This is a genomic window from Arenibacter catalasegens (assembly GCF_002909235.1).
Taxonomy (GTDB): domain Bacteria; phylum Bacteroidota; class Bacteroidia; order Flavobacteriales; family Flavobacteriaceae; genus Arenibacter; species Arenibacter catalasegens.
Map to the genome: position 1 here is coordinate 115,343 of NZ_PHQQ01000006.1, position 57,671 is coordinate 173,013.

General features: G+C 38.0%; 45 protein-coding genes (2 of these 45 running past the window's edge). 28 read left to right on the top strand and 17 right to left on the bottom strand.

Features of this window, described 5'->3' with window-relative positions; genetic code table 11:
- The 10 genes from uvrC to CWD90_RS06990 form a co-directional block, all read left to right on the top strand.
- Positions 1–576, top strand: the 3' portion of a protein-coding gene (gene uvrC, locus CWD90_RS06945) for an excinuclease ABC subunit UvrC (protein WP_103475217.1). 1,212 nt of this gene lie to the left of the window's left edge; 576 of the gene's 1,788 nt are visible here — the last part of the coding sequence; the start codon falls outside the window, past its left edge; its stop codon occupies positions 574–576.
- A gap of 17 nt (positions 577–593) precedes the next feature.
- On the top strand, positions 594–2,852 hold the full coding sequence (locus tag CWD90_RS06950; RefSeq protein ID WP_103475218.1) for a patatin-like phospholipase family protein: 2,259 nt from the start codon (positions 594–596) through the stop codon (positions 2,850–2,852).
- A gap of 263 nt (positions 2,853–3,115) precedes the next feature.
- Positions 3,116–4,258, top strand: coding sequence for a 4-hydroxyphenylpyruvate dioxygenase (gene hppD, locus CWD90_RS06955; protein WP_103475219.1), 1,143 nt, complete (start codon positions 3,116–3,118; stop codon positions 4,256–4,258).
- A 426-nt stretch (positions 4,259–4,684) separates the two neighbouring features.
- Positions 4,685–5,512 (top strand): DUF3108 domain-containing protein, encoded by an 828-nt coding sequence (locus tag CWD90_RS06960; RefSeq protein ID WP_103475220.1) that lies wholly within the window; start codon positions 4,685–4,687, stop codon positions 5,510–5,512.
- A gap of 1 nt (position 5,513) precedes the next feature.
- Positions 5,514–6,473, top strand: coding sequence for a tryptophan 2,3-dioxygenase family protein (locus CWD90_RS06965; protein WP_103475221.1), 960 nt, complete (start codon positions 5,514–5,516; stop codon positions 6,471–6,473).
- A 7-nt stretch (positions 6,474–6,480) separates the two neighbouring features.
- Complete coding sequence (locus CWD90_RS06970) at positions 6,481–7,749, top strand: peptidoglycan DD-metalloendopeptidase family protein (protein WP_103475222.1); 1,269 nt, start codon at positions 6,481–6,483, stop codon at positions 7,747–7,749.
- 1 nt (position 7,750) lies between these two features.
- The gene (gene pgi, locus CWD90_RS06975; protein WP_103475223.1) at positions 7,751–9,388 is read left to right on the top strand and encodes a glucose-6-phosphate isomerase; all 1,638 of its coding nucleotides are present in this window, start codon (positions 7,751–7,753) and stop codon (positions 9,386–9,388) included.
- 170 nt (positions 9,389–9,558) lie between these two features.
- Positions 9,559–12,129, top strand: coding sequence for a TonB-dependent receptor (locus CWD90_RS06980; RefSeq protein WP_103475224.1), 2,571 nt, complete (start codon positions 9,559–9,561; stop codon positions 12,127–12,129).
- Between the two features lie 91 nt (positions 12,130–12,220).
- Entirely contained in the window at positions 12,221–12,679 is a 459-nt protein-coding gene (locus CWD90_RS06985; RefSeq protein ID WP_103475225.1) for a hypothetical protein, read from the top strand.
- Between the two features lie 115 nt (positions 12,680–12,794).
- On the top strand, positions 12,795–13,388 hold the full coding sequence (locus CWD90_RS06990) for a 3-keto-disaccharide hydrolase (protein WP_103475226.1): 594 nt from the start codon (positions 12,795–12,797) through the stop codon (positions 13,386–13,388).
- A 4-nt stretch (positions 13,389–13,392) separates the two neighbouring features.
- Here CWD90_RS06990 and CWD90_RS06995 read toward each other — a convergent pair whose 3' ends face one another.
- Positions 13,393–14,436 carry an endonuclease/exonuclease/phosphatase family protein gene (locus tag CWD90_RS06995; protein ID WP_103475227.1) on the bottom strand — a complete coding sequence of 348 codons (1,044 nt, stop codon included), beginning with the start codon at positions 14,434–14,436 and terminating at the stop codon, positions 13,393–13,395.
- Between the two features lie 122 nt (positions 14,437–14,558).
- Between CWD90_RS06995 and CWD90_RS07000 the strand changes: the two genes are divergently transcribed.
- Positions 14,559–17,300, top strand: a complete 2,742-nt coding sequence (locus CWD90_RS07000; protein ID WP_103475228.1) for a TonB-dependent receptor — start codon at positions 14,559–14,561, stop codon at positions 17,298–17,300.
- Between the two features lie 89 nt (positions 17,301–17,389).
- On the top strand, positions 17,390–18,760 hold the full coding sequence (locus CWD90_RS07005) for a DUF5689 domain-containing protein (RefSeq protein WP_103475229.1): 1,371 nt from the start codon (positions 17,390–17,392) through the stop codon (positions 18,758–18,760).
- Here the strand turns inward: CWD90_RS07005 and CWD90_RS07010 are convergent.
- Complete coding sequence (locus CWD90_RS07010; RefSeq protein ID WP_103475230.1) at positions 18,757–19,170, bottom strand: response regulator; 414 nt, start codon at positions 19,168–19,170, stop codon at positions 18,757–18,759. The genes CWD90_RS07005 and CWD90_RS07010 overlap by 4 nt on opposite strands.
- Before the next feature lie 32 nt (positions 19,171–19,202).
- Entirely contained in the window at positions 19,203–21,401 is a 2,199-nt protein-coding gene (locus CWD90_RS07015) for a PAS domain-containing sensor histidine kinase (protein WP_103475231.1), read from the bottom strand.
- 349 nt (positions 21,402–21,750) lie between these two features.
- On the opposite strand from CWD90_RS07015, the gene CWD90_RS07020 reads away from it, so the two are divergent.
- Genes CWD90_RS07020 through CWD90_RS07025 form a run of 3 tightly spaced genes read left to right on the top strand, consistent with a single transcriptional unit; the run spans position 21,751 to position 23,153 of the window.
- Complete coding sequence (locus tag CWD90_RS07020) at positions 21,751–22,221, top strand: ankyrin repeat domain-containing protein (RefSeq protein ID WP_103475232.1); 471 nt, start codon at positions 21,751–21,753, stop codon at positions 22,219–22,221.
- Between the two features lie 9 nt (positions 22,222–22,230).
- On the top strand, positions 22,231–22,365 hold the full coding sequence (locus CWD90_RS23575; protein ID WP_262494945.1) for an NUDIX hydrolase: 135 nt from the start codon (positions 22,231–22,233) through the stop codon (positions 22,363–22,365).
- Between the two features lie 11 nt (positions 22,366–22,376).
- Positions 22,377–23,153, top strand: coding sequence for an amidohydrolase (locus CWD90_RS07025; protein WP_103475233.1), 777 nt, complete (start codon positions 22,377–22,379; stop codon positions 23,151–23,153).
- On the opposite strand, the gene CWD90_RS07030 is transcribed toward CWD90_RS07025, so the two are convergent.
- Complete coding sequence (locus CWD90_RS07030) at positions 23,137–24,759, bottom strand: Ig-like domain-containing protein (protein WP_317045711.1); 1,623 nt, start codon at positions 24,757–24,759, stop codon at positions 23,137–23,139. The genes CWD90_RS07025 and CWD90_RS07030 overlap by 17 nt on opposite strands.
- Before the next feature lie 44 nt (positions 24,760–24,803).
- Complete coding sequence (locus CWD90_RS07035; protein ID WP_239986479.1) at positions 24,804–25,505, bottom strand: ComF family protein; 702 nt, start codon at positions 25,503–25,505, stop codon at positions 24,804–24,806.
- Positions 25,506–25,548: 43 nt separating this feature from the next.
- Between CWD90_RS07035 and CWD90_RS07040 the strand changes: the two genes are divergently transcribed.
- Positions 25,549–26,445 carry a hypothetical protein gene (locus CWD90_RS07040; RefSeq protein ID WP_103475235.1) on the top strand — a complete coding sequence of 299 codons (897 nt, stop codon included), beginning with the start codon at positions 25,549–25,551 and terminating at the stop codon, positions 26,443–26,445.
- A gap of 37 nt (positions 26,446–26,482) precedes the next feature.
- Positions 26,483–28,027, top strand: a complete 1,545-nt coding sequence (locus CWD90_RS07045) for a glycine--tRNA ligase (protein WP_103475236.1) — start codon at positions 26,483–26,485, stop codon at positions 28,025–28,027.
- Between the two features lie 64 nt (positions 28,028–28,091).
- Here CWD90_RS07045 and CWD90_RS07050 read toward each other — a convergent pair whose 3' ends face one another.
- Positions 28,092–30,173 carry a TonB-dependent receptor family protein gene (locus CWD90_RS07050; RefSeq protein WP_103475237.1) on the bottom strand — a complete coding sequence of 694 codons (2,082 nt, stop codon included), beginning with the start codon at positions 30,171–30,173 and terminating at the stop codon, positions 28,092–28,094.
- A gap of 250 nt (positions 30,174–30,423) precedes the next feature.
- Between CWD90_RS07050 and CWD90_RS07055 the strand changes: the two genes are divergently transcribed.
- Complete coding sequence (locus tag CWD90_RS07055; RefSeq protein WP_103475238.1) at positions 30,424–31,185, top strand: exodeoxyribonuclease III; 762 nt, start codon at positions 30,424–30,426, stop codon at positions 31,183–31,185.
- Positions 31,186–31,236: 51 nt separating this feature from the next.
- Positions 31,237–32,277, top strand: coding sequence for an NADP(H)-dependent aldo-keto reductase (locus tag CWD90_RS07060; RefSeq protein WP_103475239.1), 1,041 nt, complete (start codon positions 31,237–31,239; stop codon positions 32,275–32,277).
- 120 nt (positions 32,278–32,397) lie between these two features.
- Here CWD90_RS07060 and radA read toward each other — a convergent pair whose 3' ends face one another.
- The 5 genes from radA to panC form a co-directional block, all read right to left on the bottom strand.
- Positions 32,398–33,759, bottom strand: a complete 1,362-nt coding sequence (gene radA / locus CWD90_RS07065) for a DNA repair protein RadA (protein ID WP_103475240.1) — start codon at positions 33,757–33,759, stop codon at positions 32,398–32,400.
- A gap of 200 nt (positions 33,760–33,959) precedes the next feature.
- Positions 33,960–35,102 (bottom strand): alpha/beta hydrolase, encoded by a 1,143-nt coding sequence (locus CWD90_RS07070; RefSeq protein WP_103475241.1) that lies wholly within the window; start codon positions 35,100–35,102, stop codon positions 33,960–33,962.
- Positions 35,103–35,127: 25 nt separating this feature from the next.
- Complete coding sequence (locus CWD90_RS07075) at positions 35,128–36,093, bottom strand: lysylphosphatidylglycerol synthase transmembrane domain-containing protein (protein WP_103475242.1); 966 nt, start codon at positions 36,091–36,093, stop codon at positions 35,128–35,130.
- 2 nt (positions 36,094–36,095) lie between these two features.
- On the bottom strand, positions 36,096–36,446 hold the full coding sequence (gene panD, locus CWD90_RS07080; protein ID WP_072860413.1) for an aspartate 1-decarboxylase: 351 nt from the start codon (positions 36,444–36,446) through the stop codon (positions 36,096–36,098).
- Between the two features lie 76 nt (positions 36,447–36,522).
- Positions 36,523–37,365, bottom strand: coding sequence for a pantoate--beta-alanine ligase (gene panC, locus CWD90_RS07085; protein ID WP_103475243.1), 843 nt, complete (start codon positions 37,363–37,365; stop codon positions 36,523–36,525).
- Between the two features lie 103 nt (positions 37,366–37,468).
- Here panC and CWD90_RS07090 point away from each other — a divergent pair, with 103 nt between their 5' ends.
- The 8 genes from CWD90_RS07090 (at position 37,469) to CWD90_RS07125 (ending at position 49,641) form a co-directional block, all read left to right on the top strand.
- On the top strand, positions 37,469–38,278 hold the full coding sequence (locus tag CWD90_RS07090) for a glycogen/starch synthase (protein ID WP_103475244.1): 810 nt from the start codon (positions 37,469–37,471) through the stop codon (positions 38,276–38,278).
- A gap of 5 nt (positions 38,279–38,283) precedes the next feature.
- Positions 38,284–40,119: a DUF4270 domain-containing protein gene (locus CWD90_RS07095; RefSeq protein WP_103475245.1), complete on the top strand. Its 1,836-nt coding sequence runs from the start codon at positions 38,284–38,286 to the stop codon at positions 40,117–40,119.
- 127 nt (positions 40,120–40,246) lie between these two features.
- Positions 40,247–42,094: a glutamine--fructose-6-phosphate transaminase (isomerizing) gene (glmS, locus tag CWD90_RS07100; protein ID WP_103475246.1), complete on the top strand. Its 1,848-nt coding sequence runs from the start codon at positions 40,247–40,249 to the stop codon at positions 42,092–42,094.
- A gap of 246 nt (positions 42,095–42,340) precedes the next feature.
- Positions 42,341–45,100 (top strand): TonB-dependent receptor, encoded by a 2,760-nt coding sequence (locus tag CWD90_RS07105; RefSeq protein WP_103475295.1) that lies wholly within the window; start codon positions 42,341–42,343, stop codon positions 45,098–45,100.
- Between the two features lie 24 nt (positions 45,101–45,124).
- On the top strand, positions 45,125–46,852 hold the full coding sequence (locus CWD90_RS07110; protein ID WP_103475247.1) for an SGNH/GDSL hydrolase family protein: 1,728 nt from the start codon (positions 45,125–45,127) through the stop codon (positions 46,850–46,852).
- A gap of 335 nt (positions 46,853–47,187) precedes the next feature.
- Positions 47,188–48,696, top strand: a complete 1,509-nt coding sequence (atpD, locus tag CWD90_RS07115; protein WP_103475248.1) for a F0F1 ATP synthase subunit beta — start codon at positions 47,188–47,190, stop codon at positions 48,694–48,696.
- A 74-nt stretch (positions 48,697–48,770) separates the two neighbouring features.
- Positions 48,771–49,049, top strand: a complete 279-nt coding sequence (locus CWD90_RS07120; protein WP_103475249.1) for a F0F1 ATP synthase subunit epsilon — start codon at positions 48,771–48,773, stop codon at positions 49,047–49,049.
- A 70-nt stretch (positions 49,050–49,119) separates the two neighbouring features.
- Entirely contained in the window at positions 49,120–49,641 is a 522-nt protein-coding gene (locus CWD90_RS07125) for a hypothetical protein (protein WP_103475250.1), read from the top strand.
- A gap of 17 nt (positions 49,642–49,658) precedes the next feature.
- Here CWD90_RS07125 and CWD90_RS07130 read toward each other — a convergent pair whose 3' ends face one another.
- The 6 genes from CWD90_RS07130 to CWD90_RS07155 all read right to left on the bottom strand — a co-directional run bounded on the left by CWD90_RS07130 (position 49,659) and on the right by CWD90_RS07155 (position 55,030).
- Positions 49,659–50,765: a Gfo/Idh/MocA family protein gene (locus tag CWD90_RS07130; RefSeq protein ID WP_103475251.1), complete on the bottom strand. Its 1,107-nt coding sequence runs from the start codon at positions 50,763–50,765 to the stop codon at positions 49,659–49,661.
- 81 nt (positions 50,766–50,846) lie between these two features.
- Entirely contained in the window at positions 50,847–51,143 is a 297-nt protein-coding gene (locus CWD90_RS07135) for a putative quinol monooxygenase (protein ID WP_103475252.1), read from the bottom strand.
- 161 nt (positions 51,144–51,304) lie between these two features.
- The gene (locus tag CWD90_RS07140) at positions 51,305–52,753 is read right to left on the bottom strand and encodes a sulfatase family protein (RefSeq protein WP_103475253.1); all 1,449 of its coding nucleotides are present in this window, start codon (positions 52,751–52,753) and stop codon (positions 51,305–51,307) included.
- A 143-nt stretch (positions 52,754–52,896) separates the two neighbouring features.
- Entirely contained in the window at positions 52,897–54,021 is a 1,125-nt protein-coding gene (locus CWD90_RS07145) for a serine hydrolase domain-containing protein (protein ID WP_103475254.1), read from the bottom strand.
- A gap of 47 nt (positions 54,022–54,068) precedes the next feature.
- Positions 54,069–54,572: a DoxX family protein gene (locus CWD90_RS07150; protein WP_103475255.1), complete on the bottom strand. Its 504-nt coding sequence runs from the start codon at positions 54,570–54,572 to the stop codon at positions 54,069–54,071.
- Between the two features lie 86 nt (positions 54,573–54,658).
- Positions 54,659–55,030, bottom strand: a complete 372-nt coding sequence (locus tag CWD90_RS07155) for a VOC family protein (RefSeq protein WP_103475256.1) — start codon at positions 55,028–55,030, stop codon at positions 54,659–54,661.
- A 571-nt stretch (positions 55,031–55,601) separates the two neighbouring features.
- On the opposite strand from CWD90_RS07155, the gene CWD90_RS07160 reads away from it, so the two are divergent.
- Positions 55,602–57,671: the 5' portion of a SusC/RagA family TonB-linked outer membrane protein gene (locus CWD90_RS07160; RefSeq protein ID WP_239986480.1), read on the top strand. 1,179 nt of this gene lie beyond the right edge of the window; the window shows 2,070 of its 3,249 coding nt (coding positions 1–2,070); the start codon lies at positions 55,602–55,604; its stop codon lies off the right edge, out of view.

The following is a 57,671-nucleotide window of genomic DNA, read 5'->3' on the forward strand; positions in this document are numbered from 1 at the left end:
GTGGCGGCCTGTGTTGTCTTTAGGGAGGGAAAGCCTTCTAAGAAGGAATATAGACACTACAATATCAAAACAGTTGAAGGTCCAGATGACTTTGCCTCTATGGAAGAAGTTGTTTTTAGGCGTTATAAGCGCCTTTTGGACGAAAAGCAGACGTTGCCCCAACTTATTGTTATAGATGGAGGAAAGGGCCAGCTGTCATCCTCGCTGAAAAGTTTGGATATCTTGGGATTAAGAGGAAAAATAGCCATCATAGGGATTGCGAAAAGATTGGAGGAAATTTACTTCCCAGAAGATCCTATTCCCTTATATTTGGATAAAAGGTCCGAATCGTTGAAGATAATTCAACAATTGCGCAATGAAGCACATAGATTTGGGATTACGTTTCATAGAAATAAACGTAGCAAGGCTGCCATAAATTCGGAATTGGAAAGTATTGAGGGCATTGGGGAAAAAACGGTGGAAGAGTTGCTAAAAAGCTATAAATCGTTTAAAAGGATAAAGGAAGCCAGTTTGGATAATTTGGCTGAAACCATTGGAATGTCCAAAGCAAAAAAAATTTACGAAAGCTTTCATTAAAGCGCTATCTATACTACATGCTAAAGTTATTTTATATATTTTGTCTGCTAATATTTCCGCAACTTATCCTTGCCCAGGAACAGGTAGAAAATAAGGATGTGAAGGTGGGTTTGGTCTTGAGCGGGGGCGGGGCAAAAGGATTGGCCCATATAGGTGCTTTAAAGGTTATTGAGGAGGCAGGGGTTAAAATAGATTATATAGCGGGCACCAGTATGGGTGCTATTATTGGGGCACTGTATGCCTCAGGATATTCCGCCAAGGAATTGGACTCTATTTTTAAAAGCACGGATTTTGAATCATTGATTCAGGACAATGTGCCTAGAAGCGCCAAAACATTTTACGAGAAAGAAGATTCTGAAAGATATGCATTAACACTTCCGTTCAATAGGTTTAAGATTTCCATTCCCCAAGCCATTTCCGGCGGGCAAAGTATCTATAACGAATTTGTAAGACTGTTATACCATGTTAGGGGAGTTAATGATTTTAGTAAACTTAAAATCCCATTTGTATGTGTGGCGACGGATGTCGAAACTGGGGACGAGGTGTTGTTGAACAAAGGTTATTTACCCGAGGCAATATTGGCAAGTGGTACATTTCCATCCTTATTTAGGCCAGTAGAAATTAACGGGAGAGTACTGATAGATGGTGGAGTAGTAAATAATTATCCTATTAGGGAATTAAAAAAGATGGGCGCTGATATTGTCATTGGAGTAGATGTACAACATGGACTATCGGATAGGGAATCTCTGCTGAGTGCTACTGAGATATTGCTACAGATCAATAATTATAGAACGGTGAGGGATATGCAAAAAAAATCTACTGAAACCGATATTTATATTACTCCGGATATCAGGGGTTATTCCGTGATAGATTTTGACATGGGAAAGGCAATAATAGATAAGGGGGAAGAAGCGGCTAGATTGCATTTTGGGGAATTATTAAAAGTTGCTGAGGTGCCCAATGTTCAAAGACAAAAGATTATGGCCGCTAAGATAAAGGATACCTTGTTGATTAATGAATTGATGATAAATGGCAATTTTAATTATTCCAGGGCATACATCAAGGGTAAACTTAGGTTTAACGTGGATGATAAGGTGACCTTTGAAAAACTTCAACAAGGAATAAACAATTTGTCTGCCACCGGCAATTTTAGGTCAATTAAGTACGAATTGCACAATAATGGTCATGGGGTAGGTTTGTTGTTAAATGTTAAGGAGAATCCGGATAAAATGTTAATTCGATTAGGGGTTCATTTTGATGATCTTTACAAAAGTGCGGGAATTGTAAATTTAACCCGAAAGAATTTTTTAATGGATGATGATGTAGCCTCTATCGATTTTATTATAGGGGACAATCTTCGGTACAATTTGGAATATTATGTAGATAAAGGATTCTATTGGAGCTTCGGGATTAATTCTCGGTTCGATGATTTTAACAAGGAAATAGATTTTGATTTGATAAAATCCAATTTTGATGTCGAAAGTAATTCCAATATTAGAAAAATAAACTTGAGTGCAACTGATCTAACCAATCAGGTGTATCTACAAACGGTTATAGAGGAAGAATTCGCTTTTACAATAGGTCTGGAACATAAATTATTGAAGTATAGCACTAAAACCTTAGGGCAATTGGATACCATCGCCAATCCCACTACTACAGGGAATAATAGGACTTATTTTGAAAAAAGTAACTATTACAGTACCTACGGGCAGCTTACCTTTGATACTTATGATGATGTTTATTTTCCGACCAAAGGGTTATTTTTTGACGGTGACTTTCATTTTTATGTGTTATCGACCGACTTTAACGATAATTTCAAAGAATTTTCTATCGGCAAGGCCAGGATGGGAGGGGCATTTTCCTTGGGAAAAAATCTATCCTTAAACCTGGAAACCGAAGGTGGTTTTAAGTGGGGCATTTCTCCAGTTACATCACTCGATTTTGTACTGGGGGGTTATGGGAATCATTTGATAAACAATTTTACCCCGTTTTACGGATATGATTTTTTAAGTTTGGTAGGGAACAGTTATGTAAAGGCCTATTCTAGATTGGATTATGAGTTTGTTCCCAAGAATCATATGTTGTTGGCAGCAAATTTTGCCAATGTAGGGGATGATCTATTTAGAACGGCAGATTGGTTTAAGGCACCGGAGTATTCTGGTTATGCACTTGGATATGGACTTGAATCTTTTATAGGACCCATTCAGGTGTTTTATTCCTATTCTCCTGAAATTAAGGAGAACCATTTTTATTTTAGTATTGGCTATTGGTTTTAGACTTGCTTAGGAAAGCATTTTGTCAAATCAAAATGGGAGGGTCTTAACAGTGAATGCAAAGATTTATTACGATATTTGTTAGATAAGATTTTGATTATGCTACAATTTAGGATTGATATTACTGCCCATCTTAGGGCAATGTGGTAAGTTATAGCAACGTATTGGTTATCTGAGCTTTGGCTTGTTAGATAGCAGCAACTTTCATTTTTTTTAGCTATGTGTTTAGCTATATATGTTTCACATCAATTCAAAAGTCTTTTACTATGTCAACAAAGGATAAAACATCTTTAAAATTAACAAAGAAAAATTTGGAAGCTGAGGATTTTCTTCCGCTTTTGGGTACCGATTTTGTAGAACTGTATGTTGGTAATGCCAAACAGGCCGCATATTATTACATGGCGGCTTGGGGATTTCAGCCTTTGGCTTATGCCGGTTTGGAAACTGGTCTAAAAGATCGTGTTTCCTATGTAATACAACAGGATAAAATTAGATTGGTATTAACTTCTCCCTTAAAACCTGGAGGCGACATCAATAGACATATAGATTCTCACGGTGATGGGGTAAAAGTGATAGCATTGTGGGTAGATGATGCTAGGGAGAGTTATGTGGAAACAATGAAACGTGGGGCGGAAAGTTATTTCGAACCTAGGGCCAAAAGAGATGTGGATGGTGAGGTGGTCTTATCCGGTATCCATACCTATGGGGAAACAGTACATGTATTTGTAGAGCGCAAGAACTATGAGGGGACCTTTATGCCAGGATATAGGTCTTGGAAGCCTTTTTATAAACCTGCTGATGTGGGTTTAAAATATATAGACCACATAGTGGGCAATGTAGGCTGGAACGAAATGAACAAATGGTGTCAATTTTACGCCAAAGTAATGGGATTTGCCCAGTTGGTCTCGTTTGACGATAAAGACATATCAACAGAGTATACGGCTTTAATGAGCAAGGTTATGAGTAATGGGAATGGCAGAATTAAATTCCCGATCAATGAACCGGCAGACGGTAGAAAGAAATCCCAAATTGAGGAGTATATAGAATTTTATAATGGGGCTGGGGTACAACACATGGCAATGGCAACCGATAATATTATAGAAACAGTAACTGCACTTAAAAATAGGGGAGTGGAGTTCTTGACCGTGCCTTCCAGTTATTATGAGGATGTTTTGGATAGGGTTGGTACTATAGATGAAGATTTAGCACCCTTGAGTGAGTTGGGGATACTAATAGATCGGGATGATGAGGGGTATTTGCTACAAATCTTTACCAAGCCTATTTTGGATAGGCCTACGATGTTTATTGAAATTATTCAGAGGAAGGGTGCAAAATCTTTTGGAAAGGGAAATTTTAAGGCTTTGTTTGAAGCAATTGAGCGGGAACAAGAGTCTCGAGGAACGTTATAGAAAGGGCTTTTTCTTAACTTTTTGCCAATTTTGTGCACCTAATTATTAAATAGTGTTAATAGAATCGTTAAAGTAAGTTAAATCTTATTTTTAAAGCAAATCATGTATTAAATTTGTCCTTGTAAGGGGTGGTTCCCTTACAACTTTAAGTATTGGTTTTTCATAATTTAAAGTTTGGTTGGTTATTTAGGAAAAGCCCAGTTTTGCGACTGGGCTTTTTTTTGTGGATTTTTTTTGGAACAAATTTTGTTTAAGTAATATCAAATAAAAGAATGGTAAAATCGTTTTTATTAATTTTACGGTAGTAACGAGGTGTTGTTTAGACTTTTGCAAATTATTGATCTTGGCGAAAAGGCTTAATAAACCTGCTACTGTTGTTAGTCAGAAGATACTTTTGATCCATACTTAACAGATGAATTTAGAGAGATGAAAAAAATTTGCATTATACTAGTTTTAATTTTTGGATTTACGATCAATTCCCAAGTTCAGCAATTGGAAAATGATGGAGGTGTTCATTTGCCTGATGATTCAGAAAATACATCGGCCTTTAAAATAGGGGAATGGTTAAAGTTTAGGATTCATTATGGATTCCTGAATGCCAGTTACGCTACACTTCAGGTAAAATCCCATAATTTGGATGGAATTCCAGTCTATCATGTGGTAGGAAATGGTAAAACCACTGGTTTTGCCAGTATATTCTTTAAGGTAGACGACACTTATGAAAGTTATTTTGATAAAAGTGATGGCCGGCCCTATAAATTTATTAGAAAAATTGATGAAGGCGGATACACCAAGGATATTGAGGTTAATTTTGACCACAAAAAGGATATTGCTGTACTAAACGATAAAAAAAACGATAAAAAGTTTAATTTTACCATTCAAGAAGGTATTCAGGATTTGGTTTCGGCCTTTTATTTTCTCCGTAACAACTACAAAGTTGAAGATTTGGTGGAAGGAGAGTCGATTAATTTAAATCTCTTGTACGACGACGACGGGGTATTTAAGTTTAAACTTAAATATATGGGAGTGGAGGTTCTTAGGACAAAATATGGTAAGGTCGAATGTTTAAAGTTTAGACCTTATGTACAATCTGGAAGAGTATTCAAGGAGCAGGAAAGTTTGTCGCTTTGGGTTTCCAATGACGGTAACAGAATACCTGTTAGAATACAAGCCGATTTAAGTGTGGGGTCTATAAAAGCGGATTTAGATGGCTACAACGGACTCAAGCATCAATTTAAAATAATAATGGATTAAAATGAATAAAGAGCATATTGATTCCCAGATTTCCAAACTAGAAGAAAAATACAAGGATTCTGGGCAAGACCTAAGCTCTTATTTGGATGGTCTTCTTTATCAGCGATATCTTACCTATTGGGATTACATTCATTTAGATACCTTGTTAAGTATACAGGTGCCTAGAACACATTTCCCGGACGAGGAGATATTTATAATGTACCATCAAATTACCGAATTGTATTTTAAACTTATCCTCCATGAACAAAAGCAAATTGTGGATGATAAAACCCAAGATGTAGACTTTTTTATCGAAAAAGCAAATCGCATTAATAGTTATTACCAAGTCTTGATTTCTTCGTTTAGTGTAATGATCAAGGGCATGCAACGGGAACAGTTTATGCAGTACAGAATGGCATTGCTTCCAGCCAGTGGATTTCAATCTGCACAATATAGAATGATAGAGCTTTATGCCACTCCATTGGAGAATTTGGTGGTCTTCTCGGAAAGGGATAACTTCTCATCCGAAAATAGTATTGAAGATTTATACGAACACATTTATTGGAAAAAAGGGGCTACAGATGTTGTTACAGGAGAGAAAACACTTACTCTAAAGCAATTTGAATATCGTTATACACCAAGATTGATAAGAATTGCCAATCAAGTGAATAACAGTACCATTTATCATAAATACCAACAATTACCACAGAAAAGTAAGGATAATAAAACCCTAGTTGAAGCGTTAAAAGCTTTAGATATTAATGCCAACGTGAATTGGCCTTTAATGCACATGGGGTCTGCATATCGTTACCTAACTAAGGACAATGCACAGATCGATGCCACTGGCGGAACAAATTGGAAGGAATATTTGCCTCCAAATTTCCAGAAAGTTGTATTTTTTCCGGAACTATATACAAAACAAGAGTTAAATAATTGGGGAAAACAATGGGTAGACCATATCTTTAACCCAGAAAAAGTATAGAATAACAATGCAAAAATATTGGGGCCTAGTTTTAAGTTTAGTTTTTATTATTTCCTGTAAGGAGGATAAACCTGTAAATCAAGATATAGCAGAGGTGGTAACTATAGAAAAGCCAGTTGTTGTTGAAGAGTTTGGGTTTAATATGGACGATTTTGAGGTCTTGCGGGATACGGTTAAGAATGGGGATAGCTTTGGAGAGTTAATGCTGAGAAATAGCGTAGATTATCCCAAAATTGCTAGAGTTTCAGAACAATTCAGGGACACTTTTGATGTTAGAAAAATAGTGGTGGGTAAACCTTATCTAATTTTAAAGTCCAAGGATACGGTCAATAATGCCCAAGTATTTATATATCAGAATGATCCTATCAACTATACTGTGGTAGATTTTAGGGACAGTGTAATTGCTTATAAGAAAAAGCAAAAGGTAAAATATGTGGAGCGCGAAGCTTCGGGTGTTATTGAATCTTCTTTGTCCGAAGCTATTTTGCAACAGGGTATAGATTACAACGTTACTAACAATTTGTCCGAAATTTACGCATGGACCATTGATTTCTTTAGGCTTCAGAAGGGGGATAGATTTAAGGTAATCTATAAGGAAAAGTATATCAACGATACCATTTATGCAGGAGCTAGCGGGATTGAGGCCGCTTATTTTGAACATAATGGAGAGCCCTTTTACGCCTTTAATTTTGTGGCGGATTCTACAAAAAACATCAATGATTATTATGACGATCAAGCTAAAAACCTAAGACGCACCTTTTTACAATCCCCGGTGCAGTTTAGTAGAATTTCCTCTAGGTACAATTTAAATAGAAGAATTGCCTATTATGGTTACAAGGTAAGGGCACATAAGGGAACGGATTATGCTGCTCCCATTGGAACTCCTATTTTGGCTACTGCCAACGGCACCGTAGTAGAATCTACGAGAAGAGGGGGTAATGGTAAATATGTTAAGATTCAGCACAATGGTACTTATAGCACCCAGTATCTTCATATGAAGAACCAGAAGGTGAAGAAAGGAGAATTTGTGAAACAGGGAGATGTAATTGGTTGGATTGGGATGACAGGTAATACTGGAGGTCCTCATGTATGTTATAGGTTTTGGAAAAACGGTCATCAAGTAGATCCTCTTAGAGAAAAATTACCAGCCGCCGAGCCCATTGCCGATAGCCTAAAAACAGAATACTTGGATTTTGTAGGGCCAAGGAAAAGTCAATTGGATTGTATTGAATATATTGAATTACCAGAAGAAGATTTGCTAACTCTCAACGAATAAAATGGCCTTACAGAACACTGACCCAACAAAAACAGAAGCTTGGAAAAAACTTTCACAACATTTTAAAGAGAATACCAACATAACCTTAAAGGACTTGTTTGCGCAGGATTCTGATCGGGCAAAAAAACACAGTATTCGTTGGAACGACTTTCTGGTCGACTATTCTAAGAATAGGATTACCCAAGAAACCTTGGAACTTCTTTTGCAATTGGCCAATGAAGTTGGATTAAAAGACGCTATCCATAAGCAGTTTAATGGGGAAATTATAAATAATACAGAGGGTAGAGAGGTACTCCACACGGCCCTAAGGGCAAAGGAATCTGATATAATAAAAGTAGACGGGATAAACATTGTCCCAGAAATTTATGAGGTTAAGAAAAAGATAAAGTCATTTACCGATTCTGTAATATCTGGCGCTAAAAAGGGCTACACGGGAAAGACCTTTACCGATGTGGTGAATATTGGTATTGGTGGGTCAGACCTTGGACCTGCCATGGTAGTAGAGGCCTTAAAATTTTATGGTAACCATTTAAGAATGCATTTTGTTAGCAATGTAGATGGGGATCATGTTTACGAAACACTGAAAGGGTTGGATCCAGAAACAACATTGTTTGTTGTTGTTTCAAAGACCTTTACCACACAGGAAACCCTGAGCAATGCAACTACTATTAAGAAGTGGTTCCTGAAGCACGCTACCCAAAAGGATGTAGCCAAGCATTTCGCAGCGGTATCTACTAATACAGAGAAAATATCCGAATTTGGAATTGTGCCGGAGAATGTATTCCCTATGTGGGATTGGGTCGGTGGTAGGTTTTCATTATGGAGCGCCGTTGGACTCTCTATTGCACTGGCAGTGGGGTACAAAAATTTTGATAATATGTTACTCGGAGCCAATGAAATGGATCAGCATTTTAAGACGGCCAATTTTTCCGAGAACATTCCTGTTATATTAGCACTTATTAGTGTTTGGTACAATAATTTTTATGGTGCGGAGACCGAGGCCATTATTCCTTATACCCAGTATTTAAGTAGGTTTTCGGCCTATTTACAACAGGGCATCATGGAGAGCAATGGTAAAAGCGTAGATAGGAACGGAAATAAGGTAACCTATGAAACGGGCACCATAATTTGGGGAGAGCCAGGAACAAATTCACAGCATGCTTTTTTTCAATTAATCCATCAAGGAACCAAAGTAATACCGACCGATTTTATTGGATTTAAGGAATCGTTACATGGAGACAAAGACCACCACAATAAGTTAATGGCCAACTTCTTTGCCCAGTCAGAGGCGCTGATGAATGGCAAAACCTCGGATGAGGTTAGAAAAGAGTTGGAGGATAAAAAGGTACCGGAAAAAGATATTGCTGAAATTTTACCTTTCAAGGTTTTTGAAGGGAACAAACCTACCAATACGGTTTTTATAGATAAATTAACCCCCAAGAGCTTAGGATCACTTATAGCAATGTATGAGCACAAGATCTTCGTCCAAGGGATTATATGGAATATTTATAGTTATGATCAATGGGGTGTGGAGCTGGGCAAACAATTGGCTACTGCCATTTTGAACGACATTGAGGGATCCACCGTTGCGAATCATGATGCTTCTACGTTAAATCTTTTAGATTTATTTAAGAAATAAAAGGCAATTTTACCATTTCCATACAAACGGTATTAACATGCTGTTTTTCAGGGTTTTTATAAGTTTTAATGTTAAATTTGTGCCAACTAATTTAACATTATGATAATATATTGTTGCAAAATTTACTACACTTTTGCAGCAATTATTAAAACTAATTAACTCTTTGAAAAATGAAAAAAATGTACTTTGTTATTGCCGCATTTTTGTTGACGGCAGCTGGTTATGCTCAGGAAACTATTACTGGTTCTGTAGTGGATGGTGATTTTGGAGATCCCCTACCGGGAGCTAATATTTTGGTTCAAGGGACCACAAACGGGGTTGCCGCAGACTTTGATGGTAACTTTACCATAGACGTAGCCCAAGCTTCGGGAACTTTAGTTATCTCCTATATTGGATTTATTAGTAAGAAAGTAAATTTCACCTCAGTAGGCAATATTGGGACCATATCCTTAAAACCTGACGCTCAGGAATTGGAAGGAGTGGTAATAGTTGGTTCGGGTATTATAGATTTGGCAGATGATAGAGAAACGCCGATCGCGGTATCGACCATTAAGGCCAATGAAATTAGGGAAAAAACTGGTAACTGGGATTTGCCAGAGGTTTTAAAGTCGACCCCTTCCGTGCAAAATATTAAAGGAGGAGGTTTTGGAGATGGTCAAATGTTCTTACGGGGATTTGATCAGACCAATACGGCATTCTTATTAAACGGTCAGCCCATTAACGGTATAGAAGACGGTAAAATGTACTGGTCCAACTGGTCTGGAGTATTGGATATTGCTAACGCCGTACAAGTACAAAGGGGATTGGGTTCTTCTAAATTGGCAATTTCTTCGGTTGGTGGTACAGTAAACATTGTTACTAAGACTGTAGATAAGCGTGAAGGTGGCTTTTTTCAGACTATGGTTGCTAATGACAATTATATTAAGACTACTGGATATTATTCAACAGGGTTAATGGAAAATGGATTAGCTGTTTCAGCTATGTTGGGACATTGGCAAGGTGATGGTTATGTAGATAATACAGGAGGTCAGGGACAAACCTATTTCCTGTCTTTTGGATATGTGCCGAACGAAAAAAATATCTTCAATTTTATATTAACAGGCGCACCACAATGGCATGCAGCTGCTGGGTCCGATGACTTAAGGACTTTCTTGGATAATGGTAGAAAGTATAATTCATGGAATTTTGATAATGTAAATAGCCCTAATAGATTAAATGGTGGTGCTTATCCTGGCGGTAGAAATATCTACCACAAGCCGGTAGCCAACATAAGCTGGGATTTAACCTTTGATGATACTGCATCCTTGTCAACAGTATTGTACGGTTCTCTCGGTAGAGGTAGTTTTGCGCAATTGATTACAGATAGAAATACTGGGGAGGCCCTTTACGCTAGAGGGTCAAATAATAATCACAACTGGTCTGGTCTGGTATCCAACTTTAATAAAAAGATAAACGAAAATCTTAATTTTAACCTTGGAGCAGATGTTCGTTTGTACAAAGGAATCCACTTTAGGGATGTAAGGGAATTTATTGGAGCTAATTCTGTTTCTACTTCTAGTAACTACAATGGAGGAGCATACGAACTTACCAATTCTTATGGAGGTATTAATCCGTGGAATGTTACTTTTAATCCTAATGATGATCATTCACAAAGATTTGGTTATGACTATGAGGAGGTAATCAATTATGCTGGTGTATTTGGCCAACTGGAGTATTCCAACGATGCTTTTTCCGCATTCTTTCAAGGGTCGGCTTCTACCCAAAGCCATGTTAGAACGGAATTTTTGAATGCGGCCAACGAAGGACAGGCAGACGAATCTGAAAAAGTCAACAATCCTGGTTTTAACGTTAAAGGAGGTGCAGCTTATAGCCTTTCTGAGCAAAACATACTCTTTGTAAATGCTGGTTATTATTCACGTCAGCCATATCACAGTGATTTATATGTTGACGACAGAAATTCCAATCAACTCAATCCTTTGAGCAAGGAAAATCAGAAAATTACCGGTCTTGAGGGAGGATATAAATTTTTGGGTGATGTTATCTCTGCCAATTTGAATGTTTACTACACCATTTGGGACAATAGAATAGTTTACAGTTCAAATGATACGGATGATGATAATATCGTGGATGAATTTACACAATCCAGCCCATTAAAGCAGGTACACTCAGGGGTGGAATTGGAAGTATTTGCTCGTCCTGCAGACGGATTGAATTTTCAAGGCTTTGTGTCCGTGGGGGATTGGAAGTACGACGGAGACGTTACAACAACCACTTCGGATGAAAATGGAAATATATTATCCACCGGGGATGCAAGTTATATTGATGGAGTAAAGATTGGTCAGGCAGCACAATTTACGGCTGGAATCAGTGGTAATTATGAAATTTTTCCAAGATTAAAAGTGGACGCTAACTGGAATTTATACGATAATCTTTATGGAACAACTAATTTTGGCGATTCGGAATTTAGAAGTCAGGATAATAGGGGTGCTATTAAATTACCATCGTACAACACAATTGATACTGGACTGTCCTATAGATTATTGGTAGGGAAAGAGGATAATAGATCCATTCAGTTCCGTCTGAATATAAATAACCTTCTTGATGAAGAGTATTTGGAGAGTTCTCAGGATAACGTTCATGTTGAAGCAGGAGATGACGTTTGGAACGGAGTAAATACAGATAACCGTGTAAGGTTTGGTTATGGAAGAACTTGGAACGTTAGCATGCGCTATAATTTCTAATAAAATAACAGTTCAAAAATTAAAGACCCTGCTAAACAGCGGGGTTTTTTTATTCCCAAAATTCATTACATTTATAAATTAAAACAAAATTATGGAAGATTACGGATTAGCACATCAATGGATACTCTCCTTACACTCTTTATTTGCCTATGTGGTATTGGCCGTTTTATTTTTAGCGGTGGCCAATGGTATTTTAGGGTGGACGGGAAAAAAGGATTTTACCCTAAAAAAAGATTTTAGAATTAGCCTGTTTGCGCTTATTTTATCGCATTTACAACTCTTGGTGGGACTAGTACTCTATTTTCTGTCTTCCAATGGGCTAAATGCCATTAAAACACTAGGAATGGGCGGGTTAAACTCGGCATCCCGATTATTGGCCGTAGAACATCCTTTTATAAATATAATTGCTGTTGTGTTTATCACGGTTGGCTGGTCCAAACACAAAAAGGTTATGGAAGGTAAAAGAAAGTTTAAGACCATTACCATATTTTATGGACTGGGATTGATACTTATCTTAAGTAGAATTCCTTGGGGGCAATGGCTGAATTAAATTAATTTATTAGCATATTCGGAATGTTTCCTCGGACTCTAAATTATTTAAAAAATAGTTTGGCTAGGACAATCGAAATATTATAATCCAATATTAATCTTATCAATTTAAAAAAATGAAAAACCTTTTAGTTGTTTTTATAGCGCTATTAGCCTTACCTGCGGTTTCCCAGGAATTATCCTTGTTTAATGGAAAAGACCTTAGTGGATGGACGGTCTATGGAACCGAAAAATGGTATGTAGAGGATGGATTACTTATATCTGAAAGTGGACCGGACAAACAATACGGATATTTGGCTACAGATAAGTATTATGATGATTTTGAATTAACGCTGGAATTTAAACAGGAAGCCAATGGTAACAGTGGGGTGTTTATTCGCTCAACTATCGATGGGACTAAGGTTAGTGGCTGGCAAGTAGAGGTTGCGCCACCAGGGCACGATACTGGGGGGGTTTATGAGTCTTATGGTAGGGGTTGGCTTATTAAACCGGACCAGAAGAAAGATAAGGTACTAAAGGAGGGGGAGTGGAATACCATGAAAATTAAACTTTCTGGGAATACGTTAACTTCATGGCTCAATGGTACGGAAATGGTAACCATTACCGATGATAAAATAGGAGCAGGTAAAGGTGCCATTGCCCTACAGATCCACGATGGTGGTGGTATAAAGGTGAAATGGAGAAATATCAAAATTGCCTTACCGCAATAAACTTCTAATCTACTTCTTTAATTAGGTGGATATATACCGGAAAATGGTCACTATATCCGCCAATATAGCTCCCTCCTGCATAGGTTCGCAAGGGATAACCTTTGTATTGACCTTTTTTATCAATAAGATAGGCAGGACTATATACCCCGGCCTTCCAGAAGTGGTACTTTCCAGTAGATTTTTGAACAATATTGGCAGTGAAATAAATTTGATCAAATAGATTCCACCGGTCTCTATAGGCTAATGATCCGAGCCCCTTTTTAAAAAGCATTTCCATGGGATTATATAGGTCGTTGGGCTCTAACTCAGCTACCTTTCCTTTGGTTTTTAATATCTTCTTTAAACTATCGTCTATTGGGTCGTCATTAAAATCGCCCATACTGATAATTTTGGCTTCTGGATTAAATTTAGAAATGGAATCTATTATTTTTCTGTTTAATCTGGCGGCTTCTATTCTATTGGGTTTGCTTCTAGCTTCCCCTCCACTTCTGGAAGGCCAATGGTTAACAATGAAATGTATCTCTTCTCCATCCATAATCCCGCCAACAACCAATTGATCTCTTGTGTAATCACGGAAATCATCCCTATTAGTCAGCATTAATCGTAGACTGCTAAATGATGTTGGAAGAAAGGCTGTCTTTTTATATAAAAGGGCAACATCTATGCCTCGTTCATCAGGGGAATCAAAATGAATTATTCCGTAGTCTTTCTCCCATAGATTGGGATGATTAATGAGGTCCTTGATTACTTGAATATTTTCCAGTTCGCAAATCCCAATAATGTCTGGCGAATTTTGGGCATTAGTACTACCTATTTCAGATAGTACCTTAGACATATTGTCTATTTTTTGACTATAACGTTCCTTGGTCCAATTGTCTTTTCCAGTTGGGGTTCGGTCATCATCAAAAGTCAAGGAGTCATTGACAGTGTCGAATAAGTTCTCCAAATTGTAAAAGGCCACGGTCCTTATTTTATAGGTCTTACTTTCCTGCGCTATGGTGCCGCTAATTATAAATAGGGATACGAAAATTGTGAAAGGGACACGCATAGATTACATAATTGATGGATTATTTTAAGTATAAATATTAAATTTCTTGGAATAAATTAAGAATAAACTGTCAATTATTAATATCTTAATAACCATTTTGTTAAAATATTTCATCTTCGACAATGAAAAGCGGTTTAGCAATATCCTTTTTAATACTGCAAGGCATCTTGGGATATGCACAGGAAGATTACCGTGTGTTGGGTATTGTAAAGGATTTGCTTACTCAGGAAAATATAGTGTTTTCCGATATAGCAATTTCTGGATTCAAGCCTGTAAAACCTAATTCCGTCAATGGACAATTTAATATTTCACCAATACAAACTGGCGATTATATATTAACTATCAAGGCTCAGGATTATCTAAGCAAAAGGATGCCCATTTCCATAATGAATCAAAATTTGGATTTAGGAATTATCTACTTGGAACGCGATATCACCCAAGAAAAAACCGATAACTTAATCACATTAACGGATTCCGAATTGCTAGAGGATGAAAGAGTTTCAATGACTTCCGGCATGTTACAGGCCACTAAGGATATTTTCCTTAACCGGGCAGCCTTTGATTTTGGGCAAGCGTTTTTTCGTGTTCGTGGGTATGGATCGGAAAGTGGTAAAGTGCTTCTGAACGGTATTCCAATGAATAAATTGGCAGATGGAAGACCGCAGTGGAACAATTGGGGAGGCCTAAATGATGTAACTCGTAATCAAGTATTTAGCCATGGACTCCAGGTATCGGACTATTCCTTCGGTGGAATTTTGGGAACTACCAATATGAGTACTAGGCCTTCTACATTTAGAAAGGGCATGCGTCTATCTTCCTCAGCTTCCAATAGAACCTATGCCGGGCGACTAATGGCTACATATACTTCGGGAGTCCCTCAAAAGAATATTTATTACAGTGTTTCGGCTTCCAGAAGATGGGCCAAGGAAGGTTATATCGATGGTACTTTATATGATGCTTATTCCTTTTTTGGCGCCTTGGAATATCAATTTAATGACAAGCATAGTATTGGTCTAACCAGCATTTTCTCTTCTAATCGCCGGGGTAGGTCTTCTGCCATAACTGAAGAAATTTTTCAATTGGCAGGGAACCGGTACAATCCCTATTGGGGAAATCAAAATGGCAAAATCAGGAATGCTAGGGAAAGAAAAATTGCAGAACCTATATTTATGCTGAATCACTATTACAACTCAAAAAATTTTAATTTAAACACTGGGATATCATATCAATTCGGATATAATTCCAAAAGCAGATTGGGATATTACAATGCTCCTAATCCAGACCCAACCTATTACCGGTATTTACCAAGTTTTTATATCAATAGTCCAATAGGTGCTAATTTTATAGGAGCCAATATGGCAAGGGACGGATTCTTGGAAAACCCGCAGTTAAACTGGAACATGCTTTATAAAGCAAATAGTAGTTTATCTGTCCAAGATAAAGCGGCCTATATTGCCTATGAAGATACGGCTGAAGACCAACAATTTAATGTGGTCACAATTGGGAATTACACCATAAATGATTTCCTAAAATTAGATTTTGGGGGGCATTACACCAGTTTGGACTCGGATAATTACGCGGAAATAAACGATTTGTTAGGGGCGGAGTATTATGTAGACATGGATCCATTTTCCAATACAAAAAATGATGTTGATGGAAACCTAAATAAATCCACCGGCAATATATTCAACTATTTATACAATATTAAGGCTGGGGAATTTGATGCTTTCTCCCAATGGACTGCGACATTTCCCAAATGGGGCGGATTCTTGGCCGTAAATTATACGTCCACCAATTACCAGAGGGATGGCAAATATAAAAACGAACGATTTCTGAATACCTCATTTGGAAAGGGTGAAAAGGTGACCTTTTCCAATTTTGGCACCAAAGGTGGGTTAACCTATAAATTCAACGGACGGCATTGGGTAGTTTTAAACGCTGCTTATTTAACCAAGCCCCCAGTTTATCAGAATGTTTTTATAAACCCAAGGGAAAATAATCAGCTTGTAAATAATATTCAAAATGAAAACATCACAACCACAGATCTCAACTATTATATAAGACTTCCTAAATTAACAGGACGGGTATCCGGTTATTATACAAGATTTCAAAATACGACCGATATTAATTTTTTCTTTGTGGACGCAGGGGTAGGCAGCGATTTTGTCCAAGAGGTCCTGACAGATTTGGACAAACTTCATTTGGGTACGGAATTAGGATTGGAATATCAGCTTTCCTCGGCTGTAAAATTATCCTTGGTAGCATCGGTCGGGAAGTTTCTTTATGCTAGTGATCCTTTGGTGACCATAAACTTTGATACGGCCGGGGCAGAAGAAGATGTGCTTAATCCTATTGGTAATATAGATTTGGGCGTAGCAAAAATTAAAGATTACAAATTAGCACAAGGACCACAGAGGGCATTTGCATTTGGAGTAGAATACAGAGATCCTAAATATTGGTGGGTCGGCACCACTGCCAATTACTTGGGGAATAATTATGCCGGAATTTCTACTATTACAAGGACACACAGTTTTTATTTGGATCCAGAAACCGGCGTCCCATTTCCGAATGCAACAGACGAAAATGTAAAAGAGCTGTTGACCCAGAACAAACTGGACGATTTTTATTTGTTGAATTTGATAGGGGGTAAATCCTGGCTAAAAAATGGCAAGTATATCAGCGTATTTACAAGCATCAATAATGTTTTTGATGCCGTTTTTAGGACTGGGGGATACGAACAAAGTAGGAATGGAAATTTTGGGCAGTTACAACAAGACAATTTAAGTGGCAACCCATCATTTGCACCCAAATATTGGTATGGTTATGGACGCACCTATTTTATAAATTTCGCAATTAGTTTTTGATTTTTTAAGAGTTGAATAAGATTAAAATAGTTTGAGATTTTGCGATATAGATTGTTCCCCGCAAGTGTAAAAGGATAAATAGTACAACAATGAATTTTAGGATCAACATTCTCATATGCAGTGTGGCCCTTATGGCTTTATGTCTCCTAATGGCCTGTGTTAAGGATAAGGATTTCACGGTTCCCGAATCCAATTGTTCTTCGGGTCTTTCGGCGAATATTACTATGACAGCGCTAAAAGCACTATATGTTGATGAGGTTTTGCAGATTCAGGAAGATTGGGTTATTGAGGGTTATGTAGTATCGTCCGATGTGGCTGGCAATTTTTTCGGAACCCTTCACATACAGGATCATCCAACCAACCCCACTCGTGGCTTACAATTGGAAATTGACCTTAGGGATTCACACTTATTTTATGAAGTTGGGTCAAAAGTTTTTTTAAAAACCAAGGGACTTTATATGGGTATGAGTAAGGGGGTTATCAAGTTGGGTGGCATTTTTAGTGCCTTTGGAAACCTTTCGGTAGGGCGTCTGCCAGCGGCAATAGTAGGGCAACATCTATTTAGTACATGTGATCCAATGCAACCGCTGGAATCTACCAAAACTACTATTGATGAGCTGGACGATTCCATGCTAAGCACCTTGATTCAGCTTAACGATATGGAATTTTTATTGGACCAAGTGGGACAAGTATTTGCTGTAAAAGAGGAAGAAACCGTCAGAACGTTGACTAATTGTGAAGATTTGGAACTTGAACTTCTAAATAGCGGGTATTCAGATTTTCAGGCCAGCCTGTTGCCCGAAGGTAATGGAACCATAACTGGGGTTCTAACAAAGGATAATAGGGATTATCAATTGGTAATTAGGGATGTCTCTGATATTGCTTTTACTGCCATACGTTGTGAAGATTTGGTAGATGAATTTACATCAACAAAAATTTTTATTTCCGAATTGGCCGATCCAGATAACAATGCTGGTGCGCGGTTCGTGGAGCTTTATAATTCAGATTCTGAATTACTCGATTTAAAAGGTTGGACTTTAGTGAGATATACTAACGCTAATACAGAAGTAAGTTCTGTCATTGATTTATCCGGATTTGTGGTTCAAGGAAAAAATACCTTAGTTATTTCGCCCAATGCTTCGGAATTTGAGTTGGTATATGGCTTCCAGGCAGATCGTAGTGTTTCCACAAATAGTCCTGCAGATTCCAATGGTGATGATAATTTGGAATTGGTGGACCCTTTTGGGAAGGTAATTGATCGTTTTGGTGTTGTGGGTGAGGATGGTTCAGGTACCAACCACGAATTTGAGGATGGCAGGGCCGTAAGGCATGAGGACGTAACCACAGCCAATCCTATATTTACAATTAGTGAATGGAACATATTTAATGACACTGGGGAGGCCGGTACCGTTAATCTGCCACAAAACGCTCCAGAAGATTTTAATCCAGGAATCCGTTAATTTTCAGAGTTGCGAATATCTGACAATAATTTAACCAAATCATTTGATTTTATAGGTTTTAGGATGTAGCTGCTGACCAAACTATAGTTTTTGGCCTTAAGAATATCCCGTGGGTCTATGGAGGAACTAATAATATAAATGGTAACCTTTTCTGTATTGCTATTCGGAATCTTTATAAAATCCTCCAAAAACTCCCATCCATCCATTATGGGCATATTAAGGTCCAATAAAATAATGGCTGGTAGCGCTGTGCCCTCCTCAACCATAGTATTTAATCCGTCTATTGCATCTTGTCCATTATTGTAGATAATTATTGTATCACAAAAGTCGATTTCCTTCATTGATTTTTTAATCCCATAAATGGCTATAGGATCATCATCAATAATACAACTGCTTTCAATTTTCCCCATTATCTTAATAGTTTTAAGTTAGTGTTTAGTTTTTATGCAGCATCAAAGGTAATTTTGAAAAGGGTACCTTCGTCAACAACACTTTCCACTTCAATTTTACCGTTCATAGCCTCTATTTGGTTTTTGGTTATGAAAAGTCCAATTCCCTTGGCATCCTCATGCTTGTGAAAGGTTTTGTACATCCCAAACAATTTTTCACCATGTCTTTCTAGGTTAATTCCCAACCCATTATCCTTAAAATTCAAAACTATGGTCTTCTCAACTTTATTGGCTTGAATCGAAATTCTTGGGATTCTATTTGGGCTACTGTATTTGATACTGTTGGTAAAAAGATTTAAAAGAATACTATCTAGATAGGCATGGATTCCTTTAACCTTAATGGATTGGTCTATGGAGATATCGCATTCCACATTTTTTTGCTGTAGGAGAGCACTAATATTTTTCTCAACGTTTTTAACAATTGCGTTTAAATTCACATCTTTTAATTGACCTTTTGCTTCAGTAGTGATCTGCACAACTTCATTTAAGTGCATAACCGTTTCATCTAAGCTTTCCGAAGCATCCATTATCATTGCTTCGATCTCTTTTCTTTCGCTTTCCCCTTCCTCATCAACTAAATAGTTTGATAGCATGGAGAGATTGGATGAGTGTGACCGTAGATTGTGTGACACAATATGCGCAAAGTTTAATAAACTGTTATTTTGATTCTTGGTTAATTCCAAAAATTCCTCGGATTTCTTCTGGGCTTCGATTTTAGCTGAAATATCCATAACCTGGGAGATAAAATGGGAAAGATTTCCTTCAATATCCTTTACTGCCGTAACGGTAAGGACCACATATACGATATGTCCCTCTTTATGCAAATATCTTTTTTCCAAATGGTAACTATTTCCTTGTCCATCTAATAGTGTTTGCAAATGTTCTAAATCACTGTTAAGATCTTCTGGATGTGTAATATCTTGAAAGTTAAGTTTTAGAAGCTCCTTCCTTGAATATCCCAAGCTAATGCAGAGGCTGTCATTTACGTCCAACCAAGAGCCATCCTTTGCTACCAATGCCATTCCTACTGCCGAAGATTTGAAAGACCCCTTGAAAGATTCCTCACTTTTGTCCAATTTCAATTGGGTATTAACAAGTTGTGTAATATCCCAATTGGTGCCTACCATTTTAATAATTTTCCCATCACTATCCTTAAAAAGTCCTGCATTGGCTTTGATATGTTTAACGGAACCATCGGGATGAATAATTCTAAATTGCGTTTTAAAATCTTGAATTCCTGACAATGCCAAATCAAACTCTTTTAAGCACCTATCTAGGTCTTCTGGGTGTACAGTAGCTTTCCAGGATTCAAAATCACCCTTGAATTCTTCTCGCTTTACTCCAAATAGTGGGAACATTTGTTCGTTCCACTCCAGTTGGTCATGAAGGACATTGTATTCCCAAATTCCAATATTGGCTACTTCAGTGGCCAAATCCAACCTTTCCTTAATTTGTGCATTCTTAATCTCGGCCTTTTTCTCTTTATCTATATCTTGAAAAATTCCATAAAGCCGAACACATTTTCCTTCAACAAACTCTGGCATACCTTTGGCCCGTACCCATAGTTCTTTGCCTTTTGCCGTTATAATCTGCAATTCTGTATCCCAGGCTTCTCCGTTGGTGACAGCATTGTGGATCAACTTGGTAATATTTCCCCTGTGTTCACCTTCTTTATAAAAGTTAATTCCAGTATCCAAAGTAGGTATATAATCTAAAGGCACTTCATGTATTTCCTTAGTGATTTTGGACCAATGAATGGTATTGGTAATCATATCCAAATCCCAACCACCCATTTTGGCTACATTTTCGGCAGCTATCAGAAGTTCTTTAACACGTTTCTCAGTGGTTATGTTCGTATGGGTGATTATCAAGCCACCAATTACATCGTCTGACTGTTTCCAGGGTTTAATGTTCCATTTATACCATTGGCGACTGCCATCGGGCATGATATGCCTTTGCTCATGCACAATATTATCCTTTAATGAAATACTATTTTCTAGGACTTTTCGAAATATTGGGGAGGAATTGGGAACTACATCAAAAAAGGATTTTCCTACAATTACCTTGTCTGAGGTCATAAATGTTTGTTCCCATGAGCTGGAACAATTTATAAAACAGAGGTTGATGTCTAATGTGGCAATGGCTATAGGAGCTTCTTCTATTGAAATGGTTCGTACTAATGTGTCCAACATTATGTATTATTTAAGTGGAATTAATCATGTATTCTGTACAGAACGTAGGAATATACGTATAAATTGTAATATAGTTATGAATTGGCCAGGGATAGTATATTTTTTTGAATTATATAATGGGACTAAGGTGGACTTCAGTTTGAGATTTGCATCAAAGGGTTTAATTACTTCGCTAGACATTTGTAAATAATAAAATAAGCAATTAGGACAAAACGCCCGGCTTATAGGTAATGGACCATTTTGGATGGTATTTAGGTTAATTGGCAATAGGTTGAAATATGGGTGAAACCAATATTTCAATGAATATAAGTGATGGTTTTTTCATACATTTAACTAACAGAAATTAACTATGAACGAATTTTTCTTTAATGAAATTAGAAACGGGAACTTCGATGAGGTAAGGGCCATGTTGCAGAAAAATCCCTTACTGCTGGACAGTAAGGACCAACGGGGATCTACACCGCTTATCTTATCTACGTATTATGACCAAGAGGAAATAACCGATCTTTTATTGGAAAATGGCGCCAAAATTGATGCCAAGGACGCCTCCGGTAATACGGCCCTGATGGGCGTCTGCTTTAAAGGTTATACGGATGTTGCCAAAAGGTTGATAGACATAGGAGCGAGTATAAACGAACGTAATACTATGGGTGCTACGTGTCTTATTTATGCGGCAACATTCAATAGGGAGGAGATTGCGAAAATGCTTTTGGCCAAGGGAGTGGATACAACGATCAAGGATGTTCGCGGTCTTTCTGCTCTGGATCATGCAAAAGAACAAGGGACACAATCACTTATTACTTTACTGGAAAATTCTTGAAATAAATTTATGGATTTGCAGGGAGCCGCTCTTTTTGATATTGACAATCTGCCGGAACTATCAAAGGACAGGATTTTGGATTCACAAATTGATCAACTGTACAAACTGGCCACCATGAATCATCCGGAAATGTATTTTGATTAGGGCAATAGGAAATTCAAATGGAACTCAAAATAGCAATTATTCAGTCCTCCCTTGTATGGGAGAATCCAGAAAAGAATAGAGAAAATTTTTCAAGTAAACTGGATTCAATTACTCCTGATGTTGATTTGATAGTGCTCCCGGAAATGTTTAGCACGGGCTTTACTATGTCTCCTCAAAATATAGCCAGGGAGGAAGGGGAAAAGACCGTTAAATGGATGCAACAGGAAGCAGAGAGAAAAAATGTGGCCTTAGTCGGAAGTGTAGTCTTTTTTGCTGATGGGAATTATTATAATAGACTTTGGTTTGTGGAGCCCGATGGAAAATTGAGTTACTATAACAAGAGACATACCTTTACCCTTGCAGGTGAGGATAAGGTATATAGCAGAGGGGAAAAAAAGATTATCATTGACTACAAAGGGTTTAAGATCTGTCCCCTTATTTGTTACGATCTTCGCTTTCCTGTATGGGCCAGAAACACTGAGAATTATGATGTTCTTATCTATGTTGCCAATTGGCCAGAACCAAGAATAAAAGCCTGGGACGTGCTACTTAAAGCACGTGCTATTGAAAATATGGCATACGTGATCGGGGTCAATAGGACAGGGACGGATAATGCCGGGAATAACTATCCTGGCCATTCCACAGTAAATGATGTTTTGGGCGACCCAGTTGTTTTTTCAGAGGAGGAAACGATACTTTATGCTACTTTGAGCAAGAAACATATTTCCAAGGCCAGAGAGAAATTGAAATTTTTGGACGATAGGGACTATTTTAGTTTGAAAGAGTAAAGGTTTGTTCAAGTTCCCAGTTGGCCCTTACCTCCAAGACATTTGGGTAATAGACTACTCTTTCTGGTTGAGTTTGTTGAATATAATTTCCCGTGTCCCACTTTTGGTTGCCATTACTATCAAATATTAACCGTATCAGATACTTGGAAGGCACAATATTGCTGAACTCGAAAACCGTGGGTTCCGTTGCGAACATTTCCTTTTTTGTAACCCCTTTCTCATCTGTTAATTGTACAATTAAAGGATAGCTGACAGGGCCTTCTAGGGTAAGGCTTAAATTCCCAAAATCAGCATAACTTTTGGTAGAAAGTTTGTACGAAATGGTATCGTTTTCAATGCCAAAAAAATCGGTTACACTTCCAGGGAGTAAATCCAAGGTATAATTTTCGTTGGGCTCTACTTCAAAATCAAAATCAATTTTATTGCCCAAGGTGTCCAATTCCATGGCAACTAGTACCAAAGTAGAATCCTTTCGCATCATACTTATTTTAGAACTATCAATTTTTGAAATGGGTGTATTGGCCCCGATATAAAATGGATTTCCAAATTCTAGTGATCCTCGCTGATTGGGTTGTAAAATCAGTGAGTCCATAGCTACTTTTTTTGTTTTTACGCTAAAGGTGTCTATAAGTCTTTCCTTTTCATTGGAGACCGTAAAAACCAGTGAATCCGCTTTAAAGGGGGTAAACCAGTAGTTTAGTGTGTCCTTATCCCGCTCTTTTGTGATTTTTGTTCTAACGGTATCCGGCAATGTGCTTAAATTTTTGATCGAGATATCCTTGACATTGCCCTGATAACCAAAAATAATTTTGTTTTTCGCCGCAAAATTTGGGACAGAAATACTATAATCCGGTAATTCCTTGAACAAAGTTAATAGATAAACAGAATCTGTAGGGAGGCTTAAGGTATCCTTTATAAATGCAATTTTATCTGTCTTTTGATTAAAAATGTTGTTTTTGGCCTCGTCTTTAACTCCGAACATAGCATATTTTCCCTCCTTTAAATTCTTTAAATGAAAGATGGGAGTACTGTCCAGCGTATTAGCAATATAATTTGGAGGTTGCCTATAAATAGTAGAATCGGTATAGGTGCTATCTATTTCGTAGAGCATAATACTTATAAACGTATCAGCCTTCTTATTGAAGGCATCTTTTACCACACCAGAGACGGTAAGGGAATCTATATAATCACCAGTTGAAAATACATATGTGAAAAAACGATTAGGGTTGCCTTCGTTATTGTCAATAATACTTAGGCCGAAATTGAAGGTATAAGTGGTATTCGCTTTTAGGGTATCTTTTAGGATGATTTCCACATATTTATTAGCTGATCCCTGCGGGGTGATTATAGGTGTGTATTTCAATGGTGGGGACACTATAAGCTGCTTGTCAATATCCTTGAGCTTAACATACTCGTCAAAATACAATCGAATTTTAGTGGCCTTAAAATTAATGGACATATTCTTTGGTTCTGCCTTTATCAACTTAGGTGGCGTAAGATCTTTATCGCCTCCACTGGGCGCACCTCTTCGGGCACATTGTACCAGGGCCGAGACCGTTAATAACAAAAATAAAAACCCTAAAATGCGTTGGATCATAGTAGTCATGAAAATGTTCAACAAAGAAACAACTAATTTGTAGAATTGTAAAATTAAGGTACAATAGCCATGGAGGCAATATATATATTTATCCCTTGCGTGTGTGATAATGCTGTGGCACAGGCTTCCATTGTTGCCCCTGTTGTAATAACATCGTCCAATAATAGTACGTTCTTATTCCTGAATATCTCATAATCCGTTAAAACATAAAGGGCTTGTTTATTTTGCCACCTAAGGATTCTGGACTTTTTGGTTTGCGTCTTTGTATTGGCAGTTTTAAGCAATACGCCATCTATGTATTGGGCATTGATATGAATGGCGATTGATTTTGCAAAAAGGGCTACTTGGTTAAAACCTCTTTTTCTTAATTTTTTTCGGTGTAGCGGAACGGGGATTACATAGTCAATTTTGTTGAGGAAGTTGTTTTCCTTTAAAATATGGCCATACCAATTCCCTAAAAATGAACCAATTTGTTCTTGGTTTCTATATTTTAAATAGTGGATAAGACTCTTTACAATTCCTTTTTCGGTAAAAAATAGAAATGCACTTGCCTTGATTATGTTAATTCTTCCGTAAAAAATACGGTCAACAGGGTTTTCTGCGTTAAATGTATATTCGGTGAGTGGTAATTGATTCCGACAAACGGTACAAACATGTTCTTCTCCTCTGTATAATGGTGCATTACATCCAAAACATAGCCTTGGCACAAGGACTGTGTTGATATCGTTTAGTATATTTGAAATCTTGGAATACACAAATCTAGATTACTATTAACCTACTTAATACGCATGCTTTTAGATGGATACTGAAGATAATAAATTTAATTATAAGATAATACTTGCCGCTTTGGCAGCTATTATATTAGGTATTCTAATTGCCTTCTACTATAGTTATGCCCAATCCAAAAGTCGCATTGGTTTTTTGGAGCAAGAGAAAGAATTGTTGGTCAAGGACCTTACTTTAATGAAATCTGACGTAGATCGGCTTTCGGCACTTAATGAGGTCAATGAAATTGAATTGCAAGATTCTAAATATAGAGTACAACAATTGTTGGATTCCGTGGGACGTTTGAACTTTACAGTTGAAAAATTAAAGGAATACAAAACCGAACTTAGGAAACTTGAAGCCAAAAATGATAGCCTTAAGCTAAAGAACAATTTCCTAAAATATAATAATATGCTCCTTGGTAATAAATATGAGGAAACCAGGAAGATGATCGAAGAGCTAAGGGGAAAGAGCAGTTCATTGGCAGAAGCAGAGGCTTTACTGCGGAGGAAGAACAAAGAGCTGAGTCAAGAGCTTAAGACCAAAAGCTATCTTAAATTGGAAAATTCCGAAGGTAGTGGATTTAGGTTTCGATCTGGGAAACATATTAAGACCAATAAGGCCAATATCATATCCAAGCTAAGAGGATGTGTCACTATTATGGGGAATCCCAATTCTAAAAATGAAGAAAGGGTGATTTACTTTCAGTTCATGGGACCTAATATGGGTGTAATCGAAGATAATGCCAACACTATTTCCGTAAATGGCAATGTTTATAGCAAACGTGTGGAGCTAGTTTTTATGGGCCAGGAGTTTAGTGTTTGCGATGCGATATCTGTACCGGAAGGGTCTTTGGGCGAAGGAACTTATACCCTTAATGTTTTCGAAAATGAAAAATTATTGGCGTCTTCGGAATTTCAATTAAAATAAAGCCCCACCTTTTATACTATTATTATATTTTTGCCAAATGGTGAAACAAGAAGACGATTTTAAAAAAGTAATCTCGCATGCAAAGGAGTATGGATACGTTTTCCAGTCCAGCGAAATTTACGACGGACTAAGTGCCGTATACGATTATGCCCAAAATGGGGCCGAGTTAAAAAAGAACATCCGTGAATATTGGTGGAAGGCCATGGTGCAGATGAACGATAATATTGTGGGACTTGATTCTGCTATATTAATGCACCCTACTGTATGGAAAGCCTCTGGACACGTAGATGCCTTTAATGACCCATTAATCGATAACAAAGATTCCAAAAAAAGATATCGTGCCGATGTTTTGGTGGAGGATTATACCGCTAAAATTGAAGCCAAAATAGACAAAGAAGTTGCCAAGGCGCAAAAGCGTTTTGGGGATACTTTTGATAAAAAACAATTTTTGGAAACCAATCCAAGAGTAGTAGGTTACCAAGAGCAGATAACCACTATTTTAAAGCGATTGGGAAAATCCTTGGAGAATGAGGATTTGGTCGATGTAAAAAATTTGATCGAAGAATTGGAAATTGCCTGTCCGCTATCCGGATCGAGGAATTGGACAGAGGTGAAGCAATTTAATCTCATGTTCGGCACCAAATTGGGCGCTTCTGCCGATAGTGCCATGGACCTTTATCTAAGGCCCGAGACGGCTCAAGGTATTTTTGTTAACTTCCTAAATGTCCAAAAGACCGGAAGAATGAAAATTCCGTTCGGGATTGCTCAGGTAGGAAAGGCCTTTAGGAACGAAATAGTTGCAAGACAGTTCATCTTTCGCCAAAGGGAGTTTGAACAAATGGAGATGCAATTTTTTATTCGTCCCGGATCGCAAAAAGAATGGTATGAAACTTGGAAAGAAAAGCGGATGGCCTGGCATTTGTCTTTGGGATTAGGGGCAGATAACTATAGATTCCACGACCATGAGAAATTAGCCCATTATGCTGATGCAGCTGCCGATATAGAATTTAAATTCCCGTTTGGATTTAAGGAGTTGGAAGGGATTCATTCCAGAACAGATTTCGATCTTAGCAGCCACGAAAAATTCTCAGGAAAAAAATTACAATATTTCGACCCAGAATTGAACGAAAGTTATGTGCCCTATGTGGTTGAAACTTCAATAGGTTTGGATCGTATGTTCTTGGCCGTATTTTCAAACTCCTTGGTGGAGGAGGAATTAGAGAACAATACTACTAGAACAGTACTTAAATTACCGTCTGTTTTAGCACCGAACAAGGCAGCAGTTTTTCCCTTGGTAAAAAAGGATGGTCTGCCGGAATTGGCCCAAGAAATCATTGAAGACCTTAAATGGGATTTTAATGTGGTATATGATGAAAAGGATGCTGTAGGGCGCCGTTACAGAAGACAGGATGCCAATGGTACCCCATTTTGCATTACGGTGGACCACCAATCCTTGGAGGATAATACAGTTACCATACGCCATAGGGATACCATGGAACAACAACGAGTGGCCATTACGGATCTAAAGGGGATTATTCATAAGGAAGTGGATATGAAAAGCTGGTTGAAAAGAATGGAGTAGTTCCGTAATCTATAAGAAATTAAAGGTCCAATAAACTAACGTATTGGGCCTTTTTTCATTTGGCTTAAAGTGAATACCCCAATCGTAAACTACCATAGTAGTTTCTGTCGTTTCCGGGATAGTAATACCTAGGCTCGGCCCCGCCAAACCCTGTTGTGTTTATAAGAACGGATTGAGCATAGTTGACATCGAAGATATTGTTGATGCCAAAAGCGATGTCCATTGATAGATTTTTCCCCAATTGTTTTTTATAACCCACCTTAGTATTAATTACATTAAATGCGGAACTGTAGAGACTATTGGCATCCGTTAATGGAATTTCTCCCACATATTGATGGGTAGTATACCAGTAAAACCTATTGTTAAGTTGGGCCTGTAGGCCAGAATTTAATCTGTGTTTGGGAACTCCGGTCAATGGATTTCCGGAATAATTGTTGTCCTCGTCCACAAAGGTCACAAAACTGTGGTTGTTTAAAGTATAGCTGATAAAGGGAGTAATCCTAAATTTTGAAGTAATATCCAAATTATATTCGGCTTCCAATTCTAGGCCCTGATGTTGGGTCTTACCAGCATTTTTACCCACATATTGATCCTCGCCAACCCTTTGTGCCACTAAAAGATTTTTGATATCCATTCTATAAATGGCAATGTTCATGTTTAATTTTCTGTCCAGCAAAAGTAATCTAGTGCCAATTTCATAATTCGTACCTGTCTCTTGGGCAATATCTGGGTTAATTACCCCATCTGGAGTAAGTGTTTCTTCCAAAGTAGGGTTGGAAAATCCTCGACTTATATTGGCGTAAAGTGAATTTACTTCCGAAAAACTGTAGTTGAGGTTTAAGCTGGGTAAAACAATGGCTTTAAAATTCCTTTCCGCACTCCTATTGCTAGGCCCTTGATTAAATTCATCCCTAAAATCGTAATAAGTCTTGTTAACGTTTAATCCAATTTGTGTGTAAAAGTCCTTAGCTAGGGGAATAAGTATATTCCCAAAAGCATTGAACTGCCGCCTAAATTCCTTGTTTTCGGCAAATTGATCGCCTTGTAGGCTTCCTTGCCCATTATTTTCTTGATATAGATTTTCGAATTCGCTCCACTGGTATTCATCTTTGTATAATTCTGCACCAAAATTATAATCGATCTTAGTTTTATTGGCAATCCATTCACCGGCAAATTTTGTCCTAAAGCCGTATCCATGAGTGTATTCATCCAAAATCCCAAAAGGTCTGGGTTCGTAGTGATCCAGATAGGAATAGAAAATACTACTTGTGTTTTTTAATTTATCTGAAATGGAGTGATTTAAGGTCAGCCCTGCCAGGCTATATTTGTTGTCCTCATAACCTTTGGACGATTTCCATGTAAAAGCGGCCTTCGATGGGTTTTCCTTAAAATCGGTTTCCCCCAAAGAACTAGGGATCTGCGCGTTATAATCTACATGGTTAAAGAGAAGCCCAATATTTGTTTTGGCGCTTATTTGGTAATTGGCATCCACGAGAACACCTTCACGTTGAAATCTATTATTTTCTCTGTAGCCATCTGTCTCCAAATAGCCATAATGCACATTTAGTGCAATCTTATTCTCCTTAAGGCTAAATTGGAGGTTATTTTTTAAAAGGTTGTAGGAACCAATGGTGAAGTTGTTTCTAAAGTAGGTAGCCCCATCATTGGGTTGTTTGGAATTCAGCAAAATGGCCCCTCCTAAATTGGCCCCAAAATTAGTGGCTTTTGGCCCTTTGATCACCTCTACCGAGCTCAGATTTTCCAGATCGAAGGATTCTATAGTGGAGAAGCCAGAACCATTTGTAATCGGAATATCATTGTAGTATAGTCGCAGTTTATCCGTCCCGAACAAGGTTCTTGCACCAACTCCTCGGATGGTAATCCTATTGGTGTTTAATGCTCCGGACAATATATACACGCCAGATACCTGATTTATAGCTGAAACCATATCAACGGGACTAAAGTTCTGAAATACCTTGGTGCCAATAATTTTGGTTGCAATTATACCATTGCCTGAAGAGGATTGTAGGGAGTCCAAAAGGATAATTTCATCCAATTCCGTGATGCTGTCTGTTTGTACAGGTACTTGAGCGGAGGTTGTCAAGATAAAAAGAAGGGTAAATAGTAAACTAAGGGAGAATTTCATCAAAATAATAATAAGCCCCAAACTTAAGTATTATTATCTAATTTTTTGATCATTTTTACTGAATCTAGAGAATGTACACCTTAAACGGCCGTAAAATTCTTAACTATATCGATAGACCTTTTTGGTTACAAAAAACATTAACTATTTTTAGCCCGATTTTGGTTTGTTTGAAGCTAAATTAAACTCTAGGTCCACCTTTAATGTCATTAAATGTCATTACAAGGGTTGGTTGGATGTAAAAAATATTTAAATGAAAATTGTTTCTTATAATGTAAATGGAATTAGGGCAGCAGTAAACAAAGGTTTTTTGGATTGGCTTGAAAGTGTAGATCCAGATGTGGTGTGTTTACAGGAGATCAAGGCCAATCGCGATCAATTGGACCTCGGCATTTTTGAGGCTTTGGGTTATCACTATCACTATTGGTACAGTGCGCAAAAGAAAGGCTACAGCGGTGTAGCCATACTAGCTAAGACACAGCCAGATCATGTAGAATTTGGTACCGGAATAGAATATATGGATTTTGAGGGGCGAAATATTAGGGCCGATTTTAACGGCGTTTCGGTCATGAGCCTTTACTTGCCATCGGGAACCAATATTGCTCGATTGGATCATAAACTACAGTATATGGCCGATTTTCAAGAATATATAGATAAATTGAAAATAGAAAAACCGAATCTTGTTATTTGCGGGGATTACAATATTTGTCATGAGGCAATAGATATTCATGACCCGGTTAGAAACAAAAATGTTTCTGGGTTTTTACCGGCGGAAAGGGCCTGGATCAGCAATTTTATGGAAAACGGATTTATTGATAGTTTTAGGCATTTTAACCAAGAACCCGATAATTACACTTGGTGGAGCTATAGGGCAAATTCTAGGGCAAACAATAAGGGTTGGCGACTGGATTACGGACTTGTCAGCAGCCCATTGTTGAGCAGGTTAAAACGTTCCGTTATTTTATCCAAGGCCGTTCATAGTGATCATTGTCCTATATTGGTAGAATTGGAATAGTCCACATGCCATTTTTAAAATTAAATAGATAATAAATAGTTATTGTACCAAATGAAATACACAAACCTCCCCCATACAGATGTTGAAGTTAGCAAAATATGCCTAGGCACTATGACCTGGGGGAATCAAAATACGGAGGAGGAAGGTCACCAACAAATGGACTATGCCCTGGAACAGGGGGTTAATTTTTTTGATACGGCCGAATTGTACCCCATACCGGCGGCCAAGGAACGCTATGCCGATACGGAGAGGATTATTGGCACTTGGTTTAAAAAGAAAAGAAACCGGGATAAGATTATTTTGGCTTCAAAAATCGTAGGTAAGGCGGAAATGACAAAGTTCATTAGAACAACAGGGATAAATCGTGAAACCATAAAATTGGCCGTGGAGGGAAGTCTCACGCGTTTGCAAACAGACTATCTGGATCTATATCAGTTGCACTGGCCTGATCGTACTACCAATTATTTTGGAAAAAGGGGATATAAACATAGTATCACTGACCATTGGGAAGACAATATCCATCAGATATTGGAAACCTTAAGAGACTTGGTTCGCGAGGGTAAAATTAGACATGTGGGTGTTTCCAATGAAACTCCATGGGGGGCCATGAGGTACTTGGAGGAAAGTAAGGTACATGCTAGTTTGCCCAGAATGATTACCATACAGAACCCGTATAACCTTTTAAACAGACTTTTTGAAGTTGGTTTGGCCGAAATATCCCATCGTGAAGATTTAGGACTATTAGCCTATTCACCTTTGGGTTTTGGGACTTTAAGCGGCAAATATTTGGGAAGTAGGAAACCGGAGAATGGCAGGATTACCCTTTTTCCAAATTACAATAGATATAGTAGTGATACAGCGGTTAAAGCAACCCAGAAATATTTTGAATTGGCCCAGGCGAACGGTTTGTCATTGACACAAATGGCACTTGCCTTTGTAAATTCAAGACCATTTCTAACGTCTAATATAATTGGAGCCACCACAATGAATCAGTTAACGGAAAATATTGGCAGCATAGATATACAATTAAACGAGGAAGTACTTAAGGGTATTGAGGCGATACATAATGAAATTCCAAATCCAGCTCCTTAACATTATGATGACGATTAATTTTTTAAAAGTAGGTTTCGGGCAACTGGGATTAATAGTTGTCGTTATTGTATTAATGCTCGTTTTGGCAAGGATTTTTAATTCAAAAAATTAGGGATCTGTTTAGGAGAACAGGCTACTGGCAACATCCTCTATCCTTGCCGCCAATTGAATTCGGATTTGGGTATTTTTTAATGTAATCTTATTGTTTTTGGAGACATAGATTGTACTGAAACCTAATTTTTCTGCTTCCAGGATGCGCTGATCTATTCTCTGAACGGGCCTTATTTCACCTGCCAGACCTACTTCTGCAGCAAAACACACGCCTTTTTCAATAGGAATGTCCTCGTTGCTAGAGAGTATGGCTGCAATTACTGCTAGATCAATTGCCGGATCATCCACGGATATTCCCCCCGTAATATTGAGAAAAACGTCTTTTGCCGCTAATTTAAATCCGGCTCTTTTTTCTAGGACTGCTAGAAGCATATTTAAGCGCTTTGCATTATAACCCGTGGTGGAACGTTGAGGTGTTCCATAAACGGCTGTACTTACCAAGGCCTGTATTTCAATCATTAGAGGGCGCATACCCTCTACAGTGGACGCAATGGACGTTCCGCTTAATCCTTCGTCGTTCTTGGAAATTAAAATTTCGGAGGGATTGTTTACTTCGCGCAACCCACTACCCTGCATTTCATAAATGCCCAATTCGGAAGTAGATCCAAATCTGTTTTTAAGGGACCTCAAGATCCGGTACACATAATTTCTATCACCTTCAAATTGCAATACGGTATCTACCATATGCTCCAATATTTTTGGTCCGGCTATGGTGCCGTCTTTTGTGATGTGCCCAATTAGGATAACCGGAGTGTTGGTTTCTTTGGCAAATTTTATAAGTTCAGCAGTGCATTCCTTAATTTGGGAAATGCTACCAGCTGAAGATTCAATATAATCGGTATGAAGGGTTTGTATGGAGTCTATAACCACGATATCGGGCTCTGTGGCCTCGATCTGGCGGAAAATATTTTGTGTTTTGGTCTCGGTCAGTATAAAACAAGTTTCACTATTGGGATGTATACGATCCGCCCGCATTTTAATCTGTTTTTGGCTTTCTTCCCCTGAAACGTATAAGGTTTTATACGGGAGTTTAAGCGCAATTTGTAACATTAAAGTGCTTTTTCCCACTCCCGGCTCTCCACCTAAAAGCGTTAATGAGCCAGGGACCAAGCCGCCACCAAGGACTCTGTTAAATTCTAAATCGAAGGTGTTGAGCCTAATTTCCTTGTCGGAGCTAATTTCGTTGACTCTTAATGGTGTTGCAACTTTTTTGGTGGGTTGGGAAGAACTTTTCCAGGAAACTTTTTCCTCTTTCTGAATAACTTCTTCTACTATGGTATTCCATTCTTTACAGGAGCCACATTGCCCCACCCACTTGGCATATTGCGTTCCGCAGTTCTGACAAAAAAATGCCGTTTTTGTTTTGGCCATTGTTTACTATAAGCTTTGTGCTAAGGTAGTAAGAAGTTTGAAAAATAAAATGGGATTTGCGGACTTAGATCAAAATGATGCTAACAACATTTTGGGTTATACCATAGGGATATTGATTATTTGCGCTCTAGGGATTTTCAAATTTATCCTTTTCAAAAAACCCAGGATTTCAGTTTTTGTTTTATTGGAATTGCACTTCTTTAGTATCCAAAATCAGCTTTTAGGGCATCAATTTTTTCTAATGCCATCTCTTTGGTGAGAAAATCTATTTCTTCCATACCAAAAGCTTTTTCAAAGGTTCTGAGCGCTTTTTTGGGTTCGCCCAATTGTTCATAATATTCCCCTTCAAAATAAAACCCCAACATAGTATTTGGATACTCTTTTTTACACAGATCGGACAATGGCTTAAGGGATTCAAAATCTTCCTTTTTCCGAGAAGCTGCGTAAATGGCCATAATGTCGTTGAGACTTGTAGTTTTTCTAAAGCCAAAAAGGTTTTCTATTGAAGATTGCTTGTCAGCCAAATAATCGAATACAGGTCCCACCGAAGTTAGAATCTTTTCTTTGTACTCTTTGGGACTTATTGGCTTGAACATTCCAAAAATATTGTCAAAGGCTTTCCCTATTCCGTAGGTGGCTACTGAAATTTGGTCTGCATTCTCGTATTTATCAAAGAAATAGTGCAAATTATCGCTGTCCATCGCTTTTAAATTTTTATCCAGTGTCAATACCCTATTGCTATTTTCACTTCTTTCACCCTCCAAAATCAATTGATAGAAAATTTTCTTTTTCATGACCGATAACCTGGATGGCACCCTTGTTTCCATTTCAGGGGCCAAATAAGGTGAAATGCTTATATAGGCATTGAATAGGGAATCGTCCTTAAATAGGTAGAAATTTCCAAAATTGGCGGTAATATCGTACCCCACGAACATTTTAAATGGAGCTGTGCTAAATTTGGTTTCCAAATAGGGAATAAGTTCCATTCCTAAAAATTCAAAAAATAATTTACCTTTTTCTGAGGGTAGGCCATTATCGGGCTCAAAGCCACAATCTTGATTCCTTAAATTAATTTTGGATTGATTTACGCCAACAATAATAGCTTCTGGCATACCGTGAAAATTGCTATAAAACTTGGCATTGGCCACCACTTGATCAAACAGGTATTCTCCATCGAGCACTACGATTAACGGATATTTTTTATCTGCTGTGTAGCTCTCAGGGAAGTAGTATTGCACATCCCTACGTTCCTGTAATTTGAAGGATTCGAATATTTCCTGTGTTACTTGAGCGTTGCTGCCAAAGTATATAAACAAGGCCAATAAAGTAAAAAAACGTTGCATAGAACAGTATTTGGGCAATAGAAGACTATTTGTTTCTGTTCCATAACGGTAAAATCAGAAAAGATATTGCGCCAAAAACCACTACCATTAAAGTTTGTGAAATCCACATTATCCATCCAAAAGCATCTCCAGACACCTTGCTTATGCCAAAAATTGCCAATGCACTGCTTACGGCGATGGGATAAATGCCTATTCCCCCATTGGTGGCAGACATGGCAAAGGCTCCGGCAACAAAGGCGACCAATAACTGGCTAATACTGAGATCTATGGTTTCCAAAACGGTATATTTTATCACCCAGAACATGGCAATATAGGCGAGCCATATAAATAGGGTATGAAAAACAAAACCCCATTTATTCTTCATTCTAAAGATACTAAGGATACCATCCAAAAGACCTTTTAAAAATAATCTCAATTTTACGGCCAATTTTGATTTGGATTTTTTTACCAGATATATCATTAAGGCCATGCCTAAAATTGCAGAACCCAACAATATGGATAGTAGTACAAGATTAATCCCCTTTTGCTCGAGGAAACCCCAGATAATTTCAGTTTGTAAAAACAGGGCAATACCAACTATCAAAAATAGCATAATCAGGTCTATAACCCTCTCCGTTACTATAGTTCCAAACCCTTTTTCAAAAGGGACATGCTCGTAAGTAGCCAATGCCGTGGCCCTTAGTATTTCTCCTGATCTTGGTATGCCCAAATTTGTAAAATAGGCAGTTAAAATGATCAATATATTGTTGAATAATTTTGGTCTAAAGCCTAGCGGTTCTAATAAATAATTCCATCTTATGGCTCTGGATAGGTGGGTAAGGATACCTAAAAAAATGGATATACCGACCCAAAATAGGTCGGCATTTTTTATATAATGTATTATTTCATCCCTATCCTCTTCAGAGGTGGAATTGTATGAATACCAAACTAAAAACACGCCCAATAATATAGGAAGAAATGTTTTTAAGGTTTTCTTTATGGAAGACTTCAAAACTAGGTCAGTAGATTGGTTTCCTCATTGGGGAAAACCAAGGAAGGGTTGAATTTCTTGGCCAATTCAATATCCATTGTGGCGTAGGTTATTAATATCAATACATCGCCCACGGCTACTTTTCTTGCGGCAGCACCATTCAAGGTTACCTCACCACTTCCTCTGGCTCCGGGTATAGCATAGGTCTCAAGTCTTTCTCCATTGTCGTTGTTGACAATTTGCACCTTCTCACCTCTAATAATATTGGCAGCATCCATCAAATCCTCATCAATGGTAATACTGCCTATATAGTTGAGGTCAGCACCCGTCACTTTTACGCGGTGTATTTTAGATTTTACTACTTCTATTTGCATGGGACAAAGTTAATAATTTATGCCAATTAGATTTCCAATTTTATTATTGGCGGCATTTTGGAATAAGAATGTAAAATTAAAGGGCAATATTATCAATAAGCCTTACCTCTCCGGCATAAACAGCAATAAAGGCCCTGTATTTTAAATTTTTGTTTTTTCTTATAACCGGCTTCAATTGATTTACATCGGCAATTTTAATATATTCCAGTTTTAAGTTTGGATAGGTCTTAAATTCATTTTCAACCCATTCCATTACAAAATTAGCACTTTTCGTGCCAAATTTTTGTTTGGCAGTTTTGAGGGTTTTGTAGATATGGGAGGCTTCTTGCCTTAGTTCCTTGGGCAATCGTTCATTTCTGGAACTCATAGCCAGTCCGTTGCTTTCCCTAACTATAGGGCAACCAATTATTTTTATGGGTAAATTGGTGATTTTTACTAATTTTTTGATAATCTGCAGTTGTTGAAAATCCTTTTCTCCAAAATATGCGCTTGTTGGTGTAGTCAAGCGCAGTAATTTTTCAACAATAGTGCCTACGCCGTCAAAATGCCCTTCTCTAAATTCGCCCTCCATAACATTTTCCAATCCTTCAAAATCATAGGTCTTGGTGATAATACCTCCAGCATACATTTCTGGGGCAGATGGCGCAAAGACTATAATCTCGTCGGAAACAGCTTTTAAAAGGGATTTATCTGCCTCCAAGGTGTCCGGGTACTTGTCAAGGTCCTCCTTGTTATTAAATTGGGTGGGGTTTACAAAAATGCTTACAATGGTGACATCGTTTTCGCTAACTGATTTTTTAACCAGGGAAATATGTCCTAAATGTAGAGCTCCCATAGTTGGTACCAAACCGATAGTTTTAGATTTGGCCAAGGACGATAGATAAGATTGAAGCTCCTTTTTAGTGTTAATTAACTGCATGTGTTTTACTTAAAAGTCAGCAAACTTACTATAATTACTGCTAATCTGCATAATTTTTGTAATTTTGCACTTTCGCTTACACTATAAATAAAATATTGCTTTTATGAATGGCAAAAAGATATTGTTTGTATCTTCAGAATTAGTACCCTATCTACCAGAGAACGAAGTTTCCTTAATGTCTTATGAAACCCCAAGAATGGTCAGCAGTAATGGTGGCCAAATAAGGATTTTTATGCCGAGATTTGGGAATATAAATGAGCGTAGACATCAGTTGCACGAGGTTATTAGATTATCAGGTATGAATCTGGTAATCAACGATATGGATATGCCGTTGATAATAAAAGTGGCATCCATTCCTAGAGAACGTATTCAGGTTTATTTCATTGATAATGACGAATATTTTAAAAGGAAGGCAACTTTTACTGATGAGGACGGAAACGCTTTTGCGGACAATGATGAAAGGGCGATTTTTTTCGCCAAGGGTGTTGTAGAGACAGTTAAGAAGTTAAATTGGTCCCCAGATATTATTCATGTACATGGTTGGATGGCGTCTTTGCTTCCCCTTTATTTGAAAAAGTTATATGCCGATGAGCCTCTGTTTTCTGAAAGCAAAATTGTCATGTCCGTCTATGGACAAGGCTTCGATGGCGCGTTAGATAAAGACCTCATCAAAAAGATTGCGTTCGACGGTGTTTCTGAAGATAGTATAGTGGCTTTGGCTGAGCCCAATTATAATAATTTGTTAAAAGTAGCTGTGGATTATGCCGATGCTGTTATTTTAGCGGCCGCAGATATTCCAGCTGATTTGGAAGACTACATATCCAAGCTCGAAAAACCTGTTTTGCCCTTTGTTCCCTTACAGGAATTTGAGGAGGCTTACATGAATTTTTATAACACCAAAGTATTAAAATAATCTAAATGAATTTACTGAACAGATTAAAATTACCTGCGGTTGCAGGTATATTGCTTGTTGTCATGGGGTCCTGTGAGGAGGATTTTACTACGATTGGTAGTGGTGTGGTTGGTGGTGAACCATTTACTGCCAATAAGGCGGTTTATGATGTTTTTGCGTACAATAAAAAAATAGAGGCCGTTAGGACCAATAAATTACCAGTTTATCAAATAGGTAATTTTAATGACCCGGTTTATGGAAAAACAGAAGCAAGTATAACTACTCAAGTGCAATTGTCGGCTACTTCCCCAATATTCGGAGGATATTCGGCCCAGGTAGAAGAAGCTGCAGATACAGATTCCAGTACTCTTACCATCAAAGAGAATGAGACGGTAACTGATGTAATTCTGTTTATTCCGTTTTTAACAAACCCCAAGGGAGATCGCGATTTGGACGGTGTTGCAGATATATTTGATGCGGATCCCGAAGATGCCAACAGCGATAGCGATGGGGATACCCTAACCGATATTCAGGAAAGATCCTTAGGTACCGATCCGCTAAACAAGGATACTGATGGCGATGGGATAAATGATAATTTGGATGATGATACGGCAGGGAATAGATTCCCCGTTAAATATGATCTGGATAGTATTTTTGATGCCGCGGGAAATATTCCGGAATCGTTTAATATTAAGGTGGAGAAGTCTACTTATTTCTTAAGGGATTTGGATCCCAATACCAATTTTCAGGAAGCACAGCAATATTATTCGTCCCAACAGTTCTCTCCTAGCTTTGTGTCGGACCTTATGTATGAAGGCCCAGTTGCAATTACGAATGTAGAACAATTGATTTTTCAGATAGATGACCCGGAAACGGAAGATGTGGATGAATCAGAGGAGGCTCCTACTCGAATTGCACCAGGTATAAGAGTTCAATTGAACTCTGCAATCTTTCAACAAAATATCCTTAATAAGGAAGGTTCCTCAGAGTTGTTGAGTCAGGCGAACTTTGTTGAGTTTTTTAGAGGTATTCATTTATCCGTTCCAGACGATGTTTTGGTGTTATTGGATTTGACCCGAGGCAATATTACCATAAATTATACGTATGATGCTGTAACTAGTTCAACTGATGCCACAGTTGTTCAAAGAGAAAGGGAATATGTCCTAAATTTAATAGGGAGAGATAGCAATACTGGGGCAACCATAGGCAATGCCGTGAATACCTTTATAAATGAGGCCTATCCTGCCGAAATCACAAATGCCTTGGACAATGGCAGCAATGCTTCAAAAATTTACCTAAAAGGAGGGGCAGGTAGTTTTGCCCAGATTAAACTTTTTGACGACGTCAACGGGTATGAACTAATTAATCAGATCAAGAACCAAAATTGGATCATAAATGAGGCTAATTTGGTATTTTATGTGGATCGCAATACTTTGGATGCTGCAGGGAGTATTATTGAACCTTCAAAATTGTATCTGTATAAAGATAATACCAATAGGCCTGTATACAATCAATTTCTAGAATCTGAAGCGGATTTTACCGCTGGTAACATTACCAACTATGGTGGTGGACTAAACAAGGTAAGCGGGAAAGGACAGAGTTATAAAATAAAGATTACCAACTATATTAATGATCTTATAGTAAGGGATTCTACCAATGCTACGCTAAATCTGACATTGACATCGGACATTAGGATTAGCGCCACCGGAAAAGCCATGTTGGCGAATAGTAAAGAGGGGGAAGTATCGGTCATGTCTTCTGTTAATCCTTTTGGGACAGTACTTTATGGAAGTAATAATGTGCCAAACGATCAGTTGGGTAAAAAATTAAAACTAGAGATTTTTTATACCAAGGCCAACTAAGGGCAAAAAAAGTACCATTCAAGGTAAATTTAGGTTAATTGTCTAAAAGATAAAAGGTTTTATATAACAAGGTGTTAACTTTGTTATATAAAACCTTTTTTAATTGCTAATCAATTAACGTTAAATTATGTGTGGAATTGTAGGATATATTGGGCATAGGGACGCTTATCCCATTATTATAAAAGGACTTCAACGTTTAGAATACAGAGGCTATGATAGTGCTGGAATAGCATTATATGATGGCAATGATATAAATTTATCAAAGACAAAAGGGAAAGTAGAGGATTTAAAAAAGAAGGCCAAAAGTACTATTTCTTTGGAAGGTAAACTGGGAATCGGCCATACCAGATGGGCTACCCATGGTATACCCAATGACGTTAACTCTCATCCACATTATTCCAATTCAGGGGATTTGGTAATTATCCACAATGGAATTATAGAAAATTATGATTCCATAAAAAAGGAATTAACTAAAAGGGGCTATACATTTTCTTCGGACACAGATACGGAAGTATTGGTCAACCTTATAGAGGAAGTGAAGCGTAAGGAAGGAGTTAAGCTTGGTAAAGCCGTTCAAATTGCTTTGAACCAAGTTGTAGGGGCGTATGCCATTGCAGTTTTCGACAAGCAAAAACCAGATGAAATCGTTGTTGCCAAATTGGGCAGTCCATTGGCTATAGGCGTAGGGGAAAACGAATTTTTTATAGCTTCCGATGCATCACCTTTTATAGAATTTACCAACAATGCCATTTACTTGGAGGATGAGGAAATGGCGGTACTTAGGTTGGGTAAGGAAATCAAATTGCGAAAAATAAAGGATGATGCTATTGCTTACCCATCAATTCAGGAATTAAAACTCAATCTTGAGGAGATTGAGAAGGGTGGTTTTGATCACTTTATGCTTAAAGAAATCTATGAACAACCAAGAGCTATTTTAGACACCTACCGGGGGCGCCTTTTGGCCAAGGAAGGAATTATTAAAATGGCGGGTATAGATGATAACCTGGAAAAATTTTTGAATGGCAATCGTATTATAATTGTAGCTTGTGGTACCTCCTGGCACGCAGGACTGGTTGCCGAGTATATTTTTGAGGATCTGGCCAGGATACCTGTAGAAGTGGAATATGCCTCTGAATTCAGATATAGAAACCCGGTTATTACGGATAAGGATGTGCTTATTGCCATTTCTCAATCCGGAGAAACGGCGGATACCTTGGCGGCTATTAAATTGGCCAAGGAAAAGGGAGCTTTTGTATTTGGGGTATGTAATGTGGTGGGTTCTTCCATTGCAAGGGAAACAGATGCAGGGGCATATACCCATGCAGGTCCGGAAATTGGAGTAGCTTCAACCAAGGCATTTACGACACAAATTACAGTATTAACCCTATTGGCATTAAAATTGGCCAAGGAAAAGGGAGTTTTCAATAATACCCGCTTCCATGAGCATTTGACCGAATTGGAGAATATTCCCGCCAAGGTAGAAAAGGCGCTGCTTTCTAATCCACTGGTTGAAATAATAGCTGAGGTTTATAAAAATTCTACTAACTGCCTTTATTTGGGAAGGGGCTATAACTTTCCAGTAGCTTTGGAAGGTGCTTTAAAATTAAAGGAAATAAGTTACATACATGCTGAGGGGTATCCTGCGGCAGAAATGAAACATGGGCCAATTGCTCTAATAGATGAGCATATGCCAGTTGTAGTAATTGCAACCAATAAGGGCCATTATGAAAAAGTAGTAAGTAATATACAGGAAATTAAATCTAGAAAAGGTAAAATTATTGCTGTGGTAACGGAAGGGGATGAGCAAGTAAGGGATTTGGCGGACCATGTTATTGAAATTCCTGAGACTTTGGAAAGTTTAACACCCTTATTGACTACTATTCCGTTGCAATTGTTGTCCTATCATATTGCGGTAATGAGAGGTTGTAATGTAGATCAGCCCCGTAATTTGGCAAAATCGGTTACGGTGGAGTAAATTCTTATTGTTTAAATTTATTTGACATCCATATATAGTGGTTCGTAAAGAATCAATATATATGGATGTCATTTTTTTTGGACCTATTTTTTGTCAATTTTTTACTAAAAACTGTTAAATTTTGAACAAAAAATACTATGCATGCATAATTTATTTGATTTTGGTATTGTTAATTTGAAAATTAGTGTATATTGGCAAATAGATGATATATTACCATTAACTAATACTAATTTAACTCAATTTTTTATGAGATCAATTCTTCTATTATTCTTTTTCATGTTTGGAATACTATCCTATTCACAGACGATTATAAAAGGAAATGTGGTGGACCAAAACAGCGTTCCCGTGCCTGGGACCAATATTGTAATTGCGGGCAAAGCAATTGGAACGGTAACGGATTTTGACGGGAATTTTGTATTGAACACTACTGAGAACCCCCCATTTACATTGAATATTACTAGTATCGGTTTTGAAGGTACTACCACCAATATTACACAAAATAATCAAACTATTTCGGTTACTTTAAACGAGGAACAGACAAGTTTGGACGAGGTGGTAATTTCTGCTTCAAGGACTCCGGAGCGTGTTTTTGAATCTCCGGTTACGGTGGAACGTTTTGGAACGCAAGATATTAAAAATACTACAGCGGCAGATTTTTACGGCGGATTGGAAAATTTAAAAGGTGTAGATGTAAACACTAACAGTTTAACTTTTAAATCAGTAAACACTAGGGGTTTTGCGTCTTTTGCCAATACTCGATTTATGCAATTGGTTGATGGTATGGATAATTCAACTCCGGCCTTAAACTTTCCTATTGGAAACTTAGTAGGGATGGTAGAGACAGATGTGCTAAGTGTTGAATTACTTCCTGGGGCATCCTCCGCATTATATGGTGCCAATGCCTTTAACGGGATACTTTTTATGCGCAGTAAAAGCCCTTTTGATCATGAAGGAATTAGTGTCTCTATAAAAAGAGGTGTCACCTCTCAAGAGTCGGCAGGAACAAATCCGTATACTGATTTTGGTATTCGTGCAGCACATAAATTCTCCGATAAATTTGCTGGAAAAGTAAACTTTGGATATTTAAAAGGGACAGATTGGGCCGCAACTAGTGAGGTTGATAAATTCGATCCAACTAGAACAAGAGCTAATTATAACTATGATGGAATTAATATATACGGAGATGAAGTTTCTACGAACATTAGATCTGCATCTGGTGTAGGAATTATTCCAGATGTAGAGGTAAGTAGAACGGGTTACAATGAGCGTGATTTAACCAACTATAACGCTGAAAGTATAAAAGCAGATTGGGGTTTATACTATCGTCCAATTGAAGACAACAGCCTAGAGCTTTCCTACGTGGGTAAAGTGGGTACTGGTTCTACTATTTATCAAGGAACAAACCGTTACAATATCAATGGTTTTTTTCAAGAGCAACATAAACTAGAAATTAAAAATGACAATTTCTTTTTAAGAGGATATGTTGTAGGTGATAAAGCAGGGAACTCTTATGACATGGTGTTTACAGGGATTAACATTAACAGATCTTGGAAATCTGATGAAGACTGGTTTGGAGATTATATAGCAACTTATGCTGGAATAGAATTGTCTGGTAATCCTTCTGGTTTAACAGATGATCAAAAGCATGATAAGGCGAGAGCCGTTGCAGATACGGGTCGTTACTTGCCAGGAACACCAGAATTCGAAGCTGCATTTAATAAAAGTATAAATGATCCTGATCTATCAACAGGTTCTAAATTTCAAGATGCCTCTAAATATTACCATGCTGATGGTAATTATAACTTTAGTCATTTGATTGATATTGCTGAAATTCAAATTGGAGGCTCCTATAGAAAATACAGTTTAAATTCTGGCGGTACAATATACACGGATACTGATGGTCCAATTGATTATTCTGAATATGGTATTTATACCCAAATTCAAAAAAAGATTGAACTTTCTGATGTGAAAAGCATAAAATTAACAGGATCAGCACGTTATGATAAATCAGAATTTTTTGATGGCTTCTTATCGCCACGTATTTCTGCTGGGTTCACACTTAATAGAAATCACAACATTAGGGCTTCCGTGCAAACTGGATTTAGAAACCCAACCACACAAGATTTATTTATTGGATTAGATGCAGGTAGAGCAATTTTAGTTGGTTCCGCACCTGATAATTTGAATCGTTATTCTGATACCTATGATGTAAGTTCAACTGGTCAATTGTCGGGCCAGCCTGAATCAGTAGTACAAACAGGAAGAGCAGCTTATGAAAATGCCTATTCAGCGCAGTCGGTAGAGACTTTTAAGCTTACTGATAACGTGGCTGATTTAAAGGTTGCAAATCCGGATTTGGTAAAACCCGAACAGGTTACCTCAATTGAGGTTGGGTATAGAGGAAAGATAGATAAACTAGTAGTTGATTTTAGTGCCTATTACAATAGTTATAAAGACTTCATTTCTCAAGAAGTTGTAGATGCACCTTATTATGGTGTTGCCGGTGATGGCAACCTCTCTGTAGACGCTATCAGAAACGATGATATACAACGTTATAGTGCATACACTAATACGGATGCCGATGTTAACTCTTACGGAGCTTCTATTGGTTTAGACATGAAGGTACTTGGTAATTTTGATTTAGGGGGTAGTTATACTTTTACAAAGTTGGATTTTGATCGAGAAGCAAATCCTGATGTTATGTTGAATTTTAATACTCCAGAACATAAGTTTAAAGCCTCTTTTGGGAATGAAGAATTATTCAAAAATTTCGGCTTTAATCTAGCATACAGATTTAGTGATGATTATTTTTGGGAAGCCACTTTTGGCGAAGGTGTTGTGCCGGAATTCCATACACTTGATGCTCAAATTAGCTACACTGTACCTAGCATCAAATCTTCCTTTAAGTTAGGTGGAACCAACATTACCGGAAAGGAGTATTTTACTGCCTTCGGAACAGGTTTTATTGGGTCTATGTACTACCTATCTTGGACAATTAATAACTAAACGAAAATCAAATCATAATTTGACATGAAAAATTTAAAATATATATTCTTAGCTTCTTCACTATTTTTATTTACGAATTGTAGCGATCCTGAAGATGTAGATTTGAACCCTATTGTTGAAGAGGAGGCAAAACCTGCATTGACTGCTGGTTCTGCTAATTTTTCCAAATATGTAGCTATAGGAAATTCATTTACTGCTGGTTTCACTGATAATGCATTATTTATTGCATCACAGCAAAATTCTTTTCCTAATCTATTGTCACAAAAATTTTCATTAGTTGGTGGCGGTAATTTTTCCCAACCATTAATGAATGATAATTTTGGAGGACTTTTATTAGGAGGAAGTCCTGTTTTACATCCATTAACTGGAAAAAATCTATTCGGTCCAAGACTCTATTTTTATAATGATTCCAATTCAGCATGCCCTGACTATACTGGGCCTGTTGTTCTTGGAATTGACCCTAATGATACCAATACACAGGTCTCTAGTTCTACAACAGATTTTTTATTAAATAATCCAACAGGGCCATTTAATAACATGGGTGTTCCTGGTGCAAAAAGTTTTCATTTATTAGCTCCAGGTTATGGAAGTTTGGCAAATGTTCCATTAGGGTTGGCAAATCCTTATTTTGTAAGAATGGCTTCAGAATCTAGCGCTAGCGTTTTAGGAGATGTTCTTGCACAATCACCAACCTTTTTTACACTTTGGGTTGGGATTAATGATGTTTTAGGTTATGCCCTTTCTGGCGGAGACGGATCTAGTGCGATCACCCCAATAGATGGAGCTCCGGGAGTTGGTTTCAATCAAACTTATGCTACCTTGATCGGAGCAGTAACGGCAGGTGGCGCACAAGGCGTTGTGGCAAATATTCCAGATGTAACAAGTATTCCACATTTTACGACGGTACCCTTTGATCCTTTAGACCCTAATGATGAATGTTTACAAGCATATACTAATCAAATACCAACTTTAAATGGGGTATTTGGTCAGTTGAATCAGGTGTTTGCTTTTTTGGAGAGTCAAGGAGTTCCAAACGCCACAGATCGACAAATTATTTTTTCAACAACTGAGGCAAGTGCGGTTGTGGTCAAAGATAAATCTTTAGATGATTTGTCGGCTCAAATTGCTGGAGTATTGAAGTTAAGTCCTGCGTTTCCTGCGTTTGTGCAATCATTTGGTTTGCCAGTTGAAGCCGCACCAGTGGTAGCTGATCTTTTTGGTTTTATTTACGGACAAGCAAGGCAAGCTACAGCTGGCGATTTGTTTGTATTGCCCAGTTCATCTATTATTGGTACTGTAAACACCAGTTCAGTAGCATTTTTAATGTCCCAAGGACTATCTCAAGCATTGGCTGGGCAATTTTCAGTAGAAGGGGTGTCTTTACCATTAGCAGATAAATGGGTTTTACTACCAAGTGAACAAGCAGAGATAGCAACAGCAACAAGTGTGTTTAATGCAACTATCGCAGCAAGTGCTACTCAGGCAGGTTTGGGTTTGGTAGACGCTAATAGTTTAATGAATAAATTAGCTAATGGAGGATTTACTAGTGGTAATTTTATCTTAACGTCTGCATTGGTTAGGGGTGGGGCATTTTCTTTAGATGGTGTTCATCCAACAGCTAGAGGATATGCTTTGATAGCTAATGAATTTATGAAAGCGATAGATGTTACTTATGGTTCAAATTTTGAAGCATCAGGTTCTTTATTGGATATAGGTGCCTATCCAACAAATTATTCTTCAACGCTTCAATAAAATGAAGTTAATTTAAACAGATATATAGCACCTTATTTAAGGTGCTTTTTAATGGAACTGATTTTAGTTTTTTATGTTTAAGTGAAAATTGGGCATTATTTGAAAGCTTTTATATGTTGTATAGCATAAGCTAAGAAAGGAGAAAAAGGTAATAAAGTGGTGGAATGGGAAGATTTTTTAGCAAATGGAAAAAGTATACATCAGTTCTTCTATAAAAATCAAAAAAAACAATTTCTTTTTAAAATGGAAAACATATCTTTGCAGCCTTAAAAACAAAGCGACAATTGCATTGTTTTTATTTTAAATGATAACAGTAAACCATAAATACTCAAGTAATGTCTAAAGTTACAGGTAAAGTTTCCCAAATCATCGGCCCGGTAGTTGATGTTGAATTTCAGTCCGGAGCGGACCTTCCCAGAATTTATGATTCTTTAGAAATCATCAACAAGGACGGTTCCAAATTAATCTTGGAAGTACAGTCCCACGTAGGTGAAAATACGGTAAGGACCATTTCTATGGATTCAACGGATGGATTAAGCAGAGGTGTTGCTGTTGAAGCAACAGGAAGCGCGATCCAGATGCCAATAGGTGATGCGGTTTACGGTCGTCTATTTAATGTAATTGGTGATGCTATAGATGGTCTTGGAGATTTGCCAAAAGCAGGAAAGGATGGACTTCCTATCCATAGAGATGCACCTAGATTTGAGGATTTATCTACTTCTACCGAAGTTTTGTTTACTGGGATTAAAGTAATCGATTTGATCGAGCCTTATGCAAAGGGTGGTAAAATTGGTTTGTTCGGTGGAGCGGGTGTTGGTAAAACAGTACTTATCCAGGAATTGATCAATAACATCGCAAAAGGACATGGTGGTCTTTCAGTATTCGCAGGAGTAGGTGAACGTACTCGTGAGGGTAACGATTTACTTCGTGAGATGTTGGAGTCCGGTATTATAAAATACGGAGATGATTTCTTGCATTCTATGGAAGAAGGCGGATGGGATTTATCCAAAGTTGATAAAAAAGTAATGAAAGATTCCAAAGCGACATTCGTTTTTGGACAAATGAACGAACCTCCTGGAGCACGTGCACGTGTTGCCTTGTCAGGATTAACTATTGCAGAATATTTCCGTGATGGTGCAGGTGAAGGTCAAGGAAAAGACGTTCTTTTCTTCGTAGATAACATTTTCCGTTTTACTCAGGCAGGTTCTGAGGTATCGGCATTATTGGGACGTATGCCATCAGCGGTAGGTTACCAACCAACTTTGGCAACAGAGATGGGTGCTATGCAAGAACGTATTACATCAACCAAAAGAGGTTCTATTACTTCTGTACAGGCGGTTTACGTACCTGCGGATGATTTAACGGATCCAGCACCGGCAACAACGTTTGCCCACTTGGATGCTACCACCGTATTGTCTCGTAAGATTGCGGAGTTGGGTATTTACCCAGCGGTGGATCCTTTGGATTCAACTTCAAGGATTTTGACAGCAGATATATTGGGGAAAGATCATTATGCTTGTGCTCAAAATGTAAAGGAGTTATTGCAACGCTATAAAGAACTTCAAGATATTATTGCCATCTTAGGTATGGAAGAATTATCTGAAGAGGATAAATTGGCAGTAGGTAGGGCTAGACGTGTACAACGTTTCCTTTCCCAGCCGTTCCACGTAGCAGAACAATTTACTGGTATCCCAGGAGTTTTGGTAGATATAAAGGAAACTATTAAAGGATTTAATATGATTATGGATGGGGAGTTAGATCACCTTCCAGAATCAGCCTTTAACCTTAAAGGCACCATTGAAGAAGCTATTGAAGCAGGAGAGAAAATGCTTGCCGAAGCCTAAACCAGTAAACAGTGGACAGTTTTAGTTGGTAAGAACAACTTAATTGAATATTGAAAACCGAATACTTGAAAAATATGTATCTAGAAATTGTATCACCAGAGGCTACTTTATTTGCCGGAGAAGTTACCGCAGTAACAGTTCCTGGAATTGATGGTGAATTTCAAATGTTGGACAATCACGCCCCTATTGTTTCCCTATTACAAGAAGGAAAGGTAAGGTTTAAAGGAAATATAGTGCTGGACGAAGCTTATGGAAATAAATTTTCCAAAGCTCCCAATGGCGATACTATCCTTGAAATTAGTAGTGGTACTGTTGAAATGAAGAAAAATAAAGTTATTGTATTGGCAGATTAACAAAGTTTAAAGCCTTTCACAAATAAACAAAAGCCATACAGAACGTATGGCTTTTGTCGTTTTATAGTAGATGTGTAAGAAGAAAATTATTATTTCAGAAGGAGTTAGGCCCATGTGGCAGACCATGGTGGCTGCAGGCTGCTTTACTTTAACCATTATTCTGATGGTCATGTTCTTTTTTGGTTATGAAATATTTCCTGAGGACGGAATGGATAACAGGTGGAATTTTGGGGTATTCTATATTGCCATTGCCTGTGCAGCCCAGGGAATTTTATTTTCAAGTGTAAAAAGTGTTTTCTTCGATTTGGAAAATCAAAAATATAAGGAAGAATATAAGGTGGGCCCAGTGGGCCTAGGTAGGTGGAAAGAACTTCCCAAAATAGAATACGTATCGGTTTTTAGACAATTAAAAGCAAATGGTTCCTATACCTATGAGGTAAATTTGTGGATGAAGGGGAATAGAAATTTTACCATTTATGAAACTGGGGAGTTGGCAACGACCTTTGCTATGGGCGAGAGCACCGCCAAGGCTTTAAAAGTGGATTTATTGGATGCTACGGTGCCCAATGATTTTAAGTGGGTAAATCTTTAGTATTCTTTATTCAATAATTATTTTTTTAGCTTCACAGTACGTTCTATTTTAGAACTTTGAACGGCAGCTTCCAGGATTTCCATGGTAATCATATTGTTTTCCAAGGAATAGGGGTCGTAAGAACCAAGGGTAGTTTCTCCTTTGATAATAGAGGCGAACAAGGCGAAGGGTTCGTCATAGGGCGCATCTCTTTCACCTAGCTTAAAGGCTTCTTCCTCAAAACCACCATAGCCTTCAGAAATTCTTACCTTCAAGTCATGTTTATTTTCGGCATAAATGGCTCCTTTTACGCCATAGATTTCCATATCCTTACGGCCAATGGGCCAATTCCATGAGGGTTCCAAAATGGCCATGGCAGTGTCATAGGTAAGTATTATGGTGGCATCATCATCAACTTTAAGGTTGTTTTCGGGCTGTAACTGCTGGGTGACAGCGGTCACCGAATTCGGTCTTTTGCCTTGTTGCAACCAGGTCATAAGGTTGGCCCCGTAACATCCAAAGTCCATTATGGCTCCACCGCCATTTAGTTTGGGGTCCGTTAGGAATTCCAAAAATTCTGCGCTTACTCCAATTTTTTTAGGTCCTTTATGTCCATCGCGTACAATCACCTTCCTAAGATCGCCAATAGCACCTTCATGGAGTAGTTCATAGGCTTTTACATTGGTAGGGTACCAGGAGGTTTCATAATTGGTGAGCAAATGAATTTTATGTTTTTTGGCCAGCGCCTCCATTTTTTTGGCGTGCTCCAAGCTTACCGCCAAGGGTTTTTCTACCATAACATGGATGCCTTTAGGGGCACAAGTTTCTACAATGGCCAGGTGATCGTATATATTGCCAAAGCCTGCCACTGCTTCAGGCTCAACGGCAGCAATCATTTCGTCCATGGTATTGAATACCATTGCCATAGGAAAACCGTGCTCGTCGGATAGGCGTTGTGCCAGATCACGATTGGTTTCCACTATTCCTACCATAACAATATCTCCCTTGGCTTCCCTACTTAAGATCCAGCCTACATGCCCATGGGTAAGGCCTACAACACCCAATTTTATTGGTTTTTCCTGTGCGAAGGTGCTCGTGAGCGTCAACAAAATAACACAAAGGGTTAGTATTAAGTAGTTTTTCATGGTTATATGTTTACATACAGACCACGGTAATATTGTTTACCGTGGTCTTTGAAAGATACTACATTTTTAAATATGAAATGTTTAACTGACAGAGGATAATTGACCGATAACCACCTCTACTACGGCCCCTTCGGTAGCCTTTTTGTGGGCTGCTATATGTGTACTGTTGTTATGTTTTTGCCAATGATCGTAACTAGTCCAATTTTCATAAAAGAAAAAACGATCGGGATTTTCATTGTCCTGGTGCAGATCGTAGTTTAGGCAGCCATCTTCTTTTAGCGTCGGTGGTATTAGTTTTAATAGGGCTTGTTTTACAAATTCCCTTTTATCTGGTTTGGCCAAAATACTGGCGGTGATGGTCAATTGCTTGTTGCTCATTTTTATTTTAAGTTTTATGCTTTAAATATACAAACTTCAGCTGGTCGTAGGATGGTGAATTCATGGTTGATTCTACTGCCCTTTAGAATTATTTAAATGGAAATTTAAGTGTTATGGTGTTATTGCTTATTCCAAGCAATTTTTATCGAATAGGCCCATGGTTAAAATTTCCCTTTTGCGTTATTCCTAGTGGCGTTCAACTTTTTACCTGGCATTTCTCCCCTTATGTTGTGAAACTCAGTTTTTATTAAACCGGCTTCTTTAAGATACCAATCTTTCGTGAGGTTTTCAGGGATGTTATCACCTGTATCCACCATCCATTCCGTCAATGTTTTTCTCAAAGCACTAAGGGTTTCCTTATATTCTGGTAATGATGCCACATTAAGCAATTGTAGGGGGTCTCTCTTGTAATCATAAAGCTCTTCATGTGGCCTGGGTACCATAAACACATCGGCTTGGATTGCTGAAAGCTCCCCTTTATCCCTTAATCCTTCCAATTCCCTAAATGAAGGACTGCCAACGGCATCTAAAGGACCGTTTTGTGGCTTCATGGGTCTAGAATTTAAAATGTACATATAATCTTTATTCCTTACCATGCGTTCGTGTGCTTCATAATCGTGCCAATTGTGTTCGGCATATATATAGTTGCGAAATGTATGTTCAGGTTCTATTAAAAGTAGATCGAAGCTAATTCCTTGAAATTGATCAGGATAGTCTATTCCTGCTATGGTCAATAGGGTTGGCGCAATATCCACGGCACTTACCAGACTATGGCTACTAAGACCTTTATTTTTTATTCCTTTCGGCCAATGCATGACAAATGGAGTTTTCATGCCCCGGTCATTAACCCTTGTTTTACTGTGGGGGAAGGGTCGTCCATTGTCCGACATAATAATTATCAGGGTATTGTCCAGCTCTTTTTGTGCTTTTAATTCCGTGACCACCTCTCCTATATAGAAGTCGAATCTTTTAATTTCGTCATAATATTTGGCCAAATCGGATTTGGTGCCAGTGCCATTGGACAAATAGAATGGAGGTTCCATTTCGTCGGGCCGGTGTGTTCCAGAAAATTTATTGGGTCCCCATTCCCTGTGGGCGTCATATGAGGCGAACCACATAAAAAATGATTTATTTTTTGGCCTTTCCTTTAGGGAAATTACCCAGCTTTCTTCACCCCCATCACCATTGTCCTTGTGCCCCTCGTACATCTTATCAAATCCACGTTTCGCATAAGGACCCATATGAAATTTTCCTGCTAGGACGGAATAGTAGTTGTTATTTCTTAATAATTCGGGAAAGGACATCATGTCCAAGGGGGGTGTGGTATGTAATTCGGCTGCTCCGGTATTATGGGGGTATCTACCCGTTATTATGGAATTTCTGCTGGGACTACATGAGCTTGCCGTTAAATAAAAATTATCAAATTTTAATCCGTCTTTTGCAAGTTGGTCAATATTCGGAGTTTTAACCTGTGTATTCCCGTAGCAGCCTAAATCGTCCCAGCTAACATCATCGGCAATAAAAACAATGATATTCAATTTTTCATTTTGGGAATGAACCGTGGAGTTGAAAGACAGATATAAAGTGACTAGAACAAATAATTGTTTCATATTTAGAAGTATGATTTAAACTCAACCTAAAAGAAGGGATTCAAGAGGTCTATTTTTGTGCATAGGGTTGTTAAAAATATATAAAAAGTATTAAATGGTTTAAAAGGTGTCAGGTTTTAGGGTTAATGTAAAGCCATTATACACTACTGTTGGACAATTGAGTCCGATTTTTTAAGTGTTTCCATTAAGCGGGTGCCAAGGTTATCTATATTCATACTATTTTTGTGCCCTGCTGAAATATTGGAGAGAATAATTACTCCATTTTTGTTTGCGATATCAAGTACTATATTGGATCTATAGCCCCCAGTTCCACCGCTATGCATAAACCTTATCCCGTGCTGGTTTCTAATAATGGCCCAGCCCAATCCCATGTCCGCTTTGTTGGCTTGCAGGTTAAAGGTAGGTTTTCTGGTCAATGCCAATACTGGGTTGGAATCAATGAATTGTGCTTGCGCAAATTGGGACAGGTCCGCTACAGAAGACAAAATTCCACCAGCCCCCATCAGTACATTTAAATCCCAGTTGGAAGTTTGGTTGCCATCGGCATCTAGCCCGCTAACCAATTTTTGCATAATACGGCTTCTGTCTGTTGTAGTACTGGCCATATCGTACTTCGTACATATTTTGGTCTGGAGTAGGCTTTCATAAGAGGTAGCATCTATTTCACTCAAAATAAAACCCAACAATCCAACGCCCAGATTTGAATATTCCGATTTTTCTCCTGGATTTTGGTTCAATTGAAGATCTTGGGTTAAATACTGTTTCAATTTATTCTCGTCATAATCTTTATATGGGTTCTCGTGATCTACGGAATCTGGAAGCAGGTTGGTGGGCAGTCTTGGTAGGCCAGAGGTATGATTGGACAACTGTTTAAATGTTATTTTCACATCACATTTAAGAGGCCATTCCAAATAATCGTTGATATTATCATCCAGGCCAAGTTGATTGTTCACTACCAAATCCGCCAATAAGGTCGCTGTAAATACTTTGGAAATAGAGCCAATTTCAAAAACCCCATCATGATTATCAACAGTGAAAATGGTATCGTTCTCACGCTTTACACCATAGAATTTAGTAGTCCCGTCCTTTATGATGGCAAAGGACAGTTGGGTATTGTTTGGGAAGTCTTTGGACTCTGCAAAAATGTTTTTGGATTGAATGTCCGATATGCTTTGATTGAAATCTTTTTGGCCATTTACTGCAACTTTTTCGTGGCTACATCCATAGGATATAATAAATAGCAATATGAGCGTAAGATACTTTATCATTATTTATATGGATTATCATAGTGGCCAATGATCTGAACGGTCATGGTCTATAATTTTTGGTTTTTATTGCTGATGGTACTTCGGCCCGCAGCTGTTTTACTTGTTCTTATAACCGTAAGATAGACCCACACTATAAAAAATACTTGCAAGGGTACTCTAAACCACAAATAGCTCAGGCTATTGCCGTTTTGTTCCCCGGTCTGATAGTTGATGTTTTCCATGGCTGCTTTAATATTGCCTGGAAGAATGAGGATAAAAAATATGAGGAGCAACCATGCCGTACGGACTTTTAGTTTTGGAATAAGCAATCCGATCGCAAATAGTATTTCTATGACTCCGGTGGCATATACCATTTCTTTTTTCATGGGGATAAAATCTGGCATCATGGCAATCATGCCTTCGGTATACATAAAATGCCCCAAGGAAGTAAACAATAACATAACGGCCATGGCAATTCGTCCGGCCAATGGCCATTGTATTTTTTTTGAGCGCAGATAAAGTACGAACAGTGCTATTAAAAACGAAACTAGGAGTACGATCAGAGGTTTCATCTCACTTGGTTTATGTTGGTTTAAATATTGAATCTAAAAACTGTAGATTAAAAAAAGGAACATTTATAAATGGCCAAATTTTCAAATTAAACATGTTGGTCAATTAGAATTTGGTTGCCATCGGGATCGGTGAGCATAATGCTTGCAGGTCCTGTCGTTTTTTCGTCAGCTTCTTGTTCCAACTTTAGGTTATTGTTTTTTAAATGGGTTTGAATCTTTCTAACATCATCAAAGGAGTTGAGGGCAGTGGCATTCTCGTCCCAACCCGGATTAAAGGCAAGAATGTTCTTAAGAAACATATCTTGGAACAATCCAACGAGGGCGTTGCCATTTTTCATGATCAGATAATTCATTTTTAGGTCTCCCGCAAATAAGGAGAATCCCAGTTTCTCGTAAAATTCTTTGGAAACGTTTAAATCCTTCATGGCTAAACTAATAGAAAAGGCCCCTAGTTTCATAATTGTTTTTATTGGCTATTTAAACTATACAACAATTCGTTTAAGATGTGTCCGGGGGAAGGTGGTAGGAAATTGCCGACTATACTAAGATAGTTATTTTTAGGGATTTCTCGTAGGACGATTTCGAAGGGAACAATTGTTAATCGAGGAGATTTTGAGCTAGTCTGCCCAAGTTCATTACTATCCTTAGAAATGTGCTGTTTTAACTTGGGGGCCCAGTGTGAACTTGAGAATTTAAGAGTTAAATTTTCAACAGTTAACAAGTTTTTTTAACAATATTTTCACTTATATTAACAAAACTTTAGTAAATTTTATATATTTGCAATGTAAGTGTTATTCTTACGGTTATTGATATGTTGAAATAGAATTAAAGTTGGACTAGGAGGATTTTAATTTTATTATTCGATTTGGAATAGAAAAATTTCCACAAACATTTTTGAAATATTACTCTGATTTAGGGAATCATTAAAAAGATTGTTTAGAAGTTCTACATGCCAAATTCTAAAAGTAACTATGTTGATGTACTGTAAAGTGCCGCTTATATTAACTAACTAACTTAACATTTGACATTATGGAGAAAAAAACTTGGTTTTCTGTCCAAACAGAAATCATTCAAAGAAGGAAGCTCACAATGAAGCTTTCGGTTTTGATGTTTGCCATGGCATTGTGCAGTGTACAGGCATTTGCAAATCTTAAAACCGAAGCGATTAATTCTGTATCGGTTCAACAAACCATTTCTGGAGTGGTATCCGACGCTAACGGACCATTGCCTGGAGCTAGTATTGTAGTCAAAGGGACCACTAATGGTACCCAAACCGATTTTGACGGTAACTATACCTTATCTGGTGTAGCCAACAATGCAGTACTGTTATTTAGCTACATTGGTTATAAAACGCAGGAAGTGCCTGTGAATGGTCAATCCACGGTAAGTATTACCTTGGAAGAAGATGCCAGTCAGCTGGAAGAAGTGGTTGTAGTGGGTTATGGTGTGCAGAAAAAGGCCACTTTAACTGGATCTGTAGCTACGGTAGACGGAGATGCACTTGAAAAATCTTCTTCACCCAACTTGGGGACGGCACTGGCCGGTAAGGTTGCCGGGTTGTATATAGATACTGGTAATGCGGCTCCCGGTGCAGAAAATACCGGAATAAGGGTACGTGGTACCAATACCTTTAATAACTCTTCCGCCTTGGTGGTGATTGATGGTATCCCTGATAGAGCCGGGGGTATTACGAGGATTAATCCTGCGGATATTGAAAGTATTTCGGTTCTTAAGGATGCTTCTGCGGCCATTTATGGAGCTAGGGCTGCGAACGGCGTTATCCTGGTAACTACCAAGCGTGGTAAGGTAGGTGCGCCAGAAGTAAAGATTACAAGTAATTACGGTTTACAAAACTTCACTACAACACCGGATATGTTGAAAGGTGCGGAATATATGGATTTAGTAAACCTTCTAAATGTATATAAGCTTCCTACAGCTGAGTGGGCAAATGCCAACGCAGTTAGGGGAACGCCTTTTACCCGTCCAAATGGAGAGGTTTTAAATCCAACCTATCCCACGGATAGAATCCAAAATACTGCTGCGGGTAATGACCCATGGTTATATCCGGATACGGATTGGATGAAGGAAGTAACCACTAGGGGGGCTCCTATTCAGCGCCAAAATTTACAAGTTTCAGGAGGTACGGAGCATGTTAGATATCTTGCATCTTTGGGCCACTTGAGGCAAGATGTAAACTTTAAGAATGCACCTAAAGGATACACCCAATACGACCTTAGACTTAATCTTGATGCAACTATCAATGATTATTTAAGTATGAATGTGGGGCTGTATTCTCGACAAGAAGAGAATTATACGTCTACCAATTCACCCAGTGGTGTGTTTAATGATTTGGTAAGGCAATATCCTTGGTTCCCGGCATACTGGCCTACTGGTGAATTTGGACCAGATATTGAAAACGGAAACAACCCGGCCATTAGGGTCACTGATCTACCTGGTTACACGAACAGAAGTACTAATTTTGTTCAGAGCAATATAGGGCTTACTTTTAAGGTTCCAGGAGTAGAAGGTCTGCAATTGATGACTACTATTTCTTATGACAAAATGAATTTTGATTATAAGCAATGGCAAAGACCATGGAAGTTATATACATGGGATGGGGTTAATAGAAATTCTTCTGGTCTTACAGCTGCCCAACGTGGTCCTGGTGACCCTAGTTTGAATCAACAGCATACCACATTAACGGATTTTACTGCTTCTTTAAATGCTTCCTATGAAAAAGAATTTGGGAATCATTACTTCAAATTGCTTGGAGGGGTTACCCGTGAGGAGTCAGAACAAAGTTTCTTTGGTGCATTTAGAAGGTTTTTCCTTTCCAGTGATCTTGCACAATTGGACCTAGGTGGTAATGAAGGGCAAAATAGCTTTGGTAGTGGTTATGAGACTGCTCGTTTAAACTATTATGGCCGTCTAAATTACACCTATAAGGATAAGTATTTATTGGAGGGTCTATTTAGATATGACGGTTCTTACCTATTTCCTAAAAACAATCGTTTTGGGTTTTTTCCAGGAGTATCCGCAGGTTGGGTAGTTTCGGAGGAATCCTTCTTTAAAGAGGGCTTGCCATTTATTAATTTCTTG

Bases quoted from the DNA above. Each gene is read 5' to 3' on its own strand.
- CWD90_RS07020 (WP_103475232.1), top strand. From the start codon at position 21,751: ATGAACGAATTTTTCTTTAATGAAATTAGAAACGGGAACTTCGATGAG.
- CWD90_RS07140 (WP_103475253.1), bottom strand. From the start codon at position 52,753: ATGAAACAATTATTTGTTCTAGTCACTTTATATCTGTCTTTCAACTCC.
- CWD90_RS07045 (WP_103475236.1), top strand. From the start codon at position 26,483: ATGGTGAAACAAGAAGACGATTTTAAAAAAGTAATCTCGCATGCAAAG.
- pgi (WP_103475223.1), top strand. From the start codon at position 7,751: ATGGCCTTACAGAACACTGACCCAACAAAAACAGAAGCTTGGAAAAAA.
- CWD90_RS07120 (WP_103475249.1), top strand. From the start codon at position 48,771: ATGTATCTAGAAATTGTATCACCAGAGGCTACTTTATTTGCCGGAGAA.
- panC (WP_103475243.1), bottom strand. From the start codon at position 37,365: ATGCAGTTAATTAACACTAAAAAGGAGCTTCAATCTTATCTATCGTCC.
- CWD90_RS06985 (WP_103475225.1), top strand. From the start codon at position 12,221: ATGGAAGATTACGGATTAGCACATCAATGGATACTCTCCTTACACTCT.
- CWD90_RS07090 (WP_103475244.1), top strand. From the start codon at position 37,469: ATGAATGGCAAAAAGATATTGTTTGTATCTTCAGAATTAGTACCCTAT.
- CWD90_RS06950 (WP_103475218.1), top strand. From the start codon at position 594: ATGCTAAAGTTATTTTATATATTTTGTCTGCTAATATTTCCGCAACTT.
- CWD90_RS07095 (WP_103475245.1), top strand. From the start codon at position 38,284: ATGAATTTACTGAACAGATTAAAATTACCTGCGGTTGCAGGTATATTG.
- CWD90_RS06965 (WP_103475221.1), top strand. From the start codon at position 5,514: ATGAATAAAGAGCATATTGATTCCCAGATTTCCAAACTAGAAGAAAAA.
- CWD90_RS06970 (WP_103475222.1), top strand. From the start codon at position 6,481: ATGCAAAAATATTGGGGCCTAGTTTTAAGTTTAGTTTTTATTATTTCC.
- CWD90_RS07000 (WP_103475228.1), top strand. From the start codon at position 14,559: ATGAAAAGCGGTTTAGCAATATCCTTTTTAATACTGCAAGGCATCTTG.
- CWD90_RS07135 (WP_103475252.1), bottom strand. From the start codon at position 51,143: ATGAGCAACAAGCAATTGACCATCACCGCCAGTATTTTGGCCAAACCA.
- CWD90_RS07150 (WP_103475255.1), bottom strand. From the start codon at position 54,572: ATGAAACCTCTGATCGTACTCCTAGTTTCGTTTTTAATAGCACTGTTC.
- CWD90_RS07155 (WP_103475256.1), bottom strand. From the start codon at position 55,030: ATGAAACTAGGGGCCTTTTCTATTAGTTTAGCCATGAAGGATTTAAAC.
- atpD (WP_103475248.1), top strand. From the start codon at position 47,188: ATGTCTAAAGTTACAGGTAAAGTTTCCCAAATCATCGGCCCGGTAGTT.
- CWD90_RS06960 (WP_103475220.1), top strand. From the start codon at position 4,685: ATGAAAAAAATTTGCATTATACTAGTTTTAATTTTTGGATTTACGATC.
- CWD90_RS06980 (WP_103475224.1), top strand. From the start codon at position 9,559: ATGAAAAAAATGTACTTTGTTATTGCCGCATTTTTGTTGACGGCAGCT.
- CWD90_RS07015 (WP_103475231.1), bottom strand. From the start codon at position 21,401: ATGTTGGACACATTAGTACGAACCATTTCAATAGAAGAAGCTCCTATA.
- CWD90_RS07030 (WP_317045711.1), bottom strand. From the start codon at position 24,759: ATGACTACTATGATCCAACGCATTTTAGGGTTTTTATTTTTGTTATTA.
- radA (WP_103475240.1), bottom strand. From the start codon at position 33,759: ATGGCCAAAACAAAAACGGCATTTTTTTGTCAGAACTGCGGAACGCAA.
- panD (WP_072860413.1), bottom strand. From the start codon at position 36,446: ATGCAAATAGAAGTAGTAAAATCTAAAATACACCGCGTAAAAGTGACG.
- CWD90_RS23575 (WP_262494945.1), top strand. From the start codon at position 22,231: ATGGATTTGCAGGGAGCCGCTCTTTTTGATATTGACAATCTGCCGGAA.
- CWD90_RS06990 (WP_103475226.1), top strand. From the start codon at position 12,795: ATGAAAAACCTTTTAGTTGTTTTTATAGCGCTATTAGCCTTACCTGCG.
- CWD90_RS07130 (WP_103475251.1), bottom strand. From the start codon at position 50,765: ATGAAAAACTACTTAATACTAACCCTTTGTGTTATTTTGTTGACGCTC.
- CWD90_RS07055 (WP_103475238.1), top strand. From the start codon at position 30,424: ATGAAAATTGTTTCTTATAATGTAAATGGAATTAGGGCAGCAGTAAAC.
- CWD90_RS07060 (WP_103475239.1), top strand. From the start codon at position 31,237: ATGAAATACACAAACCTCCCCCATACAGATGTTGAAGTTAGCAAAATA.
- CWD90_RS07070 (WP_103475241.1), bottom strand. From the start codon at position 35,102: ATGCAACGTTTTTTTACTTTATTGGCCTTGTTTATATACTTTGGCAGC.
- CWD90_RS07105 (WP_103475295.1), top strand. From the start codon at position 42,341: ATGAGATCAATTCTTCTATTATTCTTTTTCATGTTTGGAATACTATCC.
- hppD (WP_103475219.1), top strand. From the start codon at position 3,116: ATGTCAACAAAGGATAAAACATCTTTAAAATTAACAAAGAAAAATTTG.
- CWD90_RS07010 (WP_103475230.1), bottom strand. From the start codon at position 19,170: ATGGGGAAAATTGAAAGCAGTTGTATTATTGATGATGATCCTATAGCC.
- CWD90_RS07050 (WP_103475237.1), bottom strand. From the start codon at position 30,173: ATGAAATTCTCCCTTAGTTTACTATTTACCCTTCTTTTTATCTTGACA.
- CWD90_RS06995 (WP_103475227.1), bottom strand. From the start codon at position 14,436: ATGCGTGTCCCTTTCACAATTTTCGTATCCCTATTTATAATTAGCGGC.
- CWD90_RS07005 (WP_103475229.1), top strand. From the start codon at position 17,390: ATGAATTTTAGGATCAACATTCTCATATGCAGTGTGGCCCTTATGGCT.
- glmS (WP_103475246.1), top strand. From the start codon at position 40,247: ATGTGTGGAATTGTAGGATATATTGGGCATAGGGACGCTTATCCCATT.
- CWD90_RS07110 (WP_103475247.1), top strand. From the start codon at position 45,125: ATGAAAAATTTAAAATATATATTCTTAGCTTCTTCACTATTTTTATTT.
- CWD90_RS07145 (WP_103475254.1), bottom strand. From the start codon at position 54,021: ATGATAAAGTATCTTACGCTCATATTGCTATTTATTATATCCTATGGA.
- CWD90_RS07125 (WP_103475250.1), top strand. From the start codon at position 49,120: ATGTGTAAGAAGAAAATTATTATTTCAGAAGGAGTTAGGCCCATGTGG.
- CWD90_RS07040 (WP_103475235.1), top strand. From the start codon at position 25,549: ATGGATACTGAAGATAATAAATTTAATTATAAGATAATACTTGCCGCT.